At 63.6% G+C, this 50,073-nt stretch carries 62 protein-coding genes, 3 tRNA genes and 1 pseudogene (1 of these 66 only partly in view); 35 read left to right on the top strand and 31 right to left on the bottom strand.

What is annotated here, in order from left to right; translation table 11 throughout:
- The 9 genes from rpmD to rplQ all read left to right on the top strand — a co-directional run.
- On the top strand, positions 1–37 hold the final stretch of the coding sequence (rpmD, locus tag HR9077_RS07795) for a 50S ribosomal protein L30 (protein WP_136066462.1). Its footprint begins 146 nt before the window's first position; the window shows 37 of its 183 coding nt (coding positions 147–183); the start codon falls outside the window, past its left edge; it ends in the stop codon at positions 35–37.
- Positions 38–40: 3 nt separating this feature from the next.
- Positions 41–475 carry a 50S ribosomal protein L15 gene (gene rplO, locus HR9077_RS07790; protein ID WP_136066461.1) on the top strand — a complete coding sequence of 145 codons (435 nt, stop codon included), beginning with the start codon at positions 41–43 and terminating at the stop codon, positions 473–475.
- Positions 476–1,810: a preprotein translocase subunit SecY gene (gene secY, locus HR9077_RS07785; protein ID WP_136066460.1), complete on the top strand. Its 1,335-nt coding sequence runs from the start codon at positions 476–478 to the stop codon at positions 1,808–1,810.
- Positions 1,811–1,840: 30 nt separating this feature from the next.
- Positions 1,841–1,954 (top strand): 50S ribosomal protein L36, encoded by a 114-nt coding sequence (rpmJ, locus tag HR9077_RS07780; protein ID WP_031384759.1) that lies wholly within the window; start codon positions 1,841–1,843, stop codon positions 1,952–1,954.
- Between the two features lie 130 nt (positions 1,955–2,084).
- Positions 2,085–2,441, top strand: coding sequence for a 30S ribosomal protein S13 (gene rpsM / locus HR9077_RS07775; protein WP_136066459.1), 357 nt, complete (start codon positions 2,085–2,087; stop codon positions 2,439–2,441).
- Positions 2,442–2,480: 39 nt separating this feature from the next.
- Positions 2,481–2,867 (top strand): 30S ribosomal protein S11, encoded by a 387-nt coding sequence (rpsK, locus tag HR9077_RS07770; RefSeq protein WP_011505752.1) that lies wholly within the window; start codon positions 2,481–2,483, stop codon positions 2,865–2,867.
- 12 nt (positions 2,868–2,879) lie between these two features.
- Positions 2,880–3,500, top strand: a complete 621-nt coding sequence (gene rpsD, locus HR9077_RS07765) for a 30S ribosomal protein S4 (protein WP_031384757.1) — start codon at positions 2,880–2,882, stop codon at positions 3,498–3,500.
- Between the two features lie 87 nt (positions 3,501–3,587).
- Positions 3,588–4,586 carry a DNA-directed RNA polymerase subunit alpha gene (locus HR9077_RS07760; protein ID WP_136066458.1) on the top strand — a complete coding sequence of 333 codons (999 nt, stop codon included), beginning with the start codon at positions 3,588–3,590 and terminating at the stop codon, positions 4,584–4,586.
- Between the two features lie 35 nt (positions 4,587–4,621).
- Positions 4,622–5,005: a 50S ribosomal protein L17 gene (rplQ, locus tag HR9077_RS07755; RefSeq protein WP_136066457.1), complete on the top strand. Its 384-nt coding sequence runs from the start codon at positions 4,622–4,624 to the stop codon at positions 5,003–5,005.
- Between the two features lie 133 nt (positions 5,006–5,138).
- Here the strand turns inward: rplQ and uvrA are convergent, their stop codons facing one another.
- Complete coding sequence (gene uvrA, locus HR9077_RS07750) at positions 5,139–8,006, bottom strand: excinuclease ABC subunit UvrA (protein ID WP_136066456.1); 2,868 nt, start codon at positions 8,004–8,006, stop codon at positions 5,139–5,141.
- Between the two features lie 209 nt (positions 8,007–8,215).
- On the opposite strand from uvrA, the gene HR9077_RS07745 reads away from it, so the two are divergent.
- Both HR9077_RS07745 and ssb read left to right on the top strand, forming a co-directional pair.
- On the top strand, positions 8,216–9,598 hold the full coding sequence (locus tag HR9077_RS07745) for an MFS transporter (protein ID WP_136066455.1): 1,383 nt from the start codon (positions 8,216–8,218) through the stop codon (positions 9,596–9,598).
- Positions 9,599–9,626: 28 nt separating this feature from the next.
- Complete coding sequence (gene ssb, locus HR9077_RS07740; RefSeq protein ID WP_136066454.1) at positions 9,627–10,187, top strand: single-stranded DNA-binding protein; 561 nt, start codon at positions 9,627–9,629, stop codon at positions 10,185–10,187.
- Positions 10,188–10,294: 107 nt separating this feature from the next.
- Here ssb and HR9077_RS07735 read toward each other — a convergent pair whose 3' ends face one another.
- Complete coding sequence (locus HR9077_RS07735) at positions 10,295–11,287, bottom strand: zinc-dependent alcohol dehydrogenase family protein (protein WP_136066453.1); 993 nt, start codon at positions 11,285–11,287, stop codon at positions 10,295–10,297.
- A gap of 144 nt (positions 11,288–11,431) precedes the next feature.
- The gene (gene norR, locus HR9077_RS07730; RefSeq protein WP_136066452.1) at positions 11,432–13,018 is read right to left on the bottom strand and encodes a nitric oxide reductase transcriptional regulator NorR; all 1,587 of its coding nucleotides are present in this window, start codon (positions 13,016–13,018) and stop codon (positions 11,432–11,434) included.
- Positions 13,019–13,248: 230 nt separating this feature from the next.
- Here norR and hmpA point away from each other — a divergent pair, with 230 nt between their 5' ends.
- The 6 genes from hmpA to mnmH all read left to right on the top strand — a co-directional run bounded on the left by hmpA (position 13,249) and on the right by mnmH (position 19,927).
- Entirely contained in the window at positions 13,249–14,427 is a 1,179-nt protein-coding gene (gene hmpA, locus HR9077_RS07725; RefSeq protein ID WP_136066451.1) for an NO-inducible flavohemoprotein, read from the top strand.
- A 132-nt stretch (positions 14,428–14,559) separates the two neighbouring features.
- Positions 14,560–15,657, top strand: coding sequence for an alkene reductase (locus HR9077_RS07720; protein WP_136066450.1), 1,098 nt, complete (start codon positions 14,560–14,562; stop codon positions 15,655–15,657).
- A gap of 98 nt (positions 15,658–15,755) precedes the next feature.
- The gene (locus HR9077_RS07715) at positions 15,756–16,229 is read left to right on the top strand and encodes a copper resistance protein NlpE N-terminal domain-containing protein (protein ID WP_136066449.1); all 474 of its coding nucleotides are present in this window, start codon (positions 15,756–15,758) and stop codon (positions 16,227–16,229) included.
- 105 nt (positions 16,230–16,334) lie between these two features.
- A complete protein-coding gene (gene radA, locus HR9077_RS07710; protein ID WP_136066448.1) occupies positions 16,335–17,711 on the top strand; it encodes a DNA repair protein RadA in 1,377 nt (458 codons plus the stop codon).
- 78 nt (positions 17,712–17,789) lie between these two features.
- Positions 17,790–18,827, top strand: coding sequence for a selenide, water dikinase SelD (gene selD, locus HR9077_RS07705; protein WP_136066447.1), 1,038 nt, complete (start codon positions 17,790–17,792; stop codon positions 18,825–18,827).
- On the top strand, positions 18,824–19,927 hold the full coding sequence (gene mnmH, locus HR9077_RS07700; protein ID WP_136066446.1) for a tRNA 2-selenouridine(34) synthase MnmH: 1,104 nt from the start codon (positions 18,824–18,826) through the stop codon (positions 19,925–19,927). The genes selD and mnmH overlap by 4 nt, the downstream gene beginning before the upstream one ends.
- On the opposite strand, the gene HR9077_RS07695 is transcribed toward mnmH, so the two are convergent.
- On the bottom strand, positions 19,924–20,616 hold the full coding sequence (locus HR9077_RS07695; protein ID WP_136066445.1) for a type 1 glutamine amidotransferase: 693 nt from the start codon (positions 20,614–20,616) through the stop codon (positions 19,924–19,926). The genes mnmH and HR9077_RS07695 overlap by 4 nt on opposite strands.
- 67 nt (positions 20,617–20,683) lie before the next feature.
- On the opposite strand from HR9077_RS07695, the gene HR9077_RS07690 reads away from it, so the two are divergent.
- Together HR9077_RS07690 and HR9077_RS07685 are read left to right on the top strand one after the other, a co-directional pair.
- Positions 20,684–20,980: an MGMT family protein gene (locus tag HR9077_RS07690; RefSeq protein WP_136066444.1), complete on the top strand. Its 297-nt coding sequence runs from the start codon at positions 20,684–20,686 to the stop codon at positions 20,978–20,980.
- A gap of 97 nt (positions 20,981–21,077) precedes the next feature.
- Positions 21,078–21,680 carry a YjaG family protein gene (locus tag HR9077_RS07685; protein WP_136066443.1) on the top strand — a complete coding sequence of 201 codons (603 nt, stop codon included), beginning with the start codon at positions 21,078–21,080 and terminating at the stop codon, positions 21,678–21,680.
- Positions 21,681–21,732: 52 nt separating this feature from the next.
- On the opposite strand, the gene hisF is transcribed toward HR9077_RS07685, so the two are convergent.
- From hisF to hisB, 4 genes are all read right to left on the bottom strand, one after another.
- Positions 21,733–22,506 (bottom strand): imidazole glycerol phosphate synthase subunit HisF, encoded by a 774-nt coding sequence (hisF, locus tag HR9077_RS07680; RefSeq protein ID WP_136066442.1) that lies wholly within the window; start codon positions 22,504–22,506, stop codon positions 21,733–21,735.
- 3 nt (positions 22,507–22,509) lie between these two features.
- Positions 22,510–23,277 (bottom strand): 1-(5-phosphoribosyl)-5-[(5-phosphoribosylamino)methylideneamino]imidazole-4-carboxamide isomerase, encoded by a 768-nt coding sequence (gene hisA, locus HR9077_RS07675; protein ID WP_136066441.1) that lies wholly within the window; start codon positions 23,275–23,277, stop codon positions 22,510–22,512.
- Between the two features lie 100 nt (positions 23,278–23,377).
- Complete coding sequence (gene hisH / locus HR9077_RS07670; protein WP_136066440.1) at positions 23,378–24,019, bottom strand: imidazole glycerol phosphate synthase subunit HisH; 642 nt, start codon at positions 24,017–24,019, stop codon at positions 23,378–23,380.
- A gap of 22 nt (positions 24,020–24,041) precedes the next feature.
- Positions 24,042–24,635 carry an imidazoleglycerol-phosphate dehydratase HisB gene (hisB, locus tag HR9077_RS07665; RefSeq protein WP_136066439.1) on the bottom strand — a complete coding sequence of 198 codons (594 nt, stop codon included), beginning with the start codon at positions 24,633–24,635 and terminating at the stop codon, positions 24,042–24,044.
- A 198-nt stretch (positions 24,636–24,833) separates the two neighbouring features.
- Between hisB and HR9077_RS07660 the strand changes: the two genes are divergently transcribed.
- The 7 genes from HR9077_RS07660 (at position 24,834) to HR9077_RS07630 (ending at position 29,366) form a co-directional block, all read left to right on the top strand.
- Positions 24,834–25,280 (top strand): acetyl-CoA sensor PanZ family protein, encoded by a 447-nt coding sequence (locus tag HR9077_RS07660; protein ID WP_136066438.1) that lies wholly within the window; start codon positions 24,834–24,836, stop codon positions 25,278–25,280.
- Entirely contained in the window at positions 25,277–27,589 is a 2,313-nt protein-coding gene (locus HR9077_RS07655; RefSeq protein ID WP_136066437.1) for an AsmA family protein, read from the top strand. Before HR9077_RS07660 ends, HR9077_RS07655 begins: the two co-directional genes overlap by 4 nt.
- A 67-nt stretch (positions 27,590–27,656) precedes the next feature.
- Positions 27,657–28,757, top strand: coding sequence for an A/G-specific adenine glycosylase (gene mutY / locus HR9077_RS07650; RefSeq protein WP_136066436.1), 1,101 nt, complete (start codon positions 27,657–27,659; stop codon positions 28,755–28,757).
- Positions 28,754–29,026 carry an oxidative damage protection protein gene (locus tag HR9077_RS07645; protein ID WP_136066435.1) on the top strand — a complete coding sequence of 91 codons (273 nt, stop codon included), beginning with the start codon at positions 28,754–28,756 and terminating at the stop codon, positions 29,024–29,026. Before mutY ends, HR9077_RS07645 begins: the two co-directional genes overlap by 4 nt.
- A 91-nt stretch (positions 29,027–29,117) precedes the next feature.
- Positions 29,118–29,193 (top strand) — tRNA-Phe (locus HR9077_RS07640).
- 6 nt (positions 29,194–29,199) lie between these two features.
- Positions 29,200–29,274, top strand: a tRNA-Gln gene (locus HR9077_RS07635).
- Between the two features lie 16 nt (positions 29,275–29,290).
- Positions 29,291–29,366: transfer RNA gene (locus tag HR9077_RS07630), tRNA-Thr, on the top strand.
- 49 nt (positions 29,367–29,415) lie between these two features.
- On the opposite strand, the gene HR9077_RS07625 is transcribed toward HR9077_RS07630, so the two are convergent.
- From HR9077_RS07625 to HR9077_RS07570, 13 genes are all read right to left on the bottom strand, one after another.
- Positions 29,416–30,432, bottom strand: a complete 1,017-nt coding sequence (locus HR9077_RS07625) for a phage integrase (RefSeq protein ID WP_136066434.1) — start codon at positions 30,430–30,432, stop codon at positions 29,416–29,418.
- Between the two features lie 3 nt (positions 30,433–30,435).
- A complete protein-coding gene (locus tag HR9077_RS07620) occupies positions 30,436–31,731 on the bottom strand; it encodes a hypothetical protein (protein WP_136066433.1) in 1,296 nt (431 codons plus the stop codon).
- Positions 31,732–31,801: 70 nt separating this feature from the next.
- Positions 31,802–32,566, bottom strand: a complete 765-nt coding sequence (locus HR9077_RS07615; protein ID WP_136066432.1) for a TraX family protein — start codon at positions 32,564–32,566, stop codon at positions 31,802–31,804.
- Positions 32,563–33,837 (bottom strand): secretin N-terminal domain-containing protein, encoded by a 1,275-nt coding sequence (locus HR9077_RS07610; protein WP_136066431.1) that lies wholly within the window; start codon positions 33,835–33,837, stop codon positions 32,563–32,565. The genes HR9077_RS07615 and HR9077_RS07610 overlap by 4 nt, the downstream gene beginning before the upstream one ends.
- Positions 33,818–34,885, bottom strand: coding sequence for a zonular occludens toxin domain-containing protein (locus HR9077_RS07605; protein WP_136066430.1), 1,068 nt, complete (start codon positions 34,883–34,885; stop codon positions 33,818–33,820). The genes HR9077_RS07610 and HR9077_RS07605 overlap by 20 nt, the downstream gene beginning before the upstream one ends.
- The gene (locus HR9077_RS07600) at positions 34,885–35,235 is read right to left on the bottom strand and encodes a DUF5455 family protein (protein ID WP_136066429.1); all 351 of its coding nucleotides are present in this window, start codon (positions 35,233–35,235) and stop codon (positions 34,885–34,887) included. The genes HR9077_RS07605 and HR9077_RS07600 overlap by 1 nt, the downstream gene beginning before the upstream one ends.
- A gap of 3 nt (positions 35,236–35,238) precedes the next feature.
- On the bottom strand, positions 35,239–36,720 hold the full coding sequence (locus HR9077_RS22010; RefSeq protein ID WP_210725885.1) for a hypothetical protein: 1,482 nt from the start codon (positions 36,718–36,720) through the stop codon (positions 35,239–35,241).
- 85 nt (positions 36,721–36,805) lie between these two features.
- On the bottom strand, positions 36,806–37,087 hold the full coding sequence (locus HR9077_RS07590; RefSeq protein WP_136066428.1) for a major coat protein: 282 nt from the start codon (positions 37,085–37,087) through the stop codon (positions 36,806–36,808).
- Positions 37,088–37,190: 103 nt separating this feature from the next.
- Positions 37,191–37,289 (bottom strand): tail virion protein G7P-2, encoded by a 99-nt coding sequence (locus HR9077_RS22460; protein ID WP_458692915.1) that lies wholly within the window; start codon positions 37,287–37,289, stop codon positions 37,191–37,193.
- Between the two features lie 14 nt (positions 37,290–37,303).
- On the bottom strand, positions 37,304–37,648 hold the full coding sequence (locus tag HR9077_RS07585; protein ID WP_136066427.1) for a hypothetical protein: 345 nt from the start codon (positions 37,646–37,648) through the stop codon (positions 37,304–37,306).
- 369 nt (positions 37,649–38,017) lie between these two features.
- Positions 38,018–38,233 (bottom strand): hypothetical protein, encoded by a 216-nt coding sequence (locus HR9077_RS07580; RefSeq protein ID WP_136066426.1) that lies wholly within the window; start codon positions 38,231–38,233, stop codon positions 38,018–38,020.
- Complete coding sequence (locus tag HR9077_RS07575) at positions 38,230–38,814, bottom strand: hypothetical protein (protein ID WP_136066425.1); 585 nt, start codon at positions 38,812–38,814, stop codon at positions 38,230–38,232. Before HR9077_RS07575 ends, HR9077_RS07580 begins: the two co-directional genes overlap by 4 nt.
- Positions 38,811–39,017 (bottom strand): helix-turn-helix domain-containing protein, encoded by a 207-nt coding sequence (locus HR9077_RS07570; protein WP_136066424.1) that lies wholly within the window; start codon positions 39,015–39,017, stop codon positions 38,811–38,813. Before HR9077_RS07570 ends, HR9077_RS07575 begins: the two co-directional genes overlap by 4 nt.
- Positions 39,018–39,116: 99 nt before the next feature.
- Between HR9077_RS07570 and HR9077_RS07565 the strand changes: the two genes are divergently transcribed.
- Genes HR9077_RS07565 through HR9077_RS07555 form a run of 3 tightly spaced genes read left to right on the top strand, consistent with a single transcriptional unit; the run spans position 39,117 to position 41,182 of the window.
- Entirely contained in the window at positions 39,117–39,401 is a 285-nt protein-coding gene (locus HR9077_RS07565; RefSeq protein ID WP_136066423.1) for a helix-turn-helix transcriptional regulator, read from the top strand.
- Positions 39,402–39,444: 43 nt separating this feature from the next.
- On the top strand, positions 39,445–40,614 hold the full coding sequence (locus tag HR9077_RS07560) for a hypothetical protein (protein ID WP_136066422.1): 1,170 nt from the start codon (positions 39,445–39,447) through the stop codon (positions 40,612–40,614).
- 16 nt (positions 40,615–40,630) lie between these two features.
- Positions 40,631–41,182, top strand: a complete 552-nt coding sequence (locus HR9077_RS07555; RefSeq protein WP_136066421.1) for a hypothetical protein — start codon at positions 40,631–40,633, stop codon at positions 41,180–41,182.
- Between the two features lie 352 nt (positions 41,183–41,534).
- On the opposite strand, the gene HR9077_RS07550 is transcribed toward HR9077_RS07555, so the two are convergent.
- The 5 genes and pseudogenes from HR9077_RS07550 to HR9077_RS07530 all read right to left on the bottom strand — a co-directional run bounded on the left by HR9077_RS07550 (position 41,535) and on the right by HR9077_RS07530 (position 43,299).
- On the bottom strand, positions 41,535–42,101 hold the full coding sequence (locus HR9077_RS07550; protein WP_136066420.1) for a tyrosine-type recombinase/integrase: 567 nt from the start codon (positions 42,099–42,101) through the stop codon (positions 41,535–41,537).
- Positions 42,085–42,363: pseudogene (locus tag HR9077_RS07545) on the bottom strand (IS3 family transposase); the annotation flags it as partial. The gene HR9077_RS07550 and the pseudogene HR9077_RS07545, both read right to left, overlap by 17 nt.
- Before the next feature lie 92 nt (positions 42,364–42,455).
- Positions 42,456–42,611, bottom strand: coding sequence for a DUF4113 domain-containing protein (locus tag HR9077_RS07540; RefSeq protein WP_136066419.1), 156 nt, complete (start codon positions 42,609–42,611; stop codon positions 42,456–42,458).
- 103 nt (positions 42,612–42,714) lie between these two features.
- Positions 42,715–43,107, bottom strand: a complete 393-nt coding sequence (locus HR9077_RS07535) for a type II toxin-antitoxin system HicB family antitoxin (RefSeq protein ID WP_136066418.1) — start codon at positions 43,105–43,107, stop codon at positions 42,715–42,717.
- Positions 43,108–43,110: 3 nt separating this feature from the next.
- Positions 43,111–43,299, bottom strand: coding sequence for a type II toxin-antitoxin system HicA family toxin (locus tag HR9077_RS07530; protein WP_136066417.1), 189 nt, complete (start codon positions 43,297–43,299; stop codon positions 43,111–43,113).
- 250 nt (positions 43,300–43,549) lie between these two features.
- Here HR9077_RS07530 and HR9077_RS07525 point away from each other — a divergent pair, with 250 nt between their 5' ends.
- Positions 43,550–43,897 (top strand): S24/S26 family peptidase, encoded by a 348-nt coding sequence (locus HR9077_RS07525; protein WP_136066416.1) that lies wholly within the window; start codon positions 43,550–43,552, stop codon positions 43,895–43,897.
- Between the two features lie 57 nt (positions 43,898–43,954).
- On the opposite strand, the gene HR9077_RS07520 is transcribed toward HR9077_RS07525, so the two are convergent.
- From HR9077_RS07520 to HR9077_RS07510, 3 genes are read right to left on the bottom strand one after another with little or no spacing between them, the layout of a single operon-like run.
- On the bottom strand, positions 43,955–44,380 hold the full coding sequence (locus HR9077_RS07520; protein WP_136066415.1) for a type II toxin-antitoxin system HicB family antitoxin: 426 nt from the start codon (positions 44,378–44,380) through the stop codon (positions 43,955–43,957).
- Positions 44,381–44,393: 13 nt separating this feature from the next.
- Positions 44,394–44,690 (bottom strand): type II toxin-antitoxin system HicA family toxin, encoded by a 297-nt coding sequence (locus HR9077_RS22115; RefSeq protein WP_244613091.1) that lies wholly within the window; start codon positions 44,688–44,690, stop codon positions 44,394–44,396.
- A 35-nt stretch (positions 44,691–44,725) separates the two neighbouring features.
- Positions 44,726–45,244 carry a phage tail protein gene (locus HR9077_RS07510; RefSeq protein ID WP_244613089.1) on the bottom strand — a complete coding sequence of 173 codons (519 nt, stop codon included), beginning with the start codon at positions 45,242–45,244 and terminating at the stop codon, positions 44,726–44,728.
- On the opposite strand from HR9077_RS07510, the gene HR9077_RS07505 reads away from it, so the two are divergent.
- Positions 45,243–45,653, top strand: a complete 411-nt coding sequence (locus HR9077_RS07505; RefSeq protein WP_136066414.1) for a hypothetical protein — start codon at positions 45,243–45,245, stop codon at positions 45,651–45,653. The two genes, HR9077_RS07510 and HR9077_RS07505, sit on opposite strands and share 2 nt — an antisense overlap.
- A gap of 18 nt (positions 45,654–45,671) precedes the next feature.
- On the opposite strand, the gene HR9077_RS07500 is transcribed toward HR9077_RS07505, so the two are convergent.
- A protein-coding gene (locus HR9077_RS07500) for an IS3 family transposase (RefSeq protein ID WP_136066413.1) occupies positions 45,672–46,806 on the bottom strand; the annotation gives its coding sequence in 2 pieces (ribosomal slippage) (positions 45,672–46,539 and positions 46,538–46,806; 1,137 coding nt in all).
- A 247-nt stretch (positions 46,807–47,053) separates the two neighbouring features.
- Entirely contained in the window at positions 47,054–47,179 is a 126-nt protein-coding gene (locus tag HR9077_RS22320) for a hypothetical protein (RefSeq protein ID WP_280178417.1), read from the bottom strand.
- Here HR9077_RS22320 and HR9077_RS07495 point away from each other — a divergent pair.
- The 4 genes from HR9077_RS07495 to HR9077_RS07480 all read left to right on the top strand — a co-directional run bounded on the left by HR9077_RS07495 (position 47,178) and on the right by HR9077_RS07480 (position 49,669).
- On the top strand, positions 47,178–48,122 hold the full coding sequence (locus HR9077_RS07495) for a phage portal protein (RefSeq protein ID WP_244613087.1): 945 nt from the start codon (positions 47,178–47,180) through the stop codon (positions 48,120–48,122). The two genes, HR9077_RS22320 and HR9077_RS07495, sit on opposite strands and share 2 nt — an antisense overlap.
- Before the next feature lie 161 nt (positions 48,123–48,283).
- Positions 48,284–48,580: a hypothetical protein gene (locus HR9077_RS07490; protein ID WP_136066411.1), complete on the top strand. Its 297-nt coding sequence runs from the start codon at positions 48,284–48,286 to the stop codon at positions 48,578–48,580.
- A gap of 447 nt (positions 48,581–49,027) precedes the next feature.
- Complete coding sequence (locus HR9077_RS07485; protein ID WP_136066410.1) at positions 49,028–49,363, top strand: hypothetical protein; 336 nt, start codon at positions 49,028–49,030, stop codon at positions 49,361–49,363.
- A gap of 9 nt (positions 49,364–49,372) precedes the next feature.
- Positions 49,373–49,669 carry a hypothetical protein gene (locus HR9077_RS07480; protein ID WP_136066409.1) on the top strand — a complete coding sequence of 99 codons (297 nt, stop codon included), beginning with the start codon at positions 49,373–49,375 and terminating at the stop codon, positions 49,667–49,669.
- Positions 49,670–50,073: the final 404 nt, after the last annotated feature.

The raw sequence follows: 50,073 nt of genomic DNA, 5'->3' as shown, positions 1-50,073 counted from the left end.
CAAGGTTAACTACCTTGTTCGTGTTGAGGGAGAGTGATCCATGAAACTCAATAGCCTGAGCCCGGCTCCGGGTTCCAAGCACGCCGAGAAGCGTGTCGGTCGTGGCATCGGCTCCGGTCTGGGCAAGACCGGCGGTCGTGGCCACAAGGGCCAGAAGTCTCGTACCGGCGGTAGCGTCAAGCCGGGTTTCGAGGGCGGTCAGATGCCGCTGCAGCGTCGTCTGCCCAAGTTCGGCTTCACGTCGGCCAAGTCGCTGGTTTCCGAGGAAGTGCGTCTCGCCGAGCTGGCCAAGGTCAGTGGCGATGTCGTCGATCTGGAAACGCTCAAGCAGGCCAACGTGCTCAAGGACGCCACGCGGTTCGCGAAGGTGATCCTTTCCGGCGAACTGAACAAGGCGGTTACCGTGCGCGGACTCAAGGTCACCAAGGGTGCCCGTGCCGCGATCGAAGCCGCTGGCGGTAAGGTCGAGGAATAAATGGCTAAGTCAGGAAACATGCCGGCAATGGGGGGAAGCGGCTTGAGTGAACTCTGGGCGCGCTTGCGCTTCGTGTTCATCGCCATCGTGGTGTACCGAATCGGTGCCCATATTCCCGTTCCCGGTATCGATCCTGACCAGCTCGCTGCCTTGTTCAGGGAAAACCAGGGCACCATCCTGGGCATGTTCAACATGTTCTCCGGGGGTGCGCTGTCGCGCATGAGCATTCTGGCGCTGGGGATCATGCCGTACATCTCCGCGTCGATCATCATGCAGCTTCTGACGGCGGTCTCGCCCCAGCTTGAGCAGCTGAAGAAGGAAGGTGAGGCCGGCCGGCGCAAGATCAGTCAGTACACCCGTTACGGGACCGTGTTACTGGCGTTGATTCAGGCGACCGGCATGGCAGTCGGTCTGGTCGGACAGGGCGTGACCTATACCAGCGACTTCAGCTTCTACTTCACGGCGATCGTGTCGTTCGTCGCCGGTGCGGTGTTTTTGATGTGGCTGGGCGAGCAGATCACCGAGAAGGGGATCGGCAACGGCATTTCGCTGATCATCTTCGCCGGCATCGTCGCCGGGCTGCCGAGCGCGATCGGGCAGTCCTTCGAACTGGCGCGCAACGATGGCGCCTGGAATGTGCTGCCGCTGCTGGCACTCTCGGTGCTGGCGATCGCCACCGTGGCTTTCGTGGTATTCATCGAGCGCGGCCAGCGTCGCATCACGGTGAATTATCCGCGGCGTCAGGTCGGTAACAAGATGTATGCCGGGCAGAGCAGCTATCTGCCGCTCAAGGTCAATATGGCCGGCGTCATTCCGGCGATCTTCGCCTCGAGCATCCTGCTGTTTCCGGCATCGATCGGGCAATGGATGGGTTCCGCCGAAGGCTTCGAGTGGTTGCAGGTGATATCGCAGTCGCTTGGGCCGGGGCAGCCGCTGTACATATTGCTTTTCGCCGCGGCAGTGGTATTCTTCTGCTTCTTTTATACGGCGCTGGTCTTCAACCCCAAGGATGTGGCTGACAACCTCAAGAAGTCAGGCGCGTTTCTTCCGGGCATCCGCCCCGGCGAGCAGACCGCTCGCTACGTCGACAAGGTCATGACCCGCTTGACGTTGTTCGGTGCCCTCTACATCACCGCTGTTTCCCTGATGCCGCAGTTCCTGATCATTGCCTGGAACGTTCCGTTCTTCTTCGGCGGAACCTCCCTGCTGATCGTGGTGGTGGTCATCATGGACTTCATGGCCCAGGTTCAATCGCATCTGATGTCGAACCAGTATGAATCGGTGATGAAGAAGTCCAACCTGAAAGGCTACGGAAGCGGCGGCCTGATGCGCTGAGCGCACGCCGACCGCGTAATGGAGAGAACGATGAAAGTTCGAGCTTCCGTCAAGAAAATGTGCCGCAACTGCAAGATCATTCGGCGTAATGGCGCGGTTCGCGTCATCTGCACCGAACCGCGGCACAAGCAGCGCCAGGGCTGATTCTGTTCCTGACGTTGACCGAAAGCGGGCGCCGGCTTGCACCCTTGTCTCGAGAGGGACAAAGGTGTAAGCTGTTGCGCCTTTTGTAGATGAACAAACGAGCAAGCCGCTCAAATTTCGGAGTAAGCTGATGGCCCGTATTGCAGGCGTCAATATCCCGGACAACAAGCATGCGGCGATCTCGCTGACCTATATCTTCGGGATTGGCCGTACTCGCGCGCAGGACATCTGTGCCGCGGTCGGCATCGTACCCACCGCCAAGGTGCAGGAGCTGTCTGCCGAACAGGTAGATGCGCTGCGCACCGAGGTCGGCAAGTACACCGTTGAGGGTGACCTTCGTCGCGACACGACGCTGAATATCAAGCGTCTGATGGACTTGGGTTGCTACCGTGGTCTGCGTCATCGTCGTGGTCTTCCCCTGCGCGGTCAGCGCACGAAGACCAATGCGCGTACCCGCAAGGGCCCGCGCAAACCGATTCGCAAATAAAACGCATGTTCTGGCGTTAAGACAGGAAGAAACATCAACATGGCTAACCCGCGTAGTAACCGTAAAAAGGTTAAAAAGCAGGTAGTGGATGCGGTAGCCCACATCCATGCCTCTTTTAACAACACGATCGTGACGATCACAGACCGCCAGGGCAACGCGCTCTCATGGGCGACTGCCGGTGGTTCGGGTTTTCGTGGTTCTCGCAAGAGCACCCCGTTCGCTGCTCAAGTGGCAAGCGAACGTGCAGCGACTGCTGCAGCCGAGTATGGTGTGAAAAACGTCGACGTGCTGGTCAAGGGCCCCGGTCCTGGCCGTGAGTCCGCCGTGCGCGCATTGAATGCCGCCGGCTTCCGCGTGCAGAGCATCACCGACGCGACGCCCGTTCCCCACAACGGCTGCCGTCCGCCGAAGAAACGCCGCGTTTAAGGAGACAGACTCATGGCTCGTTATATTGGACCGAAGTGCAAACTGTCTCGTCGTGAAGGGACCGACCTCTTTCTCAAGAGCGGTGTCACTCCCTTCGAGAAGAAGTGCAAATCCGAGCAGATTCCGGGTGTGCACGGCCAGCGCCGTCAGCGTCTTTCCGACTACGGCTTGCAGCTTCGCGAGAAGCAGAAAGTGCGTCGTATCTACGGCGTGCTCGAGAACCAGTTCCGCAACTACTACAAGGAAGCGGCCCGCATGAAGGGCGCGACCGGCGAGTTGTTGCTGCAACTGCTCGAATCCCGACTGGACAACGTCGTCTATCGCATGGGCTTCGGCTCCACGCGTGCCGAAGCGCGTCAGTTGGTCAGCCACAAGGCGATCGCCGTCAACGGGCGCAGCGTCAACGTGGCTTCTTATCAGGTCCGTCCCGGCGACGTCGTCACCGTGCGTGAAAAGGCCAAGAACCAGGCGCGTATCCAACACGCCCTGCAGTTGTCCGGCCAGCGCGGCGACGTGACCTGGATCGATGTCGATTCGAAGAAGATGGAAGGCACTTTCAAGGCTGTCCCGGAACGCGGCGACCTGTCTGCCGACATCAACGAAAACCTGATCGTCGAGCTGTACTCGAAGTAATCAGCGTCCCACGCGTGATGCCGGGCGCGCGCTGCGTGCCCGGCTCCGAGTACCGAGTATCCGTTTGGCAGCCTGAAAGGTGTTCATATGCAGCGTTCAGTGACAGAGTTTCTCCGTCCTCGCGATATCAAGGTCGAAGAGATCAACGCGCACCACGCGAAGATCGTGCTCGAGCCGTTCGAGCGCGGTTTCGGTCACACCCTGGGGAATGCTCTGCGTCGCATCCTGCTGTCTTCCATGCCCGGCTGTGCCGTGGTGGAAGCGGAAATCGCCGGTGTTGAGCACGAATACAGTGCGATCGAAGGGGTCCAGGAAGATGTCATCGAGATCCTCCTGAACCTCAAGGACGTGGCGATCAAGATGCACAGCCGCGACGAAGCGGTGCTCTCGCTGAACAAGCAGGGCCCGTGTGTCGTCACGGCCGGCGACATCGCCGTCGACCATGATGTCGATATCGTCAATCCCGAGCACGTGATCGCTCACGTCAACGAGGGCGCCGAGCTGAAGATGCAGCTCAAGGTCGCTCGTGGCCGTGGTTATGAGCCCGCGGATACTCGTGCCGACGCGGATGACGAATCGCGGACCATCGGTCGCCTGCAGCTGGATGCGACCTTCAGCCCCGTACGCCGCGTTTCCTATGCCGTCGAAGCGGCGCGCGTCGAACAGCGCACCGACCTCGACAAGCTGGTCATCGACCTGGAAACCGACGGCACCCTGGATCCGGAAGAGGCGATCCGTCGCAGCGCAACCATTCTGCAGGAACAGTTGGGTGCGTTCGTCGACCTGGAAGCCGACAAGGAACAGGAAGTTGAAGAGGAACAGGATCACATCGATCCTATCCTGCTGCGCCCCGTAGACGATCTCGAGTTGACCGTCCGCAGCGCCAACTGCCTCAAGGCCGAGAATATCTATTACATCGGCGATCTCATTCAGCGTACCGAAGTCGAGCTGTTGAAGACTCCCAACCTCGGCAAGAAGTCTTTGAACGAGATCAAGGACGTCCTGGCAGCGCGCGGCCTGTCCCTCGGCATGCGGCTGGAAAACTGGCCGCCGGCGAGCCTCAAGGACGACAAGGCCTCCGCGTGAGCGTCGACTCGAGCCCCAGTTAAGGAATCACAACCATGCGTCATCGTAAGAGTGGTCGTCACCTCAATCGTACGAGCTCGCACCGCCACGCCATGTTCAAGAACATGTGCGTCTCGCTGGTCGAGCATGAAGTCATCAAGACAACCCTGCCCAAGGCCAAGGAACTGCGTCGTCACATCGAGCCGCTGATCACCTTGTCCAAGCAGGACAGCGTCGCCAACCGTCGCCTGGCCTTCAGCCGTACCCGTTCCAAGGATACGGTCGGCAAGCTCTTCAACGAGCTGGGCCCGCGCTACACCAACCGCCCCGGCGGTTACGTGCGCATCCTCAAGTGCGGTTACCGCACCGGCGACAACGCGCCGATGGCCTATGTCGAACTGGTCGACCGTCCGGTCATCGAGGAAGCCGCCGAGGACTGATCCTCGCGCTGTGCCGTCCAAGGCCGATACGAAAGCCGGCTCCCTCGGGAGCCGGCTTTTTTAGTTTGAAGCCTGAAGAGCGGCGCTTCGCGCCTGGGAGCAGGGAAGACGAGCTACGAGCTACTAGCCCGGATTAGGTCTCTGCGCTGCTCGTCACTCGTGGCTCGCCGCTCGTGGCGCGTTCCAGCATCGGTTTGAGGAAACGCCCGGTATGCGAGCCCTCGTGCCTGGCGACCTGCTCCGGGGTGCCCTCGGCGATGATCCGGCCACCGCCGGAGCCGCCCTCGGGGCCGAGGTCGATCAGCCAGTCGGCGGTCTTGATCACGTCGAGATTGTGCTCGATCACCACGATGGTATTGCCATGATCGCGTAGCCGGTGAAGCACCCCGAGCAGTTGGCGGATGTCCTCGAAGTGCAGCCCGGTGGTCGGCTCGTCGAGGATGTAGAGCGTCTGCCCGGTATCGCGCTTGGCCAGTTCGCGGGCCAGCTTGACGCGCTGCGCCTCGCCGCCCGACAGTGTGGTGGCACTCTGGCCCAGGCGCACGTAGGACAGGCCCACGTCCATCAGCGTCTGCAGGCGCCGGGCTATCGCCGGTACCGGGCTGAAGAATTCCAGCGCTTCCTCGATGGTCATCTCGAGGACCTCGTGGATGTTCTTGCCCTTGTAGGCGATCTCCAGGGTCTCGCGATTGTAGCGCTTGCCCTTGCAGACGTCGCAGGGCACGTAGATGTCCGGCAGGAAGTGCATCTCGACCTTGATCATGCCCTCGCCCTGGCACGCCTCGCAGCGACCGCCCTTGACGTTGAAGCTGAAGCGCCCCGGCTTGTAGCCCCGCGAGCGCGCTTCCTGAGTGCCCGAGAACAGTTCGCGGATCGGCGTGAAGATCCCGGTGTAGGTCGCCGGATTGGAGCGCGGCGTGCGCCCGATCGGGCTCTGGTCGATATCGATGACCTTGTCGAGCTGATCGAGCCCCTCGATTTGATCGTAGGCCGCCGGTGTCAGCGTCGTGGCCCTGTTGAGTTCGCGGGCGGCGATCGGCATCAGCGTCGAGTTGATCAGCGTCGACTTGCCCGAGCCGGAAACCCCGGTGACGCAGACGAACAGCCCCAACGGCAGCGCGAGGTCGACGTTCTGCAGGTTGTTGCCGCGGGCGCCGCTCAGCCGCAGGACCTTGTCCGGGTGGCCGGGTATCCGGTATGGCGGCACCTCGATGCGCCGGGTACCAGCCAGATACTGACCGGTCAGCGACTGTGGACACTGCTCGATGTCGCCCGGGGTGCCCTGGGCGACGATGCGCCCGCCGTGGACGCCGGCGCCGGGGCCGATGTCGAGCACGTGATCGGCGGCACGGATGGCATCCTCGTCGTGCTCGACGACGATCACCGTGTTGCCCAGGTCGCGCAGCCGCTCGAGGGTCTTGAGCAGGCGGTCGTTGTCGCGCTGGTGCAGGCCGATCGACGGCTCGTCGAGGATGTACATCACCCCCACCAGGCCGGCGCCGATCTGGCTGGCCAGGCGAATCCGCTGGGCCTCGCCGCCGGAGAGCGTCTCGGCGCTGCGCTCGAGGTTGAGATAGTCGAGGCCGACATTGACCAGAAACTCCAGCCGGGCATGGATCTCGTGGACGATCTTGGCGGCGATCTCCCCCTTGCGGCCGGGCAGCTCGAGCGTCTTGAAGTAGCGCCAGGCGTCACCGATCGGAAAGCGCACGATCTCGGGCAGGGTGTGATCGTCGATGAACACGTGACGCGACTCGCGGCGCAGGCGGCTACCGTGGCAGGTCGGGCAGGGCTGGATCGCCAGGTACTTGGCCAGGTCCTCGCGCACCATGCTCGACTCGGTCTCGCGATAGCGCCGCTGCATGTTGGGCAGCACGCCCTCGAACGGATGCTCGCGGGTCACCTTGCGACCGCGGTCGTTGACGTAGCTGAAGGCGATGTCGTCGTCGCCGCTGCCATGCAGCACGATGTCGCGCTCGTGGCGAGCCAGCTCGTTCCAGGGCGTCTCGGGCTTGAAGCGGTAGTGCTTGGCGACCGCCTGCAACTGGTTGAAGTAGTAGACGCTGCGCCGGTCCCAGCCCTTGATCACGCCCTCGGCCAGCGATAGATCGGGGTGACTGATCAGCTTGTCGGCATCGAAGTACTGCTGGCTGCCCAGGCCGTCGCAGGTCGGGCAGGCGCCGGCCGGGTTGTTGAACGAGAACATCCGCGGCTCGAGCTCGGCGATCGAGTAGCCGCACACCGGGCAGGCGAAGCGCGCCGAAAAGGTGATGTCGTCGCGCTCGCCGTCCATGAAATGCACGATGGCGATGCCGTCGGCGAGATTCAGCGCGGTCTCGAACGACTCGGCGAGGCGCTGCTGAAGGTCCTCGCGCACCTTGATGCGGTCGACCACCACGCTGATGTCGTGCTTCTTGTTCTTGTCCAGCGGTGGAATCTCGTCGAACTCGTAGACATGTCCGTCGACCAGCGCGCGCACGTAGCCCTGGGCCCGCAGTTCGGCGAGCAGTTGCAGGTGCTCGCCCTTGCGGCCCTTGATCACCGGCGCCAGCAGCATCAGCTTGCTGGCCTCGGGCAGCGTCAGTACCTGATCGACCATCTGCGAGACGGTCTGCGCCTCGAGGTCGATGTCGTGTTCGGGGCAGCGCGGTGTCCCGGCACGGGCGAACAGCAGGCGCAGGTAGTCGTAGATCTCGGTGATGGTGCCGACCGTCGATCGCGGGTTGTGCGAGGTCGATTTCTGCTCGATCGAGATCGCCGGCGACAGACCCTCGATATGGTCCATGTCGGGCTTTTCCATCATCGACAGGAACTGGCGCGCGTAGGTGGACAGCGATTCGACGTAACGCCGCTGGCCCTCCGCATAGAGCGTGTCGAAGGCCAGCGACGACTTGCCCGAGCCGGACAGCCCGGTGACCACGATCAACCGGTCGCGCGGCAGTTCGACATCGATGTTCTGGAGGTTGTGGGTGCGGGCCCCACGGACCTGAATCTTGTCCATTGCCACCTCGTGAGCGCGCAAAAGTTCGATTATACGGCGTTGGGCGAAGGCCCGGCAAAGCGAGTGCCGGCGAAACTCCGCCGACCAGGCGCCACACGGCTTTTCCCGGCGACTGGCGAACCGGTAGAATAGTCGAGGCGCGCGACCGCTGCCGGCCGACGCGATTCGCAAGCTGTTTTCCTTCCCGTTCACCCAGACTGCGACCCGCCATGACTGCTCGACTGTTGACCTCTGAGCGCCGCGCCATCTCCGGGCTCGCCGGGCTTTACGCCACGCGCATGCTCGGCCTGTTCATGGTGTTGCCGGTGCTGGCGCTGTACGCCGAGGACCTCGCCGGCGCCACGCCGCTGCTGGTGGGCCTGGCGCTGGGCGCCTACGGCCTGACCCAGGCCATCTTCCAGATTCCCTTCGGGCTGCTTTCCGATCGTATCGGCCGCAAGGTGGTGATCGCCGGCGGCCTGCTGCTGTTCGCGCTGGGCAGCGTGATCGCCGCCGAGGCGGACTCCATCGCCACGGTGATCGTCGGCCGCTGCCTGCAGGGCAGCGGCGCGGTGGCCGGGGCGATCATGGCGCTGCTTGCCGATCAGACCCGCGAGGAGATCCGCACCGCGGCGATGGCCACCATCGGCTTGTCGATCGGCGTGGCCTTCGCCATCGCCATGGTCGTCGGCCCGCTGATGGCCGCGCATTTCGGTCTGACCAGCGTATTCTGGCTGACCGCGCTGCTCGCCCTGGCGAGCCTGCTGGTGCTCTGGCGGCTGGTGCCGGCGGCGCCGCGGGTGGCGCGCCACCAGGACGTCGGCCTCGATCGTGAGCAGTTGCGCACCACGCTTACCAGCTCCAGCCTGCTGCGGCTGGACTTCTCGATCTTTGCCCTGCATCTGATCCTGACCGCCGCCTTCGTTGCGGTGCCGTTCCGGCTGGTCGACGTGGGCATCGCCGCCGCCGACCAGGGCTGGGTCTATCTGGCGGTGATGGGGCTGGCCTTCGTCGGCATGGTGCCGCTGGTGATCGTCGCCGAGAAGCGCCGGCGCATGAAGGCGACCTTCCTCGGCGCGGTGGCGGGCATGACCCTGGTGCTGCTGGCGCTCGGCGAGCTCGGCCACCAGCGCTGGACGCTGATCGGCCTGCTGTGGGCGTTCTTCGTCGCCTTCAACCTGCTCGAGGCCACCCTGCCGTCGATGATCAGCAAGCTCGCCCCGGCGGGTGCCAAGGGCACCGCGATGGGCGTCTACTCGACCAGCCAGTTCCTCGGCGCTTTCCTGGGCGGGGTGCTGGGCGGGGCCCTGTCGCAGCATTTCGGGTATGATGCGGTGTTCCTGGGTGCCGCCTTGCTGGGTGCCGTGTGGTTGGCGGTGATCTGGCGGATGCCTGCGCCGCGCCACCTGTCCAGCGAGATCGTGACGCTGGACGACCATCCCGGCGATGCCCTGGATGCGCTGATGGCGCGCTTCGCCGACATAGCCGGGGTCGAGGACGTACTGGTGGTGCCCGAAGAGCGCGTCGCCTACCTCAAGGTCGATCGTCAGCGACTGGACGCCGAGGCGCTGGCCCGGGTGGCCGGCACCCGACACGATTCAAGGGGCGCGTGAGCGCCCGCCCACTAGCAAGGAGTCAAACATGGCCCGTGGTGTAAACAAGGTCATCCTGATCGGCAATCTGGGTCAGGACCCCGAAGTGCGCTTCACGCCGTCGGGAACGGCGGTGGCCAACCTCAACCTGGCGACCACCGATACCTGGACCGACCGTCAGAGCGGCCAGCGTCAGGAGCGCACCGAATGGCATCGCGTGGTGCTGTTCAACAAGCTCGCCGAGATCGCCCAGCAGTATCTGAAGAAGGGCGGCAAGGTGTATATCGAAGGTCGCCTGCAGACGCGCAAGTGGCAGGATCAGAACGGCCAGGACAAGTACAGCACCGAGATCGTCGCCAACGACATGCAGATGCTCGATTCGCGCGGCGGTGGCGACTTTCCCCAGCAGCAGCCCCAGCAGGGTGGCTACGCACCCCAGGGCGGCCAGCAGGGCGGCCATGCCAACAATGCGCCGCCGCAGCAGCCCCAGCGTCCGCCCCAGCAGCCACCGGCTCAGGGTGGTCAGCAGGGCGGCGGCCAGCAGGGTGGCAACTACGGCGCCCCGCAGCCCGGCAGCTTCGACGATTTCGACGACGAGATCCCGTTCTGAGCGGCCCGCACTTGGCCATGGAAAGTCAAAGCCCGCATTCTGCGGGCTTTTTTACGTTCGGCCCTTGTATTGCCTGACTGTCTTGCCGATGAGCGGGGCGCTCCGGGTTACGGTACGGTGACCACGATCTTGCCGAACTGCTGGTTGGATTCCATGTAGCGGTGGGCGTCGACCATCTCCGCGAAGCCGAACGTGCGGGCGACGATCGGCTTGAAATCGCCGCGCTCGATACCGGCGTAGATGAAGCGCTTGCCGGCTTCGAAGCGTTCGGGGTCGGCGATGATCTCGAGCAGCGTGTAGCCGCGCATGGTCAGCGCCTTGTTCATGCCGGCGATCATCGGGAACGGCGTCGGCTCGCCGCTCAGGGCGCCGTAGACGAAGTAGGTGCCGTACGGCGCCATGGCGTCGACCAGCGTCTGCGCGCCGGAACCGGCGACCGGGTCGAACACCACGCGGGCACCGGCATCGTCGGTGATGCGCATGACCTCGGCGGCGACATCCTGCTCCTGGGTGGCGATGACGTGGGCCGCACCGGCCTTGCGCAGGTCGTCGGCCTTGGCCGAGCTGCGGGTCGCGGCGATCGACACTGCGCCCACGCTGTTGGCGATCTGGATCGCCGCCAGGCCCACGCTGCTCGACGCCGCGGGGATGATCACCGCCTCGCCGCGAGAGAGTCGGGCGATATCGATCAGCGCGCCGTAGGCGGTCAGAAAGGGCATCCAGATCGCCGCGGCCTGGACCGCATCGAGCCCCTCCGGGCGCGGCGCCACGGCATGGACGGGCACGATCGCGCGCTCGGCGTACAGGCTGTAGCGGTTCATCGAGAAGGCGGGGATCACGCTCACCGCGTCGTCCTCGGCGAAGCCCGTGACGCCGTCGCCCACGGCTTCGACCACCGCCGAGCCTTCGTAACCGAGGCCCGCCGGCAGTTGCGGGTCTTCCAGGTAGTTGCCGGACCGGAACATCGCCTCGGCGCGGTTGAGGCCGATCGCCTCGACGCGCACGCGCAGTTCCTGGCTACCTGGCTCACCGGGCTCGTGCTCCTCGAAGCGCAGTACCTCGGGTCCGCCGGTTTCATGAAAGCGGATGGCTTGTGTCATTCGATTGCCTCCCTGGCTGAATAGTGGGCGCCGAAGCGACAACGTGGACGCATCGGTGATTGATACGTAGCACAGTGTGGAAGACACCACGTGGCACTGCCATGGTCGATCCTGTGCGATTCATGCCGGATCCTGTCGTACCGCTCACTTGAGCGTCAGGCGTCGGGCCAGGCGGTGCAGGTTGCCGGCGTCGAGCCCCAGGGTGCGCGCGGCGGCCGCCCAGTTGCCGTCGTGGGCGGCCAGCGCCTGGCGGATGTAGTCGCGCTGGAAGTCGTCGATCGCCTGGCGCAGGGGCAACCAGTCCTCGTCGGCGGAATAGCTCGTCTCGGCGGCGCCTGCGGAGCGCGTGTCGAGGGCTCCGAACGGCTCGTGAGGCGCATCCCTCGGCAGATCGAGATGGCGGCTGTCGATGCGGATCACCGCCTGGCGGCGGCTGTCGATTGAGCCGCCACGGCGCGAATCGTCGAGCCGCTCGCCCAGCGCGCGCAGCGCCGCCCGGCCCAGGGTGTGTTCGAGTTCGCGCACGTTGCCCGGCCACTGCCAGGCCAGCAGGGCCGCCTCGGCCGCACTCGACAGGCGCAGGTTGTTGACCCCCAGGCGCACCCGGTTGTCGGCGAGGAAGCTGCCGGCGAGCAGCAGCAGGTCCTCGCGCCGCTGGCGCAACGGAGGGACCTGCAGGGGAAAGGCGCTCAGGCGGTGGTAGAGATCCTCGCGAAAGCGCCCGGCCGCGACTTCGGCGGCCAGGTCGCGGTTGGTCACGGCGACGATGCGCACGTCCACCCGCTGGGCTCGCTCGCTGCCCAGCGGCTGGATTTCGCCCTCCTGCAGGACGCGCAGCAGCTTGGGCTGCAGGGCCAGCGGCAACTCGCCGATCTCGTCGAGCATCAGCGTGCCGCCGTCGGCCATCGCGAAGTGCCCGCGGTGGTCGCGGATCGCCCCGGAGAACGCCCCACGACGATGCCCGAACAGCTCGCTCTCGATCAGCTGCTCGGGCAGGCTCGCGCAATTGACCTGGACCAGCGGCCCCTGGTGGCGGGTCGAGCGGGCGTGCAGCGCGCGCACCACGCGCTCCTTGCCGACCCCGGTCTCGCCCTGCAGCAGCACGCACATGTCGGTCGGCGCGACCAGGTCCAGCGAGGCATCGAGGCGTTGCATGGCCGGGCTGTTCCAGTGGCGCTGCAGGGCCGGCCGGGGCTCGCTGTCGAGTGCCTCGCTGAGCCGCGAGCGGGTGGCGCTGAGCTGGCTGGCCAGGCGCAGGCAGGTCGCCAGCAGGCGCGCCTTGGCGAGCAGCTCGTCCTCGTCGAGGCGCGCCAGACTGCCGGCGGCCAACGCATCGAGGGTGAGCACGCCGATCAACCGCTCGCCGTCGCGCAGCGCCACTCCCAGGCAGTCGTGGACCGCGGTGAGTTCCTCGTCGATCAGGCCGTCGAAGGGGTCGGGCAGCGGGCTGTCCGGCGGGAAGCGGCAGACGCCGGGGTGTCGGGCGATGACCGCTAGCCGCGGATGGACGTCGAGCGGGAAGCGTCGACCGCGCACTTCGTCGGGCAGGCCGAGCACGGCGACCGGCAAGAGTCCCGCCTCGTCGTTGACCATCAGCGTGCTGGCGTCGGCCGGGTAGTCGCCGACCAGGGTCTCGAGCAGCCGCGACCACAACGGCTGCAGCGCCTCGACGGGCTGGCCGTCGGCGAGCTGGGTCAGCAGGTCGCGGAGAATGTCGTAGAAGCGTGTCATGATGACCGTGATTGTCCGGGTGACAGTAAAAAAGACAACCCCGATATTGTCATTTTAACTGTCGAGTGGCGGGAGAGGACGGTGGCGAAGAGTGCCGGGCCGTCGCCAGCATGGATGGTGCCTGGGCTGGTGCCATGCCCTGCGGCAGGGTGTCGCGGCTACCGGGGCCTGGCACGGGGGTTGCCCCGAAGAGTGTGTCATCTCTTTTTTATGATTATCCGGAGCCCTACATGCTGACCCCGCAACAGGAACAGGTCGTCGCCGCTACCGCCCCCGTCGTCGCCGAGCACCTCGATACGATTACCGCGCGTTTCTACCCGCTGATGTTCGATCGCTATCCCGAGGTCAAGGCGCTGTTCAATGCCGCTCACCAGGCGAGTGGCGGCCAGCCGCGGGCGCTGGCCGCCTCGGTGCTGCACTACGTGCAGCTACGCGGCGATCGCGAGCAGGCCAAGGCGTCGCTGGCGCTGGTGGTCGACAAGCACGTCTCGCTGAACATCCGTCCCGATCACTACCCGATCGTCGGCGAGTGCCTGATGGCGGCGATCGGCGAGGTGCTCGGCGAGGCGGTGACCGCCGAGGTCGCCGACGCCTGGCAGGCGGTCTACGAAGAGCTGGCCGGTCTGCTGATCGAACTCGAGGCCGCGCGCTACGAGCAGTTCGCGGCGCTGCCGGGCGGCTGGCGCGGCACTCGCGCCTTCCACGTCGCCGAGACCCGCCGGGAAAGCGCCGAGATCCGCTCCTTCGTGCTGGCGCCCGACGATGGCCAGCCGGTCGCCGACTTCGCGCCGGGGCAGTTCATCGGCGTCAAGCTCATGATCGACGGCGAGCCGGTGTTCCGCCACTACAGCCTCTCCGCGGCGCCCAACGGCCGCACCTATCGGCTGTCGATCAAGCGCGAGCCGGGCGGCCGGGTCAGCGAGCATTTCCATGCCCGCATGAGCGAAGGCTCGCGCCTCGAGCTGCTGCCGCCGGCGGGTGAGCTGACCCTCGCGGAAGACGCCTCGCCGGTGGTGCTGCTCAGCGCCGGGGTCGGCCAGACGCCGATGCTCTCGCTGGCCGACCAGGCACTGGCCGCGGGTCGCCAGGTCACCTATGTGCACGCCGCGCGTAACGCCGATGTGCACGCCTTCGGCGACGAGGTCGCGGCGTTGGCCGAGCGCTATCCGCAGCAGCTGCGCAGTGTGGTCTGCTACGAGGAAGCCGATGGCGATACGCAACCGGACCATCATGGGCGCATCGACCGCGAACTGCTGGCGACGCTGCTGCCGGCGAGTGAGCCGCTGTGCTATCTGGTCGGTCCCCAGGGCTTCATGCGCTGCGTCGATGCCGAGCTCGAAGCCCTCGGCGTGCCCGCCGAGCGGCGGCGTTTCGAGCATTTCGGGCCGTCCCGGCCGCTTCACGCCTGATTTGTCTCGAGCATGCAGCTTACTCATCGGGGTCATAGCGAGAAACAATCGGGCAGGCATTGATTAGAGCCCTAACGAACGCCATTACTGGGGCAGCGTTTCCCGACCGATATGCCAGGCAAAGGAGAGACCATGGCCTACGAGAATCTGCTGTTCCCGTTAGAGCTGGGCCGCCTGACGCTGCCCAACCGCGTCATCATGGCGCCGCTGACCCGGGCGCGCACGCCCGACAGCATCCCCGGCGAGCTGCAGGCCACCTATTATGCGCAACGCGCCGGCGCGGGCCTGGTGATCAGCGAGGCGACCAATATCTCGCCCACCGCTCGCGGTTATGTGTACACCCCGGGCATCTATACCGATGCCCAGGAGGCGGGCTGGCGCAAGGTGGTCAAGGCGGTCCACGATGCCGGCGGGCGCATGGCGTTGCAGTTGTGGCACGTGGGGCGTGTCTCGCATGAAATCGTCCAGCCCAACGGGCTGCAGCCGGTGGCGCCCAGCGCGATTCGCGGCGAGGGCGCGCAGTGCTTCGCCGAATTCGCCGACGGCACGGCGGGGCGTCACCCGGCGAGCACGCCACGGGCGCTCGAACTCGAGGAGATCCCGCTGCTCATCGAGGACTACCGTCAGGCCGCCCGACGCGCCAAGCGGGCCGGCTTCGACATGGTCGAGGTGCATGCCGCCAATGCCTACCTGCTCCAGCAGTTCCTGGCCAGTGGTTCCAACAAGCGCACGGACCGCTATGGCGGTAGCGTGGTCAACCGCGCGCGGCTGCTGCTCGAGGTGGTCGATGCGGTCAGCGCGGAGCTGGGCGCCGATCGCGTCGGCGTGCGGCTGTCGCCGTTCATCGAGATATTCGGTCTCAGCGACGACGAGCCCGAGGCAATGATGCACTACCTGGCCGAGCAGCTGTCGCTGCGCAAGATCGGCTACCTGCACATCAACGAGCCCGACTGGACCGGCGAGGGTGTGCAGTTGACCGACGATTTCCGTCGCGACCTGCGCGATCGCTTCCGTGGACCGCTGTTGTATTGCGGTCATTACACCGCCGCACGCGGCGAGATGCTGATCGAGAAGGGGCTAGCCGACGCGGTGGTCTACGGCCGGCCGTACATCGCCAACCCTGACCTGGTCGAGCGTTTTCGCCGTCAGGCGCCGCTCAACGAGCCGGATCCGGACACCTTCTACGGCGGCGGGGCGCGGGGTTATACCGACTATCCGGCACTCGGCTGACACGCTGGGCTGTCCAGTGGCCTGGCTTGGCGCTATCCTGTGAGTCACGAGCCGCCTGGACGGACGGCGGCCCAAGCTCATTGGTCAGGAGGATTCATATGCAGATCAGGACGTTGCTGGCTGGTTCCGCGATGCTCGCGCTACTCGGCGGGTGCGCGACAGGTACCCAGCAGGGTACGGGCACCCAGGAGCCGGTGGCGGAGCCGCAGACGGCAACCTACGAAGGTACCCTGCCGTGCCGTAACTGCGCGGGTATCGACCTTACCGTGACCCTCGAGGGTGACGAGCAGGCCGCCGACGAAGCGCGCGACTTCGCCCTCGATGCCAGCTATCGCGAGCACCCGCAGAATCCCCCGACCGAGCACTACGAGGGGCAGTGGAACGTGCTCAGCGGTACCGCCAACGATCCCGAGGCGACGGTCTACGAACTGACTCCGGACGGCGAAGGCCAGGTCTACTACTTCCTCAGGCTCGACAGCGACACGCTCGAGCTGGTCGATCCGCAACGTCGCCGCTTCGAGAACGGCGAGACGCTGCGCCTGAACCGTCAGCAGACAGCCGTAAGCCAGTAGTCAATAGCGTCGTAGTCACGCGTGAATAACAGGGGCGGCCATCGGCCGCCCCTGTGCGTTATCCCACCGCTCGTTATTAGCGTCGGACCATCCGACAGGAAGCCTATGGCGAAAGCGAAGAGCGCCTTCGTGTGCACCGAATGCGGTGCCGAATACAGCAAGTGGCAGGGCCAGTGCTCCAGTTGCCGCGAGTGGAACACCTTGAGCGAGGTGCGCCTGGCCGCGCCGCGCCCGGGTGGCGGCGGCGCTCCGGCGACGGCGCGCGCGGGCTACGCCGGAAGCCTGTCGCGAGAGGTTACCGACCTGGCCAGCGTCGACCTGGCCGAAGTGCCGCGCTTCTCGTCGACCTTCGGCGAGTTCGACCGCGTGCTCGGCGGTGGCCTGGTGCCGGGGTCGGCGGTGCTGCTGGGCGGTAATCCCGGCGCCGGAAAGTCGACCCTGCTGCTGCAGACCGCCTGCAAGCTCGCCCAGCAGCGCCGCGTGCTGTACGTCACCGGCGAGGAGTCGCTGTCGCAGGTGGCGATGCGCGCCCACCGCCTGCAACTGCCCACCCAGGGGCTCAAGATGCTCGCCGAGACCAGCGTCGAGACGATCCTCGGCGTCGCCGAGCGCGAGCGCCCCGAGGTGCTGATCATCGACTCCATCCAGACCATGCACCTCGAGGACATCGGCTCGGCACCGGGCGGGGTGGCCCAGGTCCGCGAGTCGGCGGCGGCGCTGACCCGTTTCGCCAAGCAGTCGAACACCGTCTTGATGCTGGTCGGCCATGTGACCAAGGATGGCACCCTGGCCGGCCCCAAGGTGCTCGAGCACATGATCGACGCCTCGCTGCTGCTCGAGGGCGGCGCCGATTCGCGCTTTCGCACGCTGCGCGGCCAGAAGAACCGTTTTGGCGCGGTCAACGAGCTGGGCGTGTTCGCGATGCTCGAGCAGGGCATGAAGGAGGTCAAGAATCCCAGCGCGATCTTCCTCTCGCGGGGTGAGGAGCAGGCTCCGGGCAGCCTGGTGATGGTGGTCTGGGAGGGCACCCGGCCGATCCTCGTCGAGGTCCAGGCGCTGCTCGACGACTCGGCGCTGGGCAATCCGCGACGCGTCGCGGTGGGTCTCGACAGTAATCGCCTGGCGATGCTGCTGGCGGTGCTGCACAAGCACGGCGGGCTGTTCACCGGCGACCAGGACGTATTCCTCAACGTGGTCGGCGGGGTCAAGGTTCTGGAGACCAGCGCCGACCTGGCGGTGCTGCTGGCGGTGGTGTCGAGCCTGCAGAACCGCTCGCTGCCCCGCGAGCTGGTGGTGTTCGGCGAGGTTGGCCTGTCGGGCGAGATCCGCCCGGTGCCGAGCGGCCAGGAGCGTATCGTCGAGGCCGCCAAGCACGGCTTCACCCGCGCCATCGTGCCGCGCGGCAACGCGCCCAAGCGTGACCCCGAAGGGATGACGGTGGTCGCCGTCGACAAGCTCGCCGAGGCCATCGAGGCGCTTTGAGCCGCGCCCGGTGGCTATGCTTGAAGCAGCGAGTTCGAAACATGAGCGTGGCAATCACGCATGCGCAAGGAGATGACCATGAGCGCCATTCGCCTGACCCAGTACAGCCACGGCGCCGGTTGCGGCTGCAAGATCGCCCCCGACGTGCTCGATAGCATCCTCGCCAAGGCCGGGCCGGGGGCCAGCAATAGCAAATTGATCGTCGGCAATCAGGGCCGCGAGGACGCGGCGGTCTACGATCTCGGCGACGGCCGCGGGATGATCGCCACCACCGATTTCTTCACGCCGATCGTCGACGACCCGTTCGACTTCGGTCGTATCGCCGCGATCAACGCCATCAGCGACGTCTACGCCATGGGCGGCAAGCCGGTGATGGCGCTGGGTATCCTCGGCTGGCCGCTCGACAAGCTGGAGGCCGACATCGCCGGCGACGTGGTCGCCGGGGCCCAGGCGGTATGCCGCGAGCTGGGGCTGGCGCTGGCCGGCGGTCACTCCATCGATGCCCCCGAGCCGATCTTCGGCCTGGCGGTCAACGGCCTGGTCGATCTCGACGCCCTCAAGCTCAACAAGGGCGCCGAGCCGGGCGATCTGCTTTATCTGACCAAGCCGCTCGGCGTCGGCCTGCTGACCACCGCCGAGAAGCGCGGCCTGCTCAAGGAGGGCCATCACGGGCTGGCCCGCGAGACCATGCTCAAGCCCAACGACATCGGCGTCGAGATGGCGCGTATCTCGGGCGTGCATGCGATGACCGACGTCACCGGTTTCGGCCTGGCCGGCCACCTGAGCGAGATGTGCGAGGCCAGCGGGGTGGCCGCGCGCATCGACTTCCGGCGCCTGCCGCGGCTCGCCGAGGCCGAGGCCTATCGTCGCCAGGGCGCGGTGCCCGGCGGCACCGAGCGCAATCGCAACGCGCTGGGCAAGCGGCTGCCCGAGATGGATGCCGCCCACTGGCAGTGGTTGTGCGACCCGCAGACCTCCGGCGGGCTGCTGCTGGCGGTGCATCCCTCTTATGCCGATGACGTCGAGCGTGTCGGCCGCAAGTTCGGGCTGAGCCTCGAGTCGTTCGGCGAATTCACCAAGGCCGGCGGCGAGGCGCTGATCGAGGTCCGCCGATGAACCTGCCGACACTCGAGCCCGATCTCGAGTGGCTGCGCGCGGGGCGTACGCTGATCGACGTGCGTGCGCCGGTGGAGTTCGCCCAGGGCGCGCTGCCGGGGGCCGTCAACCTGCCGTTGATGGACGACGAGGAGCGTCACCGGGTCGGCGTCCGCTACAAGGAGGCCGGCCAGGGCGCGGCGATCGAACTCGGCCGGCGGCTGGTCGATGGTGCGCTCAAGCGGCGGCGCATCGAGGCCTGGCGCGAATGCCTCGATGCGCATCCCGATGCGCTGGTCTACTGCTTTCGCGGTGGGCTGCGCTCGCAGATCGCCCAGCAATGGCTCGCCGAGGCCGGCATCGAGCGGCCACGCATTCAGGGCGGCTGGAAGGCGATGCGCCAGGCGCTGTGCCGGCGCATCGATGCCGCCGCCGAGCGCCCCATGCTGATCGTCGGCGGCCTGACCGGCTGCGCCAAGACCGAGCTCGTCCAGCGCGCCGGTGGGCCGGACCTCGAGGCCTGCGCGCGCCACAAGGGCTCGGCGTTCGGCCGCCACCCGCTGCCTGCACCGGCGCAGATCGACTTCGAGCACGCCCTCGGCCGCGAGCTGCTGACGCTTGCCGCGCCCTATGTCATCGAGGACGAGTCGCGGCACATCGGCAGCGTCAACATTCCGCTGAGCTTCTGGCGGGGCATGGAGCGCGCGCCGCGCATCCGCGTGGAGATGCCGCTGGACTGGCGGCTGGCGCGCATCCACAAGGACTACATCGAGGATCTGTGGGCGGTCTATGCCGGCCAGTACGGCGAATGGCTGGGCTGGACGCTGATGCGCAAGCAACTGAGCGGCGCTCTGGGGCGGCTCAAGAAGCGCCTCGGCGGGGCGCGCCTGGAGCGCCTGCAGCGCCTGCAGGCGCTGGCCTTCGCCGAGCATGCGCGTGGCAACCCCCAGGCCCACGAGGCGTGGCTGGCGCCGCTGCTCACCGAGTATTACGATCCGCTGTATCGCTACCAGCTGGAGAAGCATCAGCAGACCTTCCTGCACGTCGGCGACTGGGACAGCTGCCTGGCGTTCGCCCGCGACTGGCGCGGTAGAGCAGCCTCGGGTCCGACAGGCTCCTAGCGGCTGGTGCTGGCCACCCAGCGCATCATCACCCGGTCGAGCAGCGCCGCGAGACGGTCGAAGCGTCGGGGATCCGCGAGGATCGTCTCGGCGTCCTGCACGTAGGGCCCGTCGCCATCGAGCGAATCGCCGTGGGCGTCGAGCAGGGCCGAGACGCTGTCGCGGGTGGCTTGGAGATGGCACTGCAGGCCGACCACCCGGCCGCCGTCCCAGGCGAAGCCTTGTACCGGACTCGCCGCGCTGGCACCCAGCGGCAGGGCGTCGTCAGGCAGGCCGAAAATGGTGCGGTGCCAGTGGAAGGCATCGAAGGTCTCGGGCAGGTCGAAAGGGCTCTCCGGGGCCAGGGTGACCGGATGCCAGCCGGTCTCGGCATAGGTGCCGCGCGAGACGATGGCGCCCAATTGCACGGCGATCAGCTGTGCGCCGAGTCCGACGCCGAGCACCGGCTTGCCGCTTTTCAGCGCGCGCATCAGCAGCTTGTTCTCGCGCCTGAGCCAGGGATGCGCCTGCGTGGCGTCATGTGCCTGCGGGCCGTCGAGCACGATCAGTGCGTCGCAGTCCTCGAGGCGCGGCGGCATCTCGCCCGCGTACAGGTGGCTGGTATTGTGGCTATGGCCCATGCCGACCAGCCAGTCGGCGAAGCGGGCAGGGCCGTAGTGGGCAGCGTGCTGGAGGAAGTAGATATGCATGATGGCCCCATGGTGAATAAGCTTTTCGGCAGCGGCAAGCGCCGCGATAGCCGATAGGGAGAGGCGCATGACCCGTAGCGATCGACTCGAGCAGATCTACACCATCGTCGCGCAGATCCCCGCCGGGCGGGTGACCACCTACGGTCGCGTGGCGAAGATGACCGATGGTGCCACGGCACGCATGGTCGGCAGCGCAATGCGCCATCTGCCCGCCGGTCACGGTTTGCCCTGGCACCGGGTGATCAACGCCTCGCGGCGCGTCGCCGAGCATGGCGGAGCGATCACCCAGCGCGAGAAACTGCGCGCCGAGGGTGTCGCCTTCGATGCCAAGGGGCGAGTCAATGCCGAGCTGCTCTGGCCATGAACCTGGTTCGCGCCTCGGAGCGACCTTCCCAATCGGAGCCTTTCGAGTAACAGCCTTCTTAGTGAAGCTTCGCCAGTAAGAGATAGGGCAGACGATTATGCAACAGACATCTCCAGGCGGCTTCAAGGCCCGCTTGCGACAACTGGGCCGCCGTCAGCAGTGGGCCTTCATGGCCGCGCTTTGCGAGCGGCTGATGCCCAACTACGCGCTTTACGCGCAGATGACCGGCCAGGGCGACAGCGCCGCGCTGCGGGTGGTCCTCGACCTGGTCTGGGAGGTGCTGACGGTGCGCGATGCGCGCATCGACTTCGCCCGCCAGGCCGAGAAGCTCGCCGAGCTGGAACCGCCCGGCGACGATGACAGCTTCGGTGCTCGCCGTGCGGTGGAAACGGTCGTCGCGCTGTCGACGCTGCTCGATGCCCTGCAGGGCGAGCTGCCCGGGGCGCCGCTGGAGGTCAGCCGGCTGTCGACCAGCGGCGTCCAGGCGTATGTCGAGATGACCGAAGGAGCGGAAGAGGACGATACCGAGCAGGCTGCCGCACGGCTGAACGCTCATCCGCTGATGGACGACGAGCGCGACTTCCAGGAGGCCGCGCTCGAGGCCGCCGAGGGCGAGCTCGACCGCGAGGCGCTCAAAGCGCTGCGCCGGCTGGGGCGCAACGACGGCGTCAGCAATCTGGGCCTGAGCCTGGAGAGCTGAACCGGACTGTTGGCGGCAAGGAGTTTTCGCCAGACAAGAGCGTGGCGGACGCTTACAGACGCATCTCGATGCCGTGCTCGGCCAAGTAGCGCTTGGCGTCGGGGATGGTGTATTCGCCGAAGTGGAAGATACTCGCCGCGAGCACCGCGTCGGCGCCGCCTCTGGTCACGCCCTCGACCAGGTGGTCGAGGTTGCCGACCCCGCCGGAGGCGATCACCGGTACCGCCACGGCGTCGGCGATCGCGCGGGTCACCTCCAGGTCGAAGCCGGCCTTGGTGCCGTCGCGGTCCATGCTGGTCAACAGCAGCTCGCCGGCACCGTAATTGACCATCTTGCGCGCCCAGTCGATGGCGTCCAGCCCGGTGGGCTTGCGCCCGCCGTGGGTGAAGATCTCCCAGCGCGGCGCCTCGCCCTCGGCGGAGACGCGCTTGGCGTCGATCGCCACCACGATACACTGACTGCCGAAGCGTTCGGCGGCCTCGCGCACGAAGTCCGGGTTGGTCACCGCGGCGGTGTTGATCGAGACCTTGTCGGCACCGGCGTTGAGCATGGTGCGGATGTCCTCGCAACTGCGGATACCACCGCCCACTGTCAGCGGGATGAACACTTCGCCGGCGATGCGCTCGACCATCTCCACGGTGGTGTCGCGATCCTGATGGCTGGCGGTGATGTCGAGGAAGGTGATCTCGTCGGCGCCCTGCTGATTGTAGCGCTTGGCGATCTCCACCGGGTCTCCCGCGTCGCGGATGCCCACGAAGTTGACGCCCTTGACCACCCGGCCGGCGTCGACGTCGAGGCAGGGAATGATGCGTTTGGCCAGACCCATGTGTCAGTTCCTCCCGCTGGTGGTGGTGCCGGCTGCGCCCTCGAGCTGGTCGCACAGCCGCTGGGCCGCGGCGACGTCGAGGCTGCCCTCGTAGATCGCGCGGCCGGTGATGGCGCCGAGAATCCCCTGGTCGGCGACCCCGGCCAGCGCGCGGATGTCGTCGAGGTTGGTGACCCCGCCCGAGGCGATCACCGGCAGCCCGCCGTCGCGGGCCAGGTCGACGGTGGCCTCGAGGTTGACGCCCTGCATCATGCCGTCGCGGGCGATGTCGGTGTAGACGATCGACGATACGCCGTCATCGGCGAAGCGCTTGGCCAGCTCGGTGGCCTTGAGCGTCGACACCTCGGCCCAGCCGTCGGTGGCAACGAAGCCGTCGCGGGCGTCGAGGCCGACGATCACCCGGCCCGGGAACAGCCGGCACATCTCGCCGACGAACTCGGGCTGCTTGACCGCCTGGGTACCGATGATCACGTAGCCGACCCCGGCGTCGAGATAGTGCTCGATGGTCGCCGCGCTGCGGATGCCCCCGCCGATCTGGATCGGCAGCCCGGGGTAGGCGCGGGCGATCGCGGTGACCGCCTCGCCGTTGACCGGCTTGCCCTCGAAGGCGCCATTGAGGTCGACCAGGTGCAGACGCCGCGCGCCGGCGTCGACCCAGCGGGCGGCCATCGCCACGGGGTCGTCGCCGTAGCTGGTGGCGTCGTCCATGCGGCCCTGCTTGAGGCGGACGCAGTGGCCGTCCTTGAGATCGATGGCGGGAATCACCAGCATGTCGTGTCCTCGTGAGCGACCGCTTCGGCGGCGCTGTTGCTTGATGGGTTCGGCGCGCCGTGACGGGGCCACGCTCGGATGTCGGGTGACCGGGCCCGGTTCAGGGCGCCCAGTTGACGAAGTTCTCCAGCAGCCGCAGGCCGGCGTCGGCGCTCTTCTCGGGATGGAACTGCACCGCGAAGGTCGCCTCGCGGCCGGTGGCGACATGGGCGGTGGCATCGCCGTAGCGGGTGGTGCCGAAGATCTCCGCGTCGCGCTCGGCATCGACGTAGTAGCCGTGCACGAAGTAGAAACGTGCGCCGTCGGCGATGCCCGCCCACAGCGGGTGATCGTGGCGCTGGGCGACCTGGTTCCAGCCCATGTGCGGCACCTTGAGGCGGCGCTCGTCGGCATCGCGCATCGTCTGGCCGAAGCGGCGCACCTGGCCGGGCAGAAAGCCCAGGCAATCGATGCCGCCGTTCTCCTCGCTGCGGTCCATCAGCATCTGCTGGCCGACACAGATGCCCAGCAGCGGCTTGGCCTGCGAGGCGAGCAATTCGAGGACCACGCCTTCGAGCTCGGTGCGCTGCAACTCGCCCATGCAGTCGCGGATGGCGCCCTGGCCGGGCAGCACCACGCGGGTCGCGCCGCGGATCGAGCGCGGGTCGCGAGTGATCGTCACGTGCTCGTGCGTCACATGCTCCAGGGCCTTGGCCACGGAGTGCAGGTTGCCCATGCCATAGTCGATGACGGCGATCGTCATGCTCGCTCCTCGCAATTGATGTTCAGAGACTGCCCTTGGTCGAGGGCATCTGTCCGGCCATGCGCGGGTCCCTCTCCACGGCCATGCGCAGCGCCCGGCCGAAGGCCTTGAAGATGGTCTCGGCCTGGTGATGGGCGTTGAAGCCCTTGAGGTTGTCGATGTGCAGGGTGACCCGGGCGTGATTGACGAAGCCCTGGAAGAACTCCCGGAACAACTGGGTGTCCAGGGTGCCGATGGTGGCGCGGGTGAACTCGACGTCCATGTACAGGCCGGGACGCCCGGAGAAGTCGATCACCACCCTCGAGAGGGCTTCGTCGAGCGGCACGTAGGCATGCCCGTAGCGGCGGATGCCGCGCTTATCGCCGATCGCCTTGTCGAAGGCCTGGCCGAGGGCGATGCCGATATCCTCGACGGTGTGATGGTCGTCTATATGCAGGTCGCCGTGGGCGTTGAGCTCGATGTCGATCAACCCGTGGCGGGCGATCTGGTCGAGCATGTGTTCGAGAAACCCCACCCCGGTCTCGGCGTGGAGACGTCCCTCGCCATCGAGATTGATCGTCGCCGTGATCTGGGTTTCGGAAGTGTCGCGTGACACCGTGGCGATTCGCTCGGACATGTGCGGCTCTCCCTTCCGGGCGCTCGCGCGCCGGGCAATAGATGATGGCGGGGCCTGGGTCGCGCGCCGTCGGGTGCAGCGCCCCGGCACGTCGTGGGCCAACCGAGCCTGTCATTATAGAGAATCACGGCGGCCATCCGCTACAATGCGCCAACGATGGGAGCGATACGCCGGCGCCCCTGGCCACGGAGAGGATGCATGCCAGTCACCCTGGAACGACTCGACCACGCCCGCTGGAGTGCGGACCCCCAGGCCGGCGCGGACCTGTCGCGCATCTATCAGGATGCCTCGCCGGGACTGCTGCCGACACCCGCCGAGACGTTCGTGCGCGAGCACCTCGAGGGCGGTGGCGAATTCTGCTGCGCACGCTTCAACGGGCGCTTGCTGGCGGCGGTCGGCATGCATCACGAGCCGGGTGCCTGGTGGCTGTCGCATTTCTGCGTCCGCGAGTCGACACGGCGACGCGGTGTCGGCTCGCGATTGATGGCGCTGGTCGCCGCGGCGGCTGGCGACAATGCGCTGCGCATCGAGGCCGACCAGTTACCGCTTGAAAGCCAGCTACTGCTGGTGAGGCTGGGCTACCGGCTCGAAGAGAACGGTGCCTATTTCGAACTCATGACCCCCGCTTCTGGAGGAAGCCAATGAAGAGGTTGGTGCGAATACTGCTCGCGGCAGTCGGCGTACTCGGGCTGTTGGTCGTCGCTGCGGTGATCTATGTCACCACCTTCTTCGACCCCAACGACCTCAAGCCGCGTCTGGTCGAGGCGGTCAAGGAGCAGAGCGGCCTGGAGCTGGCGCTGGAGGGCCCGCTGAGCTGGTCGTTCTATCCGCGCATCGGGGTCAGCGTCGAGGACGCGCAAGCCTGGCTGCCCGAACACCCCCACCAGGAGGACGCCTTCGCCGCCGTCGACCGTGCCGAAGTCAGTCTGGCGTTCGCGCCGTTGCTGTCGGGCGAGATCGCCATCGACGGCCTGACGCTGGATGGGATGCGCCTCGACCTGGTGCGCGATGCCCAGGGGCGCGGCAACTGGGAAGTGCTGCTCGAGCGTCTCGAGGCGCAGGGCGACGACGCCGAGTCGGCGCTGGCGCCGGCTTCGGCCGGGCCTTCGATGCAGGGCGGCGGCCCCAGCGTGGCGTTGGATATTGCCAACGTCGAGGTCAAGAACAGTCAAGTGCGCTATGCCGACCGGCGCAGCGACCTGGATGTCACGGTGCGCGACCTGGCGCTGACCAGCAGTGACGTCAACCCGGTCAATGCCTTTCCGCTCAAGGCCAGCTTCACGGTCGACAGCGCCGCGCCGGCGCTGGAAAGCCAGGTCAGCGTGCAGAGCAAGGTGCGTCTGGGGCTCAACGATGGTCGCTACGAGCTCACCGGGCTGGCGCTGGATTCCCGGACCCGCTTCGCCGCCCTGCAGGAGCGGCAGCAGACGCTGGACTTCGATGCCAAGCAACTGATCGCCGAGGTCCGGGACGGTCGTTATCGCATCGAGGGTGGCCGGCTCGAGGGCGAGTTCGACCACCCGGCACTGGGCGAGTCAGCGTTGCCGCTGACCCTGGCCTTCGCCGCCGAGGCCAACACCCGCGATGAAACCGCCCAGTTGCAGGGCATCAAGCTGACCGGCGACGACGGCCTCGAGCTCACCGGCAACCTGACGGTCAACTCGCTGCTCGATGAGCCGACCTACACCGGCAAGGTCGACCTGGCGCCGCTGTCGCTGCGTCCGTGGCTGGAGCGCCTGGGGGTGACGCTGGATACCGCCGACGAGGCGGCGCTCGAGGAAGTCGCCCTGACCAGCCCGGTCAAGGGCGATACCGCGCGGGCGACGCTTTCCAGCCTGACGTTGCTGGTCGACAATACCACGCTGACCGGTCGCCTCGCCGTGGGGCTCGATGGCGACTCGCTGAGCTTCGACCTGCAGGGCGATCAGCTCGACCTGGATAGCTATCTGCCGCCGCCCGACGCAGCGCCGGCCGACGACGAAGCCACGGCGCTGCTCGAGACGCTCGGCATCGGCATTGCCCAGGCGGCCGCCGAGGCCTCCGCCGAACTGGTTCCGGTCGAGGCCCTGCGCGGGCTTGAGCTTGATGGCCAGCTGGCGCTCGAGACGCTGATCGTCAAGGGCTTGACGCTGATCGACCCCGCACTGGTGGTCAGCGGCGATGGCGGGCAGCTGGCGCTCGAGCGTCTCGACGCGCGATTGTATGACGGCACCGCGCATCTCGGCGGCGAGCTCGACCTGCGTGAGACACCGATTCGCTGGGCCTTCCGCGAGCGCCTCGAAGGCGTCCAGGTGGTGCCGCTGGTCGAGGACTACACCGGCGAGCCGTCGCCGCTGCGTGGCCGGCTGACGGTGGCCGGCGACTTCACCTCGCGTACCAACAGTCCGGACACCCTGTTACGCAATCTCAACGGCCGTGCCGACTTCCATGTCGACGATGGCGCGATATTCAACGTCAACGTCTCCCGCGAGCTGTGCACCGCGGTGGCGGCGCTGGAAGGCGAGAGCACCTCGCGGGAGTGGAGCCCGGACACGCGCTTCGAGCAGCTCCAGGGCAGCGTCAGGGCAGTCGACGGCGTGCTCAACAACGACGACCTGCTGATCACCGTTCCCGGCATCGAACTGACCGGCAACGGCAATGTCAATCTGGCCAGCCAGCGCTTCGCCTACGACGCTCGGGCGCGCTTCGTGGATACCGCCGATGCCGCCTGCAACGTCAATCCGCGGCTCGAGCGCATCCCTCTGCCGGTGCATTGCGAGGGCCAGCTTTCCGGCGACCCCCAGCAGTGGTGTGGCTTCGACCGTCAGGCTTTCCAGCGCTCGCTGGCCGAGCTGGCCAAGGACGAGGTCAAGCAGAAGGCCGCCGAGAAGATCGGCGAGAAGATTCAGGAAAAACTCGGCGGCGAGGAATCCTCGAAGGAACTTCGCGATGCCATCCGCGGTCTGTTGAATTGAAGTTATAGCAAGCCAGTCCTGCGCCGACTCACGAGTCGGCGCTTTTTTATGTGTGCCGCTCCTGACCATGACGCAACCGTTGATCATCGAACTGACACCGCAGGCTTTCCAGGCGCGCCTGCTCGACTGGTACGATCGCCACGGTCGGACCAGCCTGCCCTGGCAGCAGGACAAGACGCCTTACCGGGTCTGGGTCTCCGAGATCATGCTCCAGCAGACCCAGGTCGCCACCGTGATCCCCTATTACCAACGTTTCATGGCGCGTTTTCCGCGTGTCGAGGACCTGGCGCATGCCGACCCCGACGAGGTGCTGCACCTGTGGACCGGGCTTGGCTACTATGCCCGTGCGCGCAACCTGCATCGCGCCGCGCAGATCGTCGTCGAGTCGCACGGCGGCGAGTTCCCGGTGCACAGCGTCGACGCCATGGCCGAGTTGCCCGGCATCGGCCGCTCCACCGCCGGGGCGATCATCGCGATTACCAGCGGGCGCCGCGCGGTGATTCTCGACGGTAACGTCAAGCGCGTACTGGCGCGCCTGCATGCCGTCGAGGGCTGGTCCGGCAAAACCGCGGTGAGTCGCGAACTGTGGCGGCTCGCCGAGCACTACACACCCGATACGCGGCTCGCCGACTATACCCAGGCGATGATGGACCTGGGCGCGACGCTATGCACCCGCGGCAAGCCGAGCTGTCTGCTTTGCCCGTTCAACGACGCCTGCCAGGCCCATGCCCGCGGCGAGGAAAGCCGCTTTCCCGAGCCCAAGCCGCGCAAGACATTGCCGGAGCGGCATACCCGCATGCTGTTGCTGTGCGACCGGGAGGGGCGGGTCATGCTCGAACAGCGTCCCGCGAGCGGACTGTGGGGCGGGCTATGGGGCTTTCCCCAGTTCGACGACGACGCGGCGCTGGATGCCTGGCTGGCGAGGCACGCCCCGGACGCGCAGCGCGAGCGGGCCTGGCCGACGATCAGCCATACCTTCAGTCACTTTCGCCTGCACATCGTGCCGCAGCCGGTACGGCTGACGCGTGCCGCCACTGCCGTGACCGAGCCGGGTCGACTCTGGTATAACCTCCGGGAGCCGGCAAGCATCGGCTTGGCCGCACCGGTCAAGACGCTGCTGGATAGACTGGCCCATTCAACGACGCAAGCCGAGGAGCGCTCGCGATGACGCAGACCGTGTTCTGTCGCAAATACCAGCAAGAGCTCGAGGCCCTGCCTTTTCCGCCGCTACCGGGCGAGAAGGGCCAGGAAATCCAGCGCACCGTGTCGAAGAAGGCCTGGGAGGAGTGGCAGGCCCGGCAGACGCGTCTGATCAACGAGAAGCACCTCAACATGCTCGAGCCGCAGACCCGCGACTACCTGATGGACCAGATGGAGCGCTTTCTGGACAACCGCGAAAGCGACCAGGCCGAAGGCTACGTGCCGCCCGCGCAGTGAGCGCAGGGCCGGCGAATCGACCAGCATCTTTTTGAAAAGCCAGGGTTGACCGCCGACGGGGTTTACGGTTTAATGCGTCCCCGTTGGCAACGGCCAGATAGCTCAGTCGGTAGAGCAGTGGATTGAAAATCCTCGTGTCGGCGGTTCGATTCCGTCTCTGGCCACCAAAATGCTGGGGTATCGCCAAGTGGTAAGGCACTGGTTTTTGGTATCAGCATTCGCAGGTTCGAGTCCTGCTACCCCAGCCACGCCAACGCCCTTGGGGCTGGCATAGCTCAGTTGGTAGAGCAACTGACTTGTAATCAGTAGGTCCCGGGTTCGACTCCTGGTGCCAGCACCATTTTAAACGCAGCAATATCAAGCGTTTGCAGATTTTAGAAAGCCGCCTCTCAAGGGCGGCTTTTTTGTTGTGTCCACATTTTGTCCACGCCTGCCAACGGGTTCAGTTTGACCGCGTCTTCCAGGTGATCCGGTGCGAAGTGTGCGTACCGCATGGTCATGGTCAGCGACTGGTGGCCGAGGATGCGTTGCAGGACCAGGATATTACCCCCGTTCATCATGAAGTGACTGGCGAAGGTGTGCCGCAGGACATGTGTCAATTGTCCGGGCGGTAATGCGATGCCGGTGTCCTTGATGGCCTGCCCAAATACCTTGTACGAAGTGACGAACAGTCGGCCGATCCGGCGGCGTTTCCGCAGCTGGCCAGCGAGGCGTGGCGCGATGGGTATGGTGCGATTCTTGCCAGATTTGGTGGCCACGTAGGTGACGCGATCCTTGCCGACGTTCTCTGCCCGGAGGGTTTCGGCTTCGGACCAGCGCGATCCGGTGGTGAGGCACAGCAGGGTGATGTAGTAGCAGTCTCGATTGGGCAGGCCCTTGAGATGCTGGAGTAGTCGTGAGATGTCGTCGTCGGTGAGATAGGCCATCTCGGTTTCCTCGACGCGCAGCAGGCGCATGCGGGCGAGGGGGTTGCCGTGCGTCCAGAGGCCGAGGCGTTCGAGTTCTGAGAACACGGCTTTGAGGTAAGTGTGTTCGTGATTGACGGTGATCGGGGCGACTTCCTCAAGGCGCTTGGCGCGGTATTCGGCCCAGTCCTGGGCAGTGAAGGTTTGTGCGATGGGGTTGCCTATGGCCTCGGCTACCTTGCGCAGCGAACGGACACGTTCCCGAGAGGCCTTGAGGGAACTGCCGTGGTGGCGGTGCCAGAGGTCGATCAGGTCGTTCAGACGGCGTTGATCCTTCCTGGCGGGGGCATACTGGGAGCCATCGGCGATAGTGGCGAGGATCTTGTTCTCGAAGCGTCGGGCTTCGCTTTGGGTTCTGAATGTACGACGCACGCGCTTGCCGTCCCGGCCGTTGGGGCGCAGGTCGACGAGCCAGCCTTTATCGGTTTTCCGGACAGCCATCGTTTACGCGGCCCTGCCCAGCAATCGTCGTTCGACGAGTCGTTGTTCCACCAGCTTTCTGAAGTCGTCCTTGCCGACCCCTCTCCGGCGGTAGTAGTCGGCGAGGTCGTCCCACATGCCGGAGTTCTGTAGGTAGCGGATGGCCTCATGGGTGCGGAAGCCTTGCCGGGCGTAGATCGAGAGGAGGTTGCCGAAGGCCAGGCAGACGTTCTTTTCGTTGCCGAGGCCGGGTTGCTTGCGGGCGCGCTTGTAGAGGAAGTGCGGGGCGTGAGCGTAGAACCGGGCATCTTCCTGGAACAGTTGCCAGGCGGGGTCGATCAGGTTGCGCGCGTAATCCAGGCGGTAGGCCTTGAGCGCGGTGCGCCAGAGCCCGGAGAGGTGCGGCACGACGTCGATGAAGCGGGCGAAGCCGTGGTCCATGTCGAGGACTTCGCCGGTGTCGACGTTGCAGGGCGTGCCCTGGGCGTACTCGCGGAGCACGGACTGGTGAAAGCGCATCTCGATGCGCCAGACGTCCTGGTCGGGGTCGTAGGGCTCATCGAGCGGGTCGTCGCCGGTGGCCTGCTTCCAGATGCCTTCCCAGAAGTGCAGCTTGTCGCGGCTATGGGCTTCGCGGGTCTTGTTGTAGAGCGCGCATTGGAGGGCCCCGGCGGTGCCGAACAGGTAGCTCTGCCCGTAGGCGTACTGGGCGGCGATCTCGCCGGTGGTGATCTCGAAGTCGGAGACGCCGTTGAGCTTGGTGACACGCTTGGAGCGGGTGACGAAGCGGTCCATGAAGTCGCGGGGTGGCTGCCAGCCTTGCAGGTCCAGGGCGAGGTGAATAGCGCAGCCGGCGGGCTCGACGTGGGCCAGCATGTGCGCGGCGATGTTGTACATGAAGTCCTGGCACGCCTGGGGATCGCGTTCCTGGATGAAGTGCGGCGAGAGCTCGATCTTCAGGTGGGTACCGAGGTTCTCGACCTTGGTGTGGCGGGCCTGGAAGAACACGATCACGCCAAGCTCGTTGTTCTGCAGCCGATAGCGGAAGCCTGAGCCGGACGAGCCGGCGCCCACGCTCCAGGTGTGACCGAACAGGTCGATGGTCGCTCCGCGACCTTCCTGGTACGCCTCGATGATCTGGTCGAACTGAGACAGGCAGGGCTGGCCCCGGTAGAGCTGCCGCACGGTATCGACGCCGGCATTGAGCAACCGGATGCCGTTAAGCTCGCGTTGGCCCTTGGGACTGATGAACAGAGAACCCCGATCATCCTGTCGGCCCTGTCGCAGTGATTCGAGCGAGTAGCGTTCCCAACGGTTCATAAAATCTATATCCGATAAAGACGATTATTGGCAGGTAAGCGCGGTATTCGTTGTCACTCTGCGAGACGTGCTACAGGGCGGGTCTCGCCGCCTCAATCACGACCACCAGGCCAGCAATCACGGCGAAGTGGGCCGGGTACCAGGACAGCCATAGACGCCGAGGCATGGCGGGCAGGCGGTCCAGGGGCGCCCATGGCCGGACCTGGGTGACGACGATCAGCACGCCGGCGGCAACCAGGCTGACCAGGGCGTGCAGCGGGGCGGCATTGAGCAAGGCGACGATGACCAGCAGGGCCACGAGGGGCAGCGGGTGGCGCCGGTAGTGGAAGACGGCCCAGTAAGCGGGGACCAGCAGCAGCCCCAGGTGGCCGTATTCCACCGCATTGCCCACCAGGAGCCAGAGGACGGTGACAGACAGGACGTTGGCATAGGTCAGGGAGCGATCCTCCCAGCGCTGAATGACGGCGATGCCGAACAGACCGCAGGCCAGGGTGAAGCAGACGTTGAGCCGGAGGGTGTGCTCGACCAGGGCGTAGGGCAGCTGCGCGACGAGCGCGATCAGCAGGATCCGCAAGCCATAGCGCATTGGGTCGCGGGTGTTGTGGCAGGCGTGCCAGGCGATCATGCCGGCGAACAGCGGGAAGGCGATGCGCCCGAGGGTGATCGCCCAGGGCGTGACGGCCGAATCGTCCGGCAGCAGGAAGCGGCAGGCGTGCTCGACGGTCATGGTGACCAGTGCGAGCCACTGGGCGAGAGGCACCCAGGCGTTGAATAGTGCGGCGCTATTAGATGTCTGGCGATCGTCGCGGCGAAAACTATCGATGGCGTGGCTCATGACGCGGCCTCCAGGGTGGGCAGGACGGTGGCTTGCAGCAGCACGTAGAGCTTGCGGTGTTCGCTGCTGCGCGAGGTGTTGCGGAACAGCCGGCCGATCAGCGGGATCGAGCCCAGGCCGGGGACGCTGGAGACCGATTCGCTGGATTCCTCGCTGACCAGTCCGCCCAGGAGCACGGTCTGGCCGGAGTGGATCTGCACGGTGGTCATGATCGAGCGCTGGTTGGTGATGATGTCCGAGGCTTCCAGGGAGTCGGTGAGGCTGTCGGCCTGGGTCTTGACGTCCATGATCACCAGCCCGGCGCCGGTGACGACCGGGGTGACGGCCAGGGAGACGCCCACGTCGCGGCGCTCGATGGTCTGGAAGGGGTTTTCGATGTTGGCCGCTTCGCCGGTGACGCGGCCGGTGACGAACGGCACGTTCTGGCCGACGCTGATGCGCCCGGACTGGCCGGACAGGGTCAGGATCTGTGGCGTGGAGAGCACCTTGGCCTGGCTATTGCGCTCCAGGGCGTTGATGGCCAGGGCGAGGACGTTGCCGTCGAAGATCCCGAAGGAGCCGCCGGGGGTGGCCAGCGTGGTGCCGAGGGCGTTGGTGTTCACGCCGCCGGCGAGCCCGGCCCCACTTCTTGCACGACCCAGCGCGACGCCCAGGTCGAAGGTGTCGCCGTCGTTGGTCTCGAACAGGATGGCGCGGATCAGTACCTGGGGGCGGCTGACGTCGATTTGCGGCAAGAGGGTCTGCAGGTCGGTGATTCGCTGGGCATCGCCCGATACCAGCAGGGCGTTGCCGGCATCGAGTACCTGGCTGGAGGCGCGGCTGAGTTGGCCCACGCTTCCCGCTTGACCCGTGGCGCGGTTGAGGTAGGCGTCGATCATCGGCGCGACGTCCTGGGCGCGCAGATGGTCGAAGGCCAGCACGCGGGTCGCCTGGGGTTCCCGGGGACCGGTGTCCAGCGCCTGGGAGAAGTCGCCGGGGCGCGTGGGCGTGACCGTGGGCGGATCGCCGGGGACGATCCGGTAACCGTGGGCGGTGAGCACGCCGCGAAAGAAGTCGGGCAGCGCCTCATCGCTGACGTCCGGGGCGTAGACGGTCAGGGTGCCGTCGACGGCGGGGTCGATGGCGAGTGCCGTGTCAGTCTTTTGCGCATACCAACGTACGAAATCTCGCACATCGGTGTCATCCATCTCTATCGGCGTGGCGTAAGCGATTGCCGACACCAGGCCGAGGATAATCGCTATGGCGGTGCGGCTAGCAGCGTAGGTCCACATGGTCGGTTCCCTGTTCGAGGCGGAGGAGACAGGCGCCCATCGGGACGAGGTGGAGGCCTTGGCGCTCCAGGTCGTCGCTGGTGGTGGGCCGGTTGTCGCCGTCCAGGAGGCGGTAGGTGGTGGTGTCGCCCAGGCGGGCGTAGCTGGTGATGCGGTAGTCGGCGAACGCGCCGAGATCCTGCTTAGGGAGTGCGGTTTCTTGGGTCGCTGGCGAGCGGGCGTTGACCTCGTCGACGACCAGGATCGAGGTGGTCAGGACGATGCCCAGGACGAAGCCGGCCATCGCCAGCAGGGGGCGGTTGAAGCGCTTCCAGTAGATGCGAGTGATCTTCATGGCGAACCTCAGATCGCGGGGCACGCGCAGCCGCCCATGGGTCAACCAGGGCGGCAGCTGGCTGTAGGTGCCGTGGGGGTAGTGATCGGAGAAGGCTTGCTTGGTGTCGTAGGCGGCGTAGAGCGAGCGGCCGGTGTAGGTCCAGCGCTCGACGACGATCGACGTCGGGCTGTCGCCGTACTTGACGATCCCCAGGTGGAGCTTGGGCATGGGCACCTTGCCGCCGGCGGTCATCGACCACAGCGCGCCGACGAAGGGCAGCGTCAGGCGATCCAGACGACGGCAGTAGACGACGTGCTCGGCCAGCGCGACGCGGGCCTGCTTGTCCATGATCGAGAGATCCTGGATCAGGAAGATGATGTCCCAGCCCAATTTGCGGGCGTGGAGAAACCAGTTGATGACGTCCTGGCGGCTCTTGTCGTTCCAGGAGCGGGCGTTGAACCAGGTGCCGCACTCGTCCAGAACCAATAGGCCGTTCTTGCTCTCGTCGTAGCTCTCGGTGCCCTGGCCGATGGCTTGCAGGTCGACCAGGGTGGGCTTGTCGGGGATGCGGTAGAAACGGGTGTTCCTGGGCTTCTCGCCGACCAGCTTGTTCAGGCGAATGTCGAGGTTGGTGGCGACCTTGCAGCCGCGGTTGAGCTTGTCGCGGATCTTGCCCACCGCGACCAGGGTCTTGCCCGCGCCGAGCTTGCCGGTGACGACATAGACGGCCATTACAGGCCCCCCAGGCTGACCAGCCGGTCCTTGATGGCGAACGTCCAGACGGCGAGCTTGGCGAGGACGAGGGCCGACACGCAGGTCCCGAAGTTGTCGGGCATGATGCGGTTGAAGCCGTCGGTGAGCAGCGGCGGCATGCTGACGGTGAGGCCATCGATGACCGCCGTGATGGCATCGGCCATGACGCTGACCAGGCCGAGGATGATGCCCACCTTGATCAGGAACAGGCCGAAGCGGGCGACCCGCAGCCAGAGGAAGAAGCGCAGGAACAGCTTGCCGAAGTGGCGCAGGAACTCTTCGGCGAGCGGCAGCAGAATACGTGCGAAGCGAGCCAGCAAGGCGCCCATGGCTTAGGCCTCCGAGCCGTTGCGGTAGGAAAGGGCGATCATGGTGATCTGGTAGGCGGTGAAGAAGAACAGGATCCAGGAGAGCGCCGCCTTGATCAGGTCGAACACGCGGCAGTCGATGCTGAGGGTGTGGCCCTGGAAGGTGAACTCCAGCGGCGAGCAGTTGCCGCCCGAGGGCAGTTCGGGCAGCCAGCCGGTGGCCTTGTCGCGGACGTAGCCGACCGCCTGGCCGACGATGCTCGAATCGCTCTCGAACAGATCCTGGTAGCGCTCGGTGAGGTCGCCGTCGATCTCTTCGTTGTCGGTCTCGAGGGTCTCCATGACGTCATCGGCCACGCCCTGGCCATCGAAGTCGCCGCGAATGTCGGACTCGTCGGGCGCGCCGTCGGTGCTGGTGAACTTGTCGACGATGCCATCGAAGCCGTTGCGCACGGTGGTCTTGAGCTTATTGATCGCCCCCACCACGTCGCCCAGGGTGGAATCGCCTTCCCCGTCACCCTGGCCCAACGGATCGCCGTTCTCATCGGTGGAGCCGGTGGGCTCGTCGGCGTCGTCGCCCCAGTCGATGCCACCACCCGAGCCGGAGCCGCCGCCGGAATCGCCCCCCGAGTCGCCACCGCCGGGATCTCCCCAGCTGCCGCCACCGATGGACAGACCGCCGCCGGTTTCGATGGGGTTGCCGTCGGCATCGAAAGCGCCCTCGGTGAGCTCAATGGGGTTGCCGTCGCTGTCCCAGGCGCCTTCCTCGCCGAGGGTGATGGGGTTGCCTTCGGCGTCGAAGGCGCCGACGTTGAGATTGGCGCCGCCGTCGTAGCAGTAATAGGAGCCGCCGGAACCGACGTAGCCGCCGGAGCAGGTGGCGGGGTCGTCGGTCTCGGTGAGGTAGTCGGGGAGGTCGTCGCTCGGTTCGACGTTGCTGTCGGTGTCGTTGACCTCGCCGGTGGAGGTGGCATCGAAGTCGCCGGTCAGGTAGCACTGTCCGGCGGGGGCGGTATCTCCGTTGGCGTTGGTCTTGGTGCAGACACCGACGCCCTTGCCGGAGGGGGTCAGAGAACACGCGCCCTGGTCGTAGGGCGGGGCTTCGAATTCGCCCTTGAGCACAGTGGCGTGACCGTACTGGGCCTGGCACTGCTCGTCGGTGTAGATATGGTCAAAAACCGGCGCATCCGGAAAAGCTGAGGACGGAATGTCACTCGCTTTCGGTTGCCAGAAATAGACTTTAAGGATGGCCTTGTAATAAGGATCTTCCGTCCCGTAGACAATAAAGCTCACATCCTCATACCAGGAATACCCCTCCCAGCGTGAGTGATTAACGCAGCTATCCACCCAAGAGCGGACATCAGCAAGCGTCGCGGATTTTGAGGGGCGGGAGTTGCTCGCGGTTGCTCCGCACTGTTGAGACCATTCGGCATGGGCTGTATCCACGCCGATACTGACGAACACCACCGGCACCAGGGCGACGATCAGCAGCAGGCGTTTGAGCATGGCGGCGTCTCTCTCGTGCGGGTGGGTGGGCAATGCCGGTGGATGAAAAAGGGGGCCAAGCGGCCCCCTCTTGGTTGGCCACCGCTCAGGTGGACTTGTTGGCGAACTTCTTGAACAGGCCGATGGCGAGCAGCGAGCCGACGATGGCGGTCACCACCGGCCAGGCGCTGGAGGCCATGTCGGTGGCCTGGCTTTGCAACGAGTCGAAGGCTTGTTGCGCGGCGGAGCTGGTTTCGGAGGCGGAGGCGGTGCCGGCCACCACCAGGGCGCTGGCACCGGCGATGCCGGCGGTGGCCTTGGCGTTGAGGCGTCCAGCCAGCGCGCGAGTCTTGTCGAGATGCTGTTTGGCGATGTGTGTAACGGTCATGTCGAGACTTCCATAAAGCGCTTGAAGGCAAGCATTGATGTTCCCCACGCCCAACCGAGGACGTAGGCACCTAGCAGGGAGCTGATGATTTCCGGGACGGTCATCATCGTTGGCCCCCTTTTATTGCGCCGAGCCCGAATACCGCGACGAGCCCGATGCAATAAATCAGGAGCCACAGACTGGTGAACTGGTCAGCGTCCATGGCTCGTGTTCCGGTTATGACGCGCTTTTGGCGTCGGGTTTGGAGGACTGGCCGCCGGGGTGGCCGGAGGCCTTGGGCACGCGAATGGCGACGACGTGCAGGGTGGTGCGCGTGGCGTTGCTGCTGGAACGCACGGTGCGGAAGTCGACGTCGATCTCGAGGTTGCAGGGCAGCTGGGCGCCGCTGTCGCGGATCTGGTCGACGACCGAGTACTCGGCGGACATCTCGGAGTGCAGGAGGCCGACCTGGTTGTCGTTACTGGCGTCGGCGTCGTCGATGATGCTGAGTTTTCCGCCCTTGCGGCCTTCGAATTCGTAACGAGAGGCGCCGATAACGCGGGCAATCATGGTGTTGATCATGGTGGTTTCCTTTTTAGCGTGGGTGCTGGGCTGCACGGGTTTGGCAGTGGTGAGCGAGCACGGCTAGCTCTGCGGTGTCGGGTGATTCGCCGTGAATCATCCGGGTTAGGTGTTCGGCCTGGGCGTAGAGGAGCGCGGCACGGCCGTAGTCGCGGCCCTGGAGGCAACGGCCAGCCCGCTCCCTCAGGGCTCGGGGTTCCGGGCAGGCGGTTACCTGCGCCGCACCCGTGCCCCTCGGTCGGCCCGCACGGCAGTCGACCCCGGCCCCGCCGTCAACCGTCGCTGCGCGAGGTGTGACGGCGGGGCCGTTGCCGACTCGGGGAGCCGTGCGACCGAGGGGCGACGGGTGACGGGCAGGCAACAACATCTTTAGGAACCCGAGCCGGGTCGCGGGGCGTCGGTGGCTTCGAGGCCGAGCGGTGACAGGTCGCCGCGCTCCAAACGCTCAAGGCCGTTCTGCATGAGCAGTTCGCCCAGGGCCGAGGGGGTGAGTCGGTGCGTGCCGGCCTGGACCAGGAAGCGCGAATGATCGTCCTGTTCCAGGAACACGCGAACGGGTTGTTTCTTGCCGTTGGCAGTGGTCATTGGGTGTTCCTCGTGGGGGTGGTCGAATTGCGCTGCGCATCCAGGAGTGGACGCGAGAGCGCCTGGGAATAAAAAGCGGCCCCGGTGGACGCAGGGAACGGGGTGTGGATAACCACGGGGGCCGAAGCGCTGGGAACGCGGGAAGCGGTGCGAGCGAAGGCGTAACGAAGACGAATGTTGTCGACGGTCAGCTTGGCGATGAGGTGATCGCGGTCACGCTGGACGCACGCGGGGCAGCCGACAGTGATGGGGGCGCCATCGGCTTTGTAGGTTTCAACCTCGCCACAGCCGTCACAGAGCCAGCATTCGGGCTCGTCAGGCTCGTCAGGCTCGTCGCCGTAGGTGCGGTAGACCAGGGCGAGGGCGTCGTCCTCGGAGGCGTAGCCGTTGACGAAGGCACCCTTGCTGCAGGGATCGGTAGCGCGCTCGATAGCGACACCACGGGGCGCGTCGGCGATGTCGGCGAAGTAGACGTAATAGCTGCCGTCGAGGTCCTGAGCGACCAAGCCGGCTTCGCGGCCGTCGACCTGGAAGAACAGAGACTCGCCCAGGGAGTCGGTGACGTGGCGGAAGGTGATCATGCCCATTCCTCCGCCTGGAGGCACTGCGTATGCAGCAGGGCCAGATTGATCATGCGGTACTTGCCGACCTTGACGGCGGGGATGTAGCCGCGACGGATGTGGCCGTAGACCGTATCGACGGTCAGGCCGGAGAGTTCGGCGAAACGCTCTTGGGTCATCAGTGGCACGTGGGCCGGGACCTGGGGCGCTTGGTTCTCTTCCATTGTCGTAACCCGCCTTTGTTTGTCTGTGGTAGGCTTTTTCGTAGTAGCGGCGATGGGCGTCGCTGTATCACGATCTCAATATAGTAGGATCATGGCACAGTGTCAACGACTGATGGCGAGAAAATTCGTGCGATCCGTGAAGCCGAGGATATGGGGCGGCAAGAGTTCTCAGATCTCACAGGCATAAAGAAACAAACTCTGATTAGCACTGAGCAAGGGAGAATGGCTTGTTCTCTGAAAACAGTGAAACAAGTGCTGTCAGTCTTTCCGAAGTACACGATGTGGCTTGTTAACGACCAGGTATTAGAAGAAGCCGGCCAGGTGAGCCCGGAAATAGAAAAGGCGCGCAAAGCGTTTAAGCCGACGGGAACGGATACCGAGTAGCCAAACGGGTCATGGGTAATTGGTGGGGAGGGTAATTATAAATATGGCTTTAAATGGCACAAATAAATCTAAGCTGCGCCAGGTCAGTGATACATTACAGTATTTGGGTGGGCAGAAGCATGGCTTTAAAGAAAATTCGATAGGGGTGGATTTAAGTGCTGACAAATTAGTTGAAGACTTAAAGAAAATTATAAGTTATTACAAGCTGCTTGAGCAAAATGATGGGTGCGCTTTTTGGGATAAAACAATTAATATTCTGGTTCTCTCTGCCGAGAAAGCTTTAAAAGGGAAGGAGTCCACTGCTATGTGGGCAGCCCTATATGTTATTTACTCCGAAGCGCGCAAGTTGTCGAGCTTTAATAGCACGCTTGGGAGAAGCCTTAGTAGCTTGGAAGTGATGCTTTCGAATAAAGATAGCAGCCCCATGACCCGGGGGGAGGTGATCTACAAGTCGTACATAACAAGAGGTAGGTTTGAAATTGAGGTTTTTCAGAAAGACGGCCAGTTAAATAAGCGAATTAGTGATGTAGTAAGTAGTAATTTTAAAAAGCTAGAAGAAAAAGAGGCAGTCTTAGAAAAGAGGCTAGAAGACACAGAAAAAACGTTAAGTGCAGCGCAAGGAGAAACTAGTTTTGTTACTGCTTATAAAGGGTTGAGCAAATACTCGACCAAGCTTGCAAACAAGCTCCGGATTATAAAAATTCTTAGATACGCTCTTATGGGGGCGATTCTAAGTATTTTGGCATGGAATTTTTTTGAGCTAAGCTTGTTTAGTGATGATGAAAAAGAATTAGCTGAAACTGTTTCGGTTTACAGGGCCCCCGTTGGGAATGTGTATCAAGAGGCCAGCAATGATGTTTACGACTCCATTCGGCATGGCATAACAGTAACTGATATAAAATTAGGTATTATAAAAATATCCTTGATTTTAGTCCTTGTATATTTTCTTAGGATAGTTATCAGAGAAGAAAGGGATGTAGAAAGCTTAGTGCAAGATATTGAATATAAAGCTGCAATCACTTCCTTTCAAAGAGACCATTTAGAAGTTGTTAAGGAAAGTGAAGGCGATATTAATGCCTCAATTGCCCGTTATGAAGAATTTATTTATATGTTCGCCGATCAGAAGGATAGGCACGATAATCCCGAAGTTACGGATGGAGTTACAAAAATAGTAGAGAGTGTAGAAAAAGTTGTTAAGGCAACAAAAAAATAGCGCTGGGGGCACGATAATGTTTAGCTTTGATTTCTATAATAACCAGAGGGTTAAAGGGGCGTACTATTTCCTTTTTAAGGTGCTGGGGTGCTTAAAGCGAGTGTTGAAGTTAATTATCGGTTTGCTGATATGTTTTTTAGTTGTATTTGATCTTATGGCGCTAGCACTGATAATCGATAAAGATACGGAAAAAGTAGTTGATTTGTTATTTGCAAAGGAAATACTTTTACCATTGGCTGTGCTTTTTGCCGCCGCACCTTTGAGCAAAGGCATGCCGCAACATAAAACTTTGTTGGGTGGGCTGAGTCTTCTATACTGCTGCGCCACATATCTTCTTTTATATTATAATGTCGAGTTCATAGATAATGAGATGGGGGCTTATTGGAGGTTTGTAGATTTATATGTCGCAAGTGTTTTTTTAGGCATAATGGCCGAATTTAATAAACTCGGTCTGGTTATTGGGTTTTTTAATATATTTTCGCCCTTGATGCACCTTGTAGTTGAAAACAACTTGGGGTGGATTCATAAAAAAGGTATTTTTGAAGAGGGCAAAAGTGATTCTGAATAATAATATGCAGATGCGGGTAAACGCTTGACATGACTACATAATGTTATCTCCAGTGGGCTATTGAAGTCCTTAAGTCTAGAAAGTCCGGTATCGGAATCTTTCAATATCCGCCGCCAGAAGATGACTACATCTTGTCCACACAACTAGCCGATAAAGGAGCTTACAGGCTAGCAAAGTCTCTATAAGTAATTGTTTTTACAGATAAAGACAGGCAATGAAAAACATTAGCTAAATCTTGTAATCAGTAGGTCCCGGGTTCGACTCCTGGTGCCAGCACCATTTTAAACGCAGCAATATCAAGCGTTTGCAGATTTTAAAAGGCCGCCTAACAGGGCGGCTTTTTTGTGGGTGTCTACATTGTGTCTACAGCGGCGAGAGGATTGAATCTCACCGCATCCTCCAAGTGGTCCGGCGCGAAGTGCGCGTAACGCATGGTCATGGTCAGTGACTGATGGCCGAGAATGCGTTGCAGGACCAGGATGTTGCCCCCGTTCATCATGAAGTGACTGGCGAAGGTATGCCGCAGGACGTGCGTAAGCTGTCCTGGCGGTAGGCTGATGCCGGTTGCCTGAATGCCTTCCTTGAACACCTTGTAGGATGTGACGAACAGGCGCCCTATCTGGCGGCGCTTGCGGAGCTGGCCGGCGAGGTCGGGATCGACCGGGATCGTGCGATTCTTGCCGGATTTGGTGGCCACGAAGGTGATGCGATCCTTGCCGACGTTCTCGGCGCGCAGTGTCTCGGCTTCGGACCAGCGGGCGCCGGTGGTGAGACACAGCAGGGTGATGTAGTAGCAATCTCGGTTGTGCAGCGACTTGAAGTGCTGAAGCAGCTGCTGGATCTCGGTGTCGACGCCGGAGCTATAAGTCCGAAAGGGGGTGCGGCACTTTTCTTGGACTCTTTCATGCTGCGATCCCAAGGCTCTCTCGGTATTCCCGTGGGCTCAGAGCACCTAAAGATACCTTGATCCGATGCTCGTTATACCAGCAAATGTACGAATCAACTTTCGTCATGAATTGCTCAAGCGTCGTGCCACGCCAATCTCGAGGATAGAAGAATTCAGTCTTGAGACGCCCAAAGAAGCCTTCACAGGCAGCGTTATCCGGCGTGCAGCCTTTGCGGGACATCGATCGAATCAATCCCGCATCCTCGATGCGCGATAGCCATCCTGGCCAGCGCCAGGATGAGCTCGTCTCGGGTCCATGGTTTGTTTCTCGCCATTCTATCCTCGCCTGTATGCGCCCTAATGGCTTTTGTAAATTAGAAGTATCTTCTATCGGGCCTTGGCATGAGGCAATTCTTCCCACCTTGTGGTCCATCTCGGCGTTCGATTCGCATAGCGCAGGTGCCAAGCCGCGCTGCCGGTTGGCATGCCCAGCCGCACCGTGCCGCGCCCCGTCGTCTTATTGAGTTCGTCCATGGTGGGCATCAGTTTCTGGCTGCGTTTACGGTCGGCCTCGCTCTGGGGTGTATCGAAATGAAAACGCCAACCTTTGGGCTGGCGTTTTGCGTGGGTGCCGGGATCGCTGGGACTACTGCGACTGTGTCATCTCGTGCTGGGCGGCGAGGGCCAGGAAGGCGGAGCGGCTGAGGTGACGCGCCTTGGCGTGATCGTCGATCCGGGCGACCAGCGATTCGGACAGGCTGATATTGACCCGCACGGCGCGGGTGCTGATCCGCGACAGGTCGATATCGAGCAGCATCCAGTAGCCGCCCTGGAACCGCTCGTCATCTTGCCAGTCTTCCGGCGCCGACGGCACGGGGATGGGCAGGTCCTCGCCGTCGAAATGCACTTCCACGGCCTCCTGAGCCATGCGCGGCAGGTCGGCCATGTCATCCGCGGCTGAAAAGCAGCCGGGAAAGTCGGGAAAGGTGATGCCGTAGGCGCTGTCGGCATCCTTGTGAACGTATACGGGGTAGAGCATGTGTTACCTCCAGGCCCAGCCGGCTTGTCGATAGATGTTGCGCAGCGTGCCGGTGGCGATGTCCTTGCGGGGATGGGGGACGACGACATGGCCCGGGCGCTCGGGATGCTTGAACTTTTGGTGGTCGCCCTTGCCCCCGACGCATTGCCAGCCTTCGGCTGCCAGTCGCTTGATAACGTCTGCGCTCTTCATGTTGTGTATTTTTGCGCAAGACTCGGCGCGTTGCAAGCCGTGCCGAGAGTCAGCCGGCCATCTCGGCGCTACGGGTATTCGAGTCCGTGGCAGGGCAATTGCCTTCACGCCGAATGCTGTTTGCATATACAGTGTTCGGCGAAGCGGCGCCGAGAGGCAAATGCTAATGTAATGCGCCGGCCGGTTTGGCATTCAACGCGCGGCCGGATAAAACCGAAAAAACAAGGGGTTGCAGAGTAGACGCATAATCGTGAATTACCTGGGTCCGCTGGTCGCGGGCATCGACCACCCGGCACTGCATGGATACGACGTCAGCCAGTTCGCGCCGAGCTGCTACCTGGTGGAGATTGGCGAGGACGCCGGCGTCGATGGGCCGCTGATCGAAGGCGACGTGCTGGTGGTCGACGAGGCGCGCACCGCCCAGCACGACGACCTGGTGATCGTGGATTGTGACGAGGAGCAGCGGTTGTATCAGGCGTTTCGGCTTGGCGGGAGCCTGTTGCTGATTCCGCCGCGCGACCGGAGCGGGGCGATCCGGGCGCGGCAGAGCCTGTTGCGGGGCGTGGTGGTGAGTCAGGCGCGGCGGTATGGGTGGTGATCAGCGGCGGGAAGCCTCGCAGGGCGTGCCATCGTTTAAACCTAAACCCTTTCTGCCTCAGTCCGCGTTTTTTGTCCGGGCGCGTGCCAGCTCTTGCATGGCGACACGGGCGAGAAAGCCGGAGCGCGTCTTGTCGCCCGTGTTATGGGCCACGAAGTCGTCGATCTGTTTGACCAGGAGGTCGGGCAGCGTGACGTTGATCTTGTGGCTCTTGCCCAGGTACGGGGTCACGTCGATGTCGACCACCGCCCAGATCCAGCCGGCGTAGTCGGGATTGTCGACGTGGCTCTCGACCGTCTTCGCCTCGGGGATGGGATCGCCGTGCTCGACCGCGACCTCGAGCCAGCCCTCGATGGCTTCGCGCACGTTGGCCAGCGCTTCTTCTAACGTGTCGCCGGCCGAGAAGCAGCCGGGTAGGTCTGGCACGGCAACGCCATAGGCGTGTTCGTCGTCGCCACGCTCGATCGCGATGGGAAATAACATGGGTCGATCTCCGTCAGTGACTGGGGCAGCAGGGTCCGGCCTCATGCGAGGCCGGCGCTTTTTCTGATTCCCTTGACCAAGCCGTTTTCAGATCCTTCTTGGGATGAGGCACCGTGACGGTGCCGGGCTTGGTGGGGTGTCTGAAGTGGTGATGGCTGCCGTTGACTCTGACCAGCTCCCAGCCGTCCCGCTTCAGTTCCTTGATCAGTGCTCTGCTGTCCACCTCCTGCTCCTTGCCGTTGAATATGGAGTTATAGTAACCCTGCATTGATGGCTGTGCAAGTATTTCATAACCCCAATAACCCTGCATGGCTTTGGGCAGGTCGTGCGCTGACGGCGGGAGATCTACGCCTTCACCTCACAGCGTATCCGGGTGATGTAGCCGTTGTCGTCGAGGATGTCCTCGACGTCGGTGATCAGCCAGTCGGTGCCATCGATCGGGGGCTTGAAACCGGCGACGGTCACGGGCGTCTCGGCGGCGAGATCGGCGCGACCGTGGGCCAGCGTCAGTTCGAACAGGGCGGCGCGCCGCTGGATGCGCTGCCATTCGGAGCGCGCGGCATCCGTGGCGTCGGCCTCGCTGACGGAGACCGCGCGCAGCTCCTTGAGTTTCTCGGTACCGCCGGCGATGACGACCTGGCGTTTCGCCTCGCGCGGGTCGTTCCAGTAGGCGCGCACGCCGGTGAATTCCAGCAGCAGGGTGCCGGAGAGCGTGATGGTGTCGGTGCCGGCGCCGACGAACTGATACGCCGGCCGCTCGCCGACGCGCGACTGGGAGGCGTGGCGCCACTCGGTGCGGCGTTGCAGTTGCTGGTAGGGTACCGAGCGGGTTTCGAAGACGAACATGCCAAGGGCCATGAGCATGGGAAAATCTCTCAAGCAAGTTTGGGACTGGGTTGAGTTCAACCTGTTACGAAGTTTCTACACCGTGTTTTTTTACGGGATTCCTCTCATGTCGGCGCTGTATGGATTCCAACAGCTCATTGAGTGGACTCAACCAATGGGGGTCTCCGACCGGGCGTTGATAGAGGCGATCCATAAGGTGGATATCGAGGGGTATCTACTCATGATCGGTGCCGTCGTCGGGGTCGTCGCCAGCAAGGGGCATTCCATGAAATCGGTAGCGGGCTCGGTCGTTTCTGGCTTCGCACTCATCGTGGCCTCGTATGCGTCCAGTTTGACGCCACAGGACATCGCACCTGCCGAGTTGAGCGCCGCCGAAGTGAAGTGGACCCCATTCACTGGACCACCTGACAGGCGAGCTAAGCTCTGACTACCTTGTCATCAGGCGTCAGGCCGCCTGGATCAGTGGTTGATTGAAGTACACCTCATCGGGTGTTGCATCGTCCAGGCCCTGATGGGGCCGCTCCTTGTTGAACCACGTGAAGTAACGCTTCAGCTCCTCACGCAGGTGAGCGCCATCTTCGAAGGCCTTCAGGTAGACGCACTCGTACTTCACGCTGCGCCAGAGCCGCTCCACGAAGATGTTGTCCTGATAACAGCCCTTGCCGTCCATGCTGATCCGAACATCATGGGCCTCCAGCACCTCGGTGAAGGCCTGGCTGGTGAACTGGCAGCCTTGATCGGAGTTGAAGAACTCAGGCGGTCCGTGGCGCGCCAGGGCATCCTCCAGGGCGTCGATGCAGAAGTCCGCATCCAGGGTGTTCGATATTCGCCAGGCCAGCACACGACGGCTGCACCAGTCCATGATGGCTACCAGGTACATGAACCCGCGTGCCAGTGGGATGTAGGTCACATCGGTCGCCCACACCTGATTGGGGCGGTCGATGACACGCCCCCGCAGCAGGTAAGGATAGATCCGATGCCCCTCCCGGGGGCGACTGGTGCACGGCTTGGGATACACCGCTTGTAGCCCCATCTGGCGCATCAGTCGCTGGACGCGCTTGCGGTTCACCGGGTGGCCCAGGCGGTTGAGATGGACCGTCATCCTCCGAGAACCATAGACCGGCGTGCGCAGGTGTTCCTCGTCGATCAGGCGCATCAGCTGCAGATCGTAGCTCCCCAGGGCCTTGCGCCGGTAGTACACCGAGGAGCGACTGATACCGAGCAACTGGCACTGGCGTCGGAGGCTCATGTCGGGCGCCTGCGGCTCAACCAGTGCCAGGCGCTGGACCCGGCTCAACGATCGAGCCTGCGTGATAAAAATCGCGTTCCACCGTCAGCTTGCCGATCTCACGGTAGAGCGTGTCGATCTCCTCCTGGGTCTTCTGGGCTGCCTTGCCGTCGCCCTTGCCCTCGAAAATCCCGGTGGCGTTGTCCAGCAACTCGCGCTTCCACTGGCTCACCATAGTCGGATGGATCTCGAAGCGGGCAGCGATTTCCGAAGTGGTCTCGTCGCCCTTGAGGGCGGCGAGGGCCACCTTGGCCTTGAAGTCGGCGCTGTATTGCCTGCGTTTCCTGCTCATGATCAGGTCCTCCTGTCGGAATGATCAGAGCTTAGCGCCTGGTCCGAATTTCGGGGTCCACTTCAAAGGGCAGTTCATTGCCTGGTGTCTGTTGGCCATCTTTTCGTCCGCCTTCCTGACAATGTGGTTTTGTGTTCTTGCGATTCTTCACGTGGAGCCTGGCCTGGATAGAAAGGCGAGTTGGTTGATCGCCTTTCTGACTCATAAGCCAGCTCAGCCGGTTTCATCCTCGGCCCGTGAATCGTGATCACTCCCGGTCCCACATCGACGAGCGGCCGCGCGCGGTGGCGTCGCGCTGGGCCTGCTCGAGCGCGCGTTGTACTTCGCGGGCCCAGGCCTTCACGTTCGGCGAGCCGATGCCGGTCATCGACATGCAGGACTTTCTGTATACCGGCTGCTGGATGCTGGGCTCGCGCTGGTACGAGCCGCCCATCGATCTCCCGGCGCTGGCCAAGACGTACCGGGCGACGGCGCACCACGGCTCGTCGCTGCAGGTGAAGCGCAACATTCTGAGCCGGTCGTTCATTCCGCATCCGCTGTTGAGCCGCCAGGCATTCCGGTCGCTGGTCAACGATTACCTGATCTTCGGCAATGCCTACGCCGAGCAGGTGTTCGGCCGGCTGGGCCGACTGCTCGAGATTCGTCCGGCACAGGCGCGCTACACGCGGCGTGGCGTGGAAGCGGGGCAATACTGGTGGACCTACGACTGGCGGCAGCCGGTGGAGTTCGAGCGCGGCTCGGTCATCCACCTGCTCGAGCCGGACATCAACCAGGAGATCTACGGCGTGCCGGACTACCTCGGCGCGCTGCAGTCGATCCTGCTCAACGAGAACGCCACGCTGTTCCGGCGCCGCTACTACCTCAACGGATCGCATGCCGGGTTCATCATGTACGTGAGCGACCCGAACGTGAACCAGGAAGACGTCGACGCCATGCGCGAGGCGCTCAAGGATTCGCGCGGCATGGGCAACTTCCGCAACCTGTTCATGCACTCGCCGGACGGCAAGAAGGATGGCATCCAGGTGATCCCGCTGAGCGAGGTCGCCGCCAAGGACGAGTTCGCCGGCATCAAGAAGACCACCCGCGACGACGCGCTCGCCGGCCACCGGGTGCCACCGCAGCTCATGGGCGTGATGCCAGACAACGTCGGCGGCTTCGGCGACGTCGAGAAAGCGGCGCGGGTGTTCGTCAACAACGAGCTGGAACCGCTCCAGGCGGTGTTCCTCGAGATCAATGACATCGTTGGGGAGGAGGTGGTCCGGTTCCGCCCGTATGAACTGGGAAACGCGAAGGAGGAGTCGCCGCCGCTCGCCTGATAATGGCCCGATTGATCAAGCCGCCCACCGAGGCGGCTTTTCGTGCTCGGACGCTGTCGTCGTCGCGTAGCTGTAATTGCGCGGAAACGGCAATTACACCGAACCACTGGCAACGGCGCGCTGATAGGGTGACGGGACCATTTACAACTGGAGGGGTGGGTATGTCTATTTTCTTGCGGATGGTTCGGGACTGGGTGGAGGCCCGTCGGGCGCCGTTGCCGCAATGGTCTTCATGGGCACTGGCCATGTTGGGAAGCGTCTCGTTCTGCGTCGCGGGGTACTGGGGACTGATCATCAAAGCCGTGCTTGGTGATCTGATTCAGGCAACAAACGATGCGGGAATCACTCTCATGGCGCTCGCCATGTGGGGGCTCTTCGGGATGCTGGGCGTGGCGTTTTGGTTCCACGGATGCATCGCGGCGAGATGCCACCTCGTCCTGTTCGAGAGGCATTTCTGAGTTCAGGCAGTCGCCCGGTGGGGCGGCCTTTTTATTCAGGGCTGGCCGTCATTGCTCACGCCAGCTCGCCCTAGCCAGCACCGCCGCCGCGCCGTCGACTCCCCGCCCCGCCTGCGGGCTAAATGGGTCGGAAATGATGCAACGTTGCATCTGGCGCCAGGCCGCGCCACTACTAGGGCTCGCGGCGGTTTTAACGGGTTGGATTTTTATGCGGATCGATGCAGTTTTGAGCGCTTTCCTTGCTTGTGAAAAGCCTTATCCAAGGCTGCAATGTTATGAAGTGTTATTGGAGGTAAACTATTTCACTATTTATCTTTAATGCGATAATTTTTTCAGGTTTGTTTTTTAGAGGTTTGGTGGTTCTTGTTGGTAGGGAGTGTGGAGTTTGACTAACATTTCTATAAGTATGCCTTGAGGCACTTGCTGCCTCTAGCTTCGGAGAGAGTTATGTCTCAAGTCGAAGGAAAGAGGTTGTTGGTTGAGTCATTCAAGAGTATTGCCACATTAAGCAGTAGCGCTATACTAGTGATAGTTGCGTTTATGAAGGATGTCTTTATTGCCCCATGTCACCCATGGGTTGTAATAGTTTCCCTCATTTCTTTAGTGATATCAGTGATTGCCTCAGGGTTGGTGATGGTGCTTTTATCGAGTGACGTCCTGAATGAAGCTGACTTGTCAGCTCAAACTCATCCCGGGTTAGGCATTGTTGTTCTCTCGAGCGCAATTGGCGGTTTTCTGGTAGGAATGATAGGTATAGTGGCGTTTTTTGTGATTAATATTTGAGGTGTGTTCATGAAAAGTGAAGAGGCGTTGGAAGAATTGCTGGAAAGGGCTGCTTCAGAACTGAAGCGGTTAAATAAAGCGCTTGCAGAAGAAAGTATACAGAGCATGAGGGAGAGTAAAAAGTTCTTTAACGCCTATTCGAGGTTGGAGAAGGAGATGTATTTATTAGGTGGGATGAAGAATATTTTTCGAGGCCAGGGGGTTTCTGGTACAGATGACGATGCGCAGGCAGGTGGTGCAGGGATGGTAAATGTTCATAGTGTGAATTGCCCCCACTGCGGTAGGGTGGTTTTTAATATTTCCTAGCCTAGCCTTAAGATCGGGGGAAACATTGTGAGCTTCTCTGGTTTTGTTTAAAAGCTGTGTAGCCTATCAACGTAGTCTATTGATTTTTCATTTTTTGGGATGTTGGTTTACGTAGGTTTTTGTCGATTAAGTTATTGATATTATTGGAAGGTTTTTTAGATTTGTAATCAGTAGGTCCCGGGTTCGACTCCTGGTGCCAGCACCATTTTAAGCGCAGCAATATCAAGCGTTTGCAGAATTTAGAAAGCCGCCTAACAGGGCGGCTTTTTTGTGGGTATGGACCTCCCCCGGTTTAGTGGACACGCATCGATAACTCCCACGGAGGAGAAAACCGATGCCCGCAATCATCACGGGGAAGAAGACACAACGTTACAGCACTGAGTTCAAGGTGAAGGCGGTCGAGT

It is taken from the genome of Modicisalibacter radicis, assembly GCF_900961225.1.
Taxonomy (GTDB): domain Bacteria; phylum Pseudomonadota; class Gammaproteobacteria; order Pseudomonadales; family Halomonadaceae; genus Modicisalibacter.
This window is presented reverse-complemented; position numbering and strand designations above follow the sequence as displayed.

What these genes read in the sequence shown, in the direction of transcription:
- HR9077_RS07645 (WP_136066435.1), top strand. Translation starts at nt 28,754, where the DNA reads ATGACGCAGACCGTGTTCTGTCGCAAATACCAGCAAGAGCTCGAGGCC.
- rpsK (WP_011505752.1), top strand. Translation starts at nt 2,481, where the DNA reads ATGGCTAACCCGCGTAGTAACCGTAAAAAGGTTAAAAAGCAGGTAGTG.
- rpmJ (WP_031384759.1), top strand. Translation starts at nt 1,841, where the DNA reads ATGAAAGTTCGAGCTTCCGTCAAGAAAATGTGCCGCAACTGCAAGATC.
- HR9077_RS07585 (WP_136066427.1), bottom strand. Translation starts at nt 37,648, where the DNA reads ATGATCAACACCATGATTGCCCGCGTTATCGGCGCCTCTCGTTACGAA.
- rplQ (WP_136066457.1), top strand. Translation starts at nt 4,622, where the DNA reads ATGCGTCATCGTAAGAGTGGTCGTCACCTCAATCGTACGAGCTCGCAC.
- HR9077_RS07505 (WP_136066414.1), top strand. Translation starts at nt 45,243, where the DNA reads ATGGGAAAATCTCTCAAGCAAGTTTGGGACTGGGTTGAGTTCAACCTG.
- HR9077_RS07535 (WP_136066418.1), bottom strand. Translation starts at nt 43,107, where the DNA reads ATGCTCTACCCCGTATACGTTCACAAGGATGCCGACAGCGCCTACGGC.
- HR9077_RS22460 (WP_458692915.1), bottom strand. Translation starts at nt 37,289, where the DNA reads ATGGACGCTGACCAGTTCACCAGTCTGTGGCTCCTGATTTATTGCATC.
- HR9077_RS07560 (WP_136066422.1), top strand. Translation starts at nt 39,445, where the DNA reads ATGGCTTTAAATGGCACAAATAAATCTAAGCTGCGCCAGGTCAGTGAT.
- HR9077_RS07605 (WP_136066430.1), bottom strand. Translation starts at nt 34,885, where the DNA reads ATGGCCGTCTATGTCGTCACCGGCAAGCTCGGCGCGGGCAAGACCCTG.
- HR9077_RS07610 (WP_136066431.1), bottom strand. Translation starts at nt 33,837, where the DNA reads ATGTGGACCTACGCTGCTAGCCGCACCGCCATAGCGATTATCCTCGGC.
- HR9077_RS07655 (WP_136066437.1), top strand. Translation starts at nt 25,277, where the DNA reads ATGAAGAGGTTGGTGCGAATACTGCTCGCGGCAGTCGGCGTACTCGGG.
- hmpA (WP_136066451.1), top strand. Translation starts at nt 13,249, where the DNA reads ATGCTGACCCCGCAACAGGAACAGGTCGTCGCCGCTACCGCCCCCGTC.
- HR9077_RS07690 (WP_136066444.1), top strand. Translation starts at nt 20,684, where the DNA reads ATGACCCGTAGCGATCGACTCGAGCAGATCTACACCATCGTCGCGCAG.
- rpsM (WP_136066459.1), top strand. Translation starts at nt 2,085, where the DNA reads ATGGCCCGTATTGCAGGCGTCAATATCCCGGACAACAAGCATGCGGCG.
- hisF (WP_136066442.1), bottom strand. Translation starts at nt 22,506, where the DNA reads ATGGGTCTGGCCAAACGCATCATTCCCTGCCTCGACGTCGACGCCGGC.
- ssb (WP_136066454.1), top strand. Translation starts at nt 9,627, where the DNA reads ATGGCCCGTGGTGTAAACAAGGTCATCCTGATCGGCAATCTGGGTCAG.
- HR9077_RS07695 (WP_136066445.1), bottom strand. Translation starts at nt 20,616, where the DNA reads ATGCATATCTACTTCCTCCAGCACGCTGCCCACTACGGCCCTGCCCGC.
- norR (WP_136066452.1), bottom strand. Translation starts at nt 13,018, where the DNA reads ATGACACGCTTCTACGACATTCTCCGCGACCTGCTGACCCAGCTCGCC.
- HR9077_RS07580 (WP_136066426.1), bottom strand. Translation starts at nt 38,233, where the DNA reads ATGACCACTGCCAACGGCAAGAAACAACCCGTTCGCGTGTTCCTGGAA.
- HR9077_RS07625 (WP_136066434.1), bottom strand. Translation starts at nt 30,432, where the DNA reads ATGGCTGTCCGGAAAACCGATAAAGGCTGGCTCGTCGACCTGCGCCCC.
- hisB (WP_136066439.1), bottom strand. Translation starts at nt 24,635, where the DNA reads ATGTCCGAGCGAATCGCCACGGTGTCACGCGACACTTCCGAAACCCAG.
- HR9077_RS07480 (WP_136066409.1), top strand. Translation starts at nt 49,373, where the DNA reads ATGAAAAGTGAAGAGGCGTTGGAAGAATTGCTGGAAAGGGCTGCTTCA.
- HR9077_RS07530 (WP_136066417.1), bottom strand. Translation starts at nt 43,299, where the DNA reads ATGAAGAGCGCAGACGTTATCAAGCGACTGGCAGCCGAAGGCTGGCAA.
- HR9077_RS07620 (WP_136066433.1), bottom strand. Translation starts at nt 31,731, where the DNA reads ATGAACCGTTGGGAACGCTACTCGCTCGAATCACTGCGACAGGGCCGA.
- mutY (WP_136066436.1), top strand. Translation starts at nt 27,657, where the DNA reads ATGACGCAACCGTTGATCATCGAACTGACACCGCAGGCTTTCCAGGCG.
- HR9077_RS22320 (WP_280178417.1), bottom strand. Translation starts at nt 47,179, where the DNA reads ATGTCGATGACCGGCATCGGCTCGCCGAACGTGAAGGCCTGGGCCCGC.
- HR9077_RS22010 (WP_210725885.1), bottom strand. Translation starts at nt 36,720, where the DNA reads ATGCTCAAACGCCTGCTGCTGATCGTCGCCCTGGTGCCGGTGGTGTTC.
- HR9077_RS07485 (WP_136066410.1), top strand. Translation starts at nt 49,028, where the DNA reads ATGTCTCAAGTCGAAGGAAAGAGGTTGTTGGTTGAGTCATTCAAGAGT.
- HR9077_RS07570 (WP_136066424.1), bottom strand. Translation starts at nt 39,017, where the DNA reads ATGGAAGAGAACCAAGCGCCCCAGGTCCCGGCCCACGTGCCACTGATG.
- radA (WP_136066448.1), top strand. Translation starts at nt 16,335, where the DNA reads ATGGCGAAAGCGAAGAGCGCCTTCGTGTGCACCGAATGCGGTGCCGAA.
- hisH (WP_136066440.1), bottom strand. Translation starts at nt 24,019, where the DNA reads ATGACGATCGCCGTCATCGACTATGGCATGGGCAACCTGCACTCCGTG.
- HR9077_RS07735 (WP_136066453.1), bottom strand. Translation starts at nt 11,287, where the DNA reads ATGACACAAGCCATCCGCTTTCATGAAACCGGCGGACCCGAGGTACTG.
- HR9077_RS07720 (WP_136066450.1), top strand. Translation starts at nt 14,560, where the DNA reads ATGGCCTACGAGAATCTGCTGTTCCCGTTAGAGCTGGGCCGCCTGACG.
- secY (WP_136066460.1), top strand. Translation starts at nt 476, where the DNA reads ATGGCTAAGTCAGGAAACATGCCGGCAATGGGGGGAAGCGGCTTGAGT.
- HR9077_RS07575 (WP_136066425.1), bottom strand. Translation starts at nt 38,814, where the DNA reads ATGATCACCTTCCGCCACGTCACCGACTCCCTGGGCGAGTCTCTGTTC.
- HR9077_RS07660 (WP_136066438.1), top strand. Translation starts at nt 24,834, where the DNA reads ATGCCAGTCACCCTGGAACGACTCGACCACGCCCGCTGGAGTGCGGAC.
- HR9077_RS07615 (WP_136066432.1), bottom strand. Translation starts at nt 32,566, where the DNA reads ATGAGCCACGCCATCGATAGTTTTCGCCGCGACGATCGCCAGACATCT.
- mnmH (WP_136066446.1), top strand. Translation starts at nt 18,824, where the DNA reads ATGAACCTGCCGACACTCGAGCCCGATCTCGAGTGGCTGCGCGCGGGG.
- rplO (WP_136066461.1), top strand. Translation starts at nt 41, where the DNA reads ATGAAACTCAATAGCCTGAGCCCGGCTCCGGGTTCCAAGCACGCCGAG.
- HR9077_RS07540 (WP_136066419.1), bottom strand. Translation starts at nt 42,611, where the DNA reads ATGCCCACCATGGACGAACTCAATAAGACGACGGGGCGCGGCACGGTG.
- uvrA (WP_136066456.1), bottom strand. Translation starts at nt 8,006, where the DNA reads ATGGACAAGATTCAGGTCCGTGGGGCCCGCACCCACAACCTCCAGAAC.
- HR9077_RS07510 (WP_244613089.1), bottom strand. Translation starts at nt 45,244, where the DNA reads ATGCTCATGGCCCTTGGCATGTTCGTCTTCGAAACCCGCTCGGTACCC.
- HR9077_RS07495 (WP_244613087.1), top strand. Translation starts at nt 47,178, where the DNA reads ATGCAGGACTTTCTGTATACCGGCTGCTGGATGCTGGGCTCGCGCTGG.
- HR9077_RS07590 (WP_136066428.1), bottom strand. Translation starts at nt 37,087, where the DNA reads ATGACCGTTACACACATCGCCAAACAGCATCTCGACAAGACTCGCGCG.
- HR9077_RS07555 (WP_136066421.1), top strand. Translation starts at nt 40,631, where the DNA reads ATGTTTAGCTTTGATTTCTATAATAACCAGAGGGTTAAAGGGGCGTAC.
- HR9077_RS07490 (WP_136066411.1), top strand. Translation starts at nt 48,284, where the DNA reads ATGTCTATTTTCTTGCGGATGGTTCGGGACTGGGTGGAGGCCCGTCGG.
- selD (WP_136066447.1), top strand. Translation starts at nt 17,790, where the DNA reads ATGAGCGCCATTCGCCTGACCCAGTACAGCCACGGCGCCGGTTGCGGC.
- HR9077_RS07600 (WP_136066429.1), bottom strand. Translation starts at nt 35,235, where the DNA reads ATGGGCGCCTTGCTGGCTCGCTTCGCACGTATTCTGCTGCCGCTCGCC.
- HR9077_RS07520 (WP_136066415.1), bottom strand. Translation starts at nt 44,380, where the DNA reads ATGTTATTTCCCATCGCGATCGAGCGTGGCGACGACGAACACGCCTAT.
- HR9077_RS07760 (WP_136066458.1), top strand. Translation starts at nt 3,588, where the DNA reads ATGCAGCGTTCAGTGACAGAGTTTCTCCGTCCTCGCGATATCAAGGTC.
- rpsD (WP_031384757.1), top strand. Translation starts at nt 2,880, where the DNA reads ATGGCTCGTTATATTGGACCGAAGTGCAAACTGTCTCGTCGTGAAGGG.
- HR9077_RS07685 (WP_136066443.1), top strand. Translation starts at nt 21,078, where the DNA reads ATGCAACAGACATCTCCAGGCGGCTTCAAGGCCCGCTTGCGACAACTG.
- HR9077_RS22115 (WP_244613091.1), bottom strand. Translation starts at nt 44,690, where the DNA reads ATGCAGGGTTATTGGGGTTATGAAATACTTGCACAGCCATCAATGCAG.
- hisA (WP_136066441.1), bottom strand. Translation starts at nt 23,277, where the DNA reads ATGCTGGTGATTCCCGCCATCGATCTCAAGGACGGCCACTGCGTCCGC.
- HR9077_RS07745 (WP_136066455.1), top strand. Translation starts at nt 8,216, where the DNA reads ATGACTGCTCGACTGTTGACCTCTGAGCGCCGCGCCATCTCCGGGCTC.
- HR9077_RS07715 (WP_136066449.1), top strand. Translation starts at nt 15,756, where the DNA reads ATGCAGATCAGGACGTTGCTGGCTGGTTCCGCGATGCTCGCGCTACTC.